The organism is Nitrospinota bacterium (assembly GCA_016208975.1).
Lineage (GTDB): Bacteria > Nitrospinota_A > UBA7883 > UBA7883 > JACRLM01 > JACQXA01.
Map to the genome: position 1 here is coordinate 115,343 of JACQXA010000002.1, position 57,671 is coordinate 173,013.

At 57.3% G+C, this 57,671-nt stretch carries 53 protein-coding genes (2 of these 53 running past the window's edge); 29 read left to right on the top strand and 24 right to left on the bottom strand.

What is annotated here, in order from left to right; translation table 11 throughout:
• The 4 genes from HY751_02215 to HY751_02230 form a co-directional block, all read right to left on the bottom strand.
• Positions 1-1,196, bottom strand: the 5' portion of a protein-coding gene (locus HY751_02215) for an SGNH/GDSL hydrolase family protein (protein ID MBI4665205.1). 43 nt of this gene lie to the left of the window's left edge; 1,196 of the gene's 1,239 nt are visible here — the first part of the coding sequence; the start codon lies at positions 1,194-1,196; its stop codon lies off the left edge, out of view.
• A gap of 79 nt (positions 1,197-1,275) precedes the next feature.
• Positions 1,276-2,259: an NAD-dependent epimerase/dehydratase family protein gene (locus HY751_02220; GenBank protein ID MBI4665206.1), complete on the bottom strand. Its 984-nt coding sequence runs from the start codon at positions 2,257-2,259 to the stop codon at positions 1,276-1,278.
• A 4-nt stretch (positions 2,260-2,263) separates the two neighbouring features.
• Complete coding sequence (locus HY751_02225; GenBank protein MBI4665207.1) at positions 2,264-2,824, bottom strand: sugar transferase; 561 nt, start codon at positions 2,822-2,824, stop codon at positions 2,264-2,266.
• Positions 2,825-2,826: 2 nt separating this feature from the next.
• Positions 2,827-3,972 carry a glycosyltransferase family 4 protein gene (locus HY751_02230; GenBank protein ID MBI4665208.1) on the bottom strand — a complete coding sequence of 382 codons (1,146 nt, stop codon included), beginning with the start codon at positions 3,970-3,972 and terminating at the stop codon, positions 2,827-2,829.
• 327 nt (positions 3,973-4,299) lie between these two features.
• Here HY751_02230 and HY751_02235 point away from each other — a divergent pair, with 327 nt between their 5' ends.
• The 3 genes from HY751_02235 (at position 4,300) to HY751_02245 (ending at position 7,908) form a co-directional block, all read left to right on the top strand.
• On the top strand, positions 4,300-5,442 hold the full coding sequence (locus tag HY751_02235) for a glycosyltransferase family 39 protein (protein ID MBI4665209.1): 1,143 nt from the start codon (positions 4,300-4,302) through the stop codon (positions 5,440-5,442).
• Between the two features lie 69 nt (positions 5,443-5,511).
• On the top strand, positions 5,512-6,900 hold the full coding sequence (locus tag HY751_02240; protein ID MBI4665210.1) for a glycosyltransferase: 1,389 nt from the start codon (positions 5,512-5,514) through the stop codon (positions 6,898-6,900).
• Positions 6,901-6,978: 78 nt separating this feature from the next.
• Positions 6,979-7,908, top strand: coding sequence for a GDP-L-fucose synthase (locus tag HY751_02245; GenBank protein ID MBI4665211.1), 930 nt, complete (start codon positions 6,979-6,981; stop codon positions 7,906-7,908).
• Positions 7,909-7,912: 4 nt separating this feature from the next.
• On the opposite strand, the gene HY751_02250 is transcribed toward HY751_02245, so the two are convergent.
• The 3 genes from HY751_02250 to HY751_02260 are packed head-to-tail and all read right to left on the bottom strand — an operon-like array spanning position 7,913 to position 10,326.
• Positions 7,913-8,308 carry a hypothetical protein gene (locus HY751_02250; protein MBI4665212.1) on the bottom strand — a complete coding sequence of 132 codons (396 nt, stop codon included), beginning with the start codon at positions 8,306-8,308 and terminating at the stop codon, positions 7,913-7,915.
• Positions 8,308-10,128, bottom strand: coding sequence for a carbamoyltransferase (locus HY751_02255; protein MBI4665213.1), 1,821 nt, complete (start codon positions 10,126-10,128; stop codon positions 8,308-8,310). Before HY751_02255 ends, HY751_02250 begins: the two co-directional genes overlap by 1 nt.
• A 39-nt stretch (positions 10,129-10,167) precedes the next feature.
• A complete protein-coding gene (locus HY751_02260) occupies positions 10,168-10,326 on the bottom strand; it encodes a hypothetical protein (protein ID MBI4665214.1) in 159 nt (52 codons plus the stop codon).
• Positions 10,327-10,687: 361 nt separating this feature from the next.
• Here HY751_02260 and HY751_02265 point away from each other — a divergent pair, with 361 nt between their 5' ends.
• Entirely contained in the window at positions 10,688-11,221 is a 534-nt protein-coding gene (locus HY751_02265) for a DUF3299 domain-containing protein (protein MBI4665215.1), read from the top strand.
• Between the two features lie 21 nt (positions 11,222-11,242).
• Here HY751_02265 and HY751_02270 read toward each other — a convergent pair whose 3' ends face one another.
• A complete protein-coding gene (locus HY751_02270) occupies positions 11,243-13,165 on the bottom strand; it encodes a polysaccharide biosynthesis protein (GenBank protein MBI4665216.1) in 1,923 nt (640 codons plus the stop codon).
• A gap of 210 nt (positions 13,166-13,375) precedes the next feature.
• Between HY751_02270 and galE the strand changes: the two genes are divergently transcribed.
• Positions 13,376-14,368, top strand: coding sequence for a UDP-glucose 4-epimerase GalE (galE, locus tag HY751_02275; protein MBI4665217.1), 993 nt, complete (start codon positions 13,376-13,378; stop codon positions 14,366-14,368).
• A 30-nt stretch (positions 14,369-14,398) separates the two neighbouring features.
• Here the strand turns inward: galE and HY751_02280 are convergent, their stop codons facing one another.
• The 6 genes from HY751_02280 to rfbB all read right to left on the bottom strand — a co-directional run bounded on the left by HY751_02280 (position 14,399) and on the right by rfbB (position 19,314).
• Positions 14,399-15,493 carry a HigA family addiction module antidote protein gene (locus tag HY751_02280; protein ID MBI4665218.1) on the bottom strand — a complete coding sequence of 365 codons (1,095 nt, stop codon included), beginning with the start codon at positions 15,491-15,493 and terminating at the stop codon, positions 14,399-14,401.
• Positions 15,486-15,797, bottom strand: coding sequence for a type II toxin-antitoxin system RelE/ParE family toxin (locus HY751_02285; protein ID MBI4665219.1), 312 nt, complete (start codon positions 15,795-15,797; stop codon positions 15,486-15,488). Before HY751_02285 ends, HY751_02280 begins: the two co-directional genes overlap by 8 nt.
• A 113-nt stretch (positions 15,798-15,910) precedes the next feature.
• Positions 15,911-16,792: a dTDP-4-dehydrorhamnose reductase gene (gene rfbD, locus HY751_02290; protein MBI4665220.1), complete on the bottom strand. Its 882-nt coding sequence runs from the start codon at positions 16,790-16,792 to the stop codon at positions 15,911-15,913.
• Positions 16,793-16,819: 27 nt separating this feature from the next.
• Positions 16,820-17,368 (bottom strand): dTDP-4-dehydrorhamnose 3,5-epimerase, encoded by a 549-nt coding sequence (gene rfbC, locus HY751_02295; protein ID MBI4665221.1) that lies wholly within the window; start codon positions 17,366-17,368, stop codon positions 16,820-16,822.
• Positions 17,355-18,248: a glucose-1-phosphate thymidylyltransferase RfbA gene (gene rfbA / locus HY751_02300; GenBank protein ID MBI4665222.1), complete on the bottom strand. Its 894-nt coding sequence runs from the start codon at positions 18,246-18,248 to the stop codon at positions 17,355-17,357. The genes rfbC and rfbA overlap by 14 nt, the downstream gene beginning before the upstream one ends.
• 1 nt (position 18,249) lies before the next feature.
• On the bottom strand, positions 18,250-19,314 hold the full coding sequence (gene rfbB, locus HY751_02305; GenBank protein MBI4665223.1) for a dTDP-glucose 4,6-dehydratase: 1,065 nt from the start codon (positions 19,312-19,314) through the stop codon (positions 18,250-18,252).
• Between the two features lie 778 nt (positions 19,315-20,092).
• Between rfbB and HY751_02310 the strand changes: the two genes are divergently transcribed.
• From HY751_02310 to HY751_02350, 9 genes are all read left to right on the top strand, one after another.
• Positions 20,093-20,257, top strand: a complete 165-nt coding sequence (locus tag HY751_02310; protein MBI4665224.1) for a hypothetical protein — start codon at positions 20,093-20,095, stop codon at positions 20,255-20,257.
• Between the two features lie 119 nt (positions 20,258-20,376).
• Positions 20,377-21,753, top strand: coding sequence for a replication initiation protein (locus tag HY751_02315; GenBank protein MBI4665225.1), 1,377 nt, complete (start codon positions 20,377-20,379; stop codon positions 21,751-21,753).
• Positions 21,754-21,812: 59 nt separating this feature from the next.
• The gene (locus tag HY751_02320; GenBank protein ID MBI4665226.1) at positions 21,813-22,916 is read left to right on the top strand and encodes an SGNH/GDSL hydrolase family protein; all 1,104 of its coding nucleotides are present in this window, start codon (positions 21,813-21,815) and stop codon (positions 22,914-22,916) included.
• Positions 22,909-23,289: a hypothetical protein gene (locus tag HY751_02325; protein MBI4665227.1), complete on the top strand. Its 381-nt coding sequence runs from the start codon at positions 22,909-22,911 to the stop codon at positions 23,287-23,289. The genes HY751_02320 and HY751_02325 overlap by 8 nt, the downstream gene beginning before the upstream one ends.
• 86 nt (positions 23,290-23,375) lie before the next feature.
• Positions 23,376-24,392, top strand: coding sequence for an NAD-dependent epimerase (locus HY751_02330; protein MBI4665228.1), 1,017 nt, complete (start codon positions 23,376-23,378; stop codon positions 24,390-24,392).
• Positions 24,393-24,419: 27 nt separating this feature from the next.
• On the top strand, positions 24,420-25,535 hold the full coding sequence (locus HY751_02335) for a DegT/DnrJ/EryC1/StrS family aminotransferase (GenBank protein MBI4665229.1): 1,116 nt from the start codon (positions 24,420-24,422) through the stop codon (positions 25,533-25,535).
• On the top strand, positions 25,535-26,125 hold the full coding sequence (locus HY751_02340) for an SIS domain-containing protein (protein ID MBI4665230.1): 591 nt from the start codon (positions 25,535-25,537) through the stop codon (positions 26,123-26,125). The genes HY751_02335 and HY751_02340 overlap by 1 nt, the downstream gene beginning before the upstream one ends.
• A 646-nt stretch (positions 26,126-26,771) precedes the next feature.
• The gene (locus tag HY751_02345; protein MBI4665231.1) at positions 26,772-27,449 is read left to right on the top strand and encodes an AAA family ATPase; all 678 of its coding nucleotides are present in this window, start codon (positions 26,772-26,774) and stop codon (positions 27,447-27,449) included.
• A 19-nt stretch (positions 27,450-27,468) separates the two neighbouring features.
• On the top strand, positions 27,469-27,849 hold the full coding sequence (locus tag HY751_02350) for a hypothetical protein (GenBank protein MBI4665232.1): 381 nt from the start codon (positions 27,469-27,471) through the stop codon (positions 27,847-27,849).
• 34 nt (positions 27,850-27,883) lie between these two features.
• Here the strand turns inward: HY751_02350 and HY751_02355 are convergent, their stop codons facing one another.
• From HY751_02355 to HY751_02380, 6 genes are all read right to left on the bottom strand, one after another.
• On the bottom strand, positions 27,884-29,893 hold the full coding sequence (locus tag HY751_02355) for an O-antigen ligase family protein (GenBank protein MBI4665233.1): 2,010 nt from the start codon (positions 29,891-29,893) through the stop codon (positions 27,884-27,886).
• Positions 29,894-29,910: 17 nt separating this feature from the next.
• Entirely contained in the window at positions 29,911-31,665 is a 1,755-nt protein-coding gene (locus HY751_02360; protein ID MBI4665234.1) for an SGNH/GDSL hydrolase family protein, read from the bottom strand.
• 259 nt (positions 31,666-31,924) lie between these two features.
• Complete coding sequence (locus tag HY751_02365) at positions 31,925-33,349, bottom strand: hypothetical protein (protein ID MBI4665235.1); 1,425 nt, start codon at positions 33,347-33,349, stop codon at positions 31,925-31,927.
• Positions 33,350-33,412: 63 nt separating this feature from the next.
• On the bottom strand, positions 33,413-34,561 hold the full coding sequence (locus HY751_02370) for a hypothetical protein (protein MBI4665236.1): 1,149 nt from the start codon (positions 34,559-34,561) through the stop codon (positions 33,413-33,415).
• Positions 34,558-36,105 (bottom strand): hypothetical protein, encoded by a 1,548-nt coding sequence (locus tag HY751_02375; protein MBI4665237.1) that lies wholly within the window; start codon positions 36,103-36,105, stop codon positions 34,558-34,560. The genes HY751_02370 and HY751_02375 overlap by 4 nt, the downstream gene beginning before the upstream one ends.
• A gap of 9 nt (positions 36,106-36,114) precedes the next feature.
• Entirely contained in the window at positions 36,115-37,167 is a 1,053-nt protein-coding gene (locus HY751_02380) for a flippase-like domain-containing protein (protein MBI4665238.1), read from the bottom strand.
• 192 nt (positions 37,168-37,359) lie between these two features.
• Between HY751_02380 and HY751_02385 the strand changes: the two genes are divergently transcribed.
• Together HY751_02385 and HY751_02390 are read left to right on the top strand one after the other, a co-directional pair.
• Positions 37,360-38,424 (top strand): glycosyltransferase family 2 protein, encoded by a 1,065-nt coding sequence (locus HY751_02385; protein MBI4665239.1) that lies wholly within the window; start codon positions 37,360-37,362, stop codon positions 38,422-38,424.
• 4 nt (positions 38,425-38,428) lie between these two features.
• Positions 38,429-39,391 carry an SDR family NAD(P)-dependent oxidoreductase gene (locus HY751_02390; protein MBI4665240.1) on the top strand — a complete coding sequence of 321 codons (963 nt, stop codon included), beginning with the start codon at positions 38,429-38,431 and terminating at the stop codon, positions 39,389-39,391.
• A gap of 17 nt (positions 39,392-39,408) precedes the next feature.
• On the opposite strand, the gene HY751_02395 is transcribed toward HY751_02390, so the two are convergent.
• The 4 genes from HY751_02395 to HY751_02410 all read right to left on the bottom strand — a co-directional run bounded on the left by HY751_02395 (position 39,409) and on the right by HY751_02410 (position 45,647).
• Positions 39,409-41,739, bottom strand: coding sequence for an ankyrin repeat domain-containing protein (locus tag HY751_02395; protein MBI4665241.1), 2,331 nt, complete (start codon positions 41,737-41,739; stop codon positions 39,409-39,411).
• 90 nt (positions 41,740-41,829) lie between these two features.
• Complete coding sequence (locus HY751_02400; GenBank protein ID MBI4665242.1) at positions 41,830-43,611, bottom strand: radical SAM protein; 1,782 nt, start codon at positions 43,609-43,611, stop codon at positions 41,830-41,832.
• A gap of 30 nt (positions 43,612-43,641) precedes the next feature.
• Positions 43,642-44,676, bottom strand: a complete 1,035-nt coding sequence (locus tag HY751_02405) for a hypothetical protein (protein MBI4665243.1) — start codon at positions 44,674-44,676, stop codon at positions 43,642-43,644.
• A complete protein-coding gene (locus HY751_02410; protein MBI4665244.1) occupies positions 44,673-45,647 on the bottom strand; it encodes a hypothetical protein in 975 nt (324 codons plus the stop codon). Before HY751_02410 ends, HY751_02405 begins: the two co-directional genes overlap by 4 nt.
• Positions 45,648-46,186: 539 nt before the next feature.
• Here HY751_02410 and HY751_02415 point away from each other — a divergent pair.
• The 13 genes in view from HY751_02415 to HY751_02475 are tightly spaced (at most 18 nt apart) and all read left to right on the top strand, a layout consistent with a single transcriptional unit that may run on beyond the window.
• Positions 46,187-47,713 carry an adenylyltransferase/cytidyltransferase family protein gene (locus HY751_02415; protein MBI4665245.1) on the top strand — a complete coding sequence of 509 codons (1,527 nt, stop codon included), beginning with the start codon at positions 46,187-46,189 and terminating at the stop codon, positions 47,711-47,713.
• 18 nt (positions 47,714-47,731) lie between these two features.
• Complete coding sequence (locus HY751_02420) at positions 47,732-48,361, top strand: SIS domain-containing protein (protein ID MBI4665246.1); 630 nt, start codon at positions 47,732-47,734, stop codon at positions 48,359-48,361.
• A gap of 17 nt (positions 48,362-48,378) precedes the next feature.
• Positions 48,379-49,338, top strand: coding sequence for a deoxyhypusine synthase family protein (locus tag HY751_02425; GenBank protein MBI4665247.1), 960 nt, complete (start codon positions 48,379-48,381; stop codon positions 49,336-49,338).
• A gap of 15 nt (positions 49,339-49,353) precedes the next feature.
• The gene (locus HY751_02430; protein MBI4665248.1) at positions 49,354-50,430 is read left to right on the top strand and encodes a radical SAM protein; all 1,077 of its coding nucleotides are present in this window, start codon (positions 49,354-49,356) and stop codon (positions 50,428-50,430) included.
• A gap of 15 nt (positions 50,431-50,445) precedes the next feature.
• Positions 50,446-51,144 carry a hypothetical protein gene (locus HY751_02435; protein MBI4665249.1) on the top strand — a complete coding sequence of 233 codons (699 nt, stop codon included), beginning with the start codon at positions 50,446-50,448 and terminating at the stop codon, positions 51,142-51,144.
• Positions 51,141-52,178 carry a phosphotransferase gene (locus tag HY751_02440; GenBank protein MBI4665250.1) on the top strand — a complete coding sequence of 346 codons (1,038 nt, stop codon included), beginning with the start codon at positions 51,141-51,143 and terminating at the stop codon, positions 52,176-52,178. The genes HY751_02435 and HY751_02440 overlap by 4 nt, the downstream gene beginning before the upstream one ends.
• The gene (locus HY751_02445; GenBank protein ID MBI4665251.1) at positions 52,178-52,999 is read left to right on the top strand and encodes a transketolase; all 822 of its coding nucleotides are present in this window, start codon (positions 52,178-52,180) and stop codon (positions 52,997-52,999) included. The genes HY751_02440 and HY751_02445 overlap by 1 nt, the downstream gene beginning before the upstream one ends.
• A gap of 1 nt (position 53,000) precedes the next feature.
• Positions 53,001-53,924 (top strand): transketolase, encoded by a 924-nt coding sequence (locus HY751_02450; GenBank protein ID MBI4665252.1) that lies wholly within the window; start codon positions 53,001-53,003, stop codon positions 53,922-53,924.
• Positions 53,924-54,586 (top strand): class I SAM-dependent methyltransferase, encoded by a 663-nt coding sequence (locus tag HY751_02455; protein ID MBI4665253.1) that lies wholly within the window; start codon positions 53,924-53,926, stop codon positions 54,584-54,586. The genes HY751_02450 and HY751_02455 overlap by 1 nt, the downstream gene beginning before the upstream one ends.
• A 7-nt stretch (positions 54,587-54,593) precedes the next feature.
• Positions 54,594-55,664: a radical SAM protein gene (locus HY751_02460; protein MBI4665254.1), complete on the top strand. Its 1,071-nt coding sequence runs from the start codon at positions 54,594-54,596 to the stop codon at positions 55,662-55,664.
• Positions 55,665-55,675: 11 nt separating this feature from the next.
• Positions 55,676-56,362, top strand: coding sequence for a class I SAM-dependent methyltransferase (locus HY751_02465; GenBank protein MBI4665255.1), 687 nt, complete (start codon positions 55,676-55,678; stop codon positions 56,360-56,362).
• Entirely contained in the window at positions 56,359-57,543 is a 1,185-nt protein-coding gene (locus HY751_02470; protein MBI4665256.1) for a class I SAM-dependent methyltransferase, read from the top strand. The genes HY751_02465 and HY751_02470 overlap by 4 nt, the downstream gene beginning before the upstream one ends.
• A gap of 8 nt (positions 57,544-57,551) precedes the next feature.
• On the top strand, positions 57,552-57,671 hold the beginning of the coding sequence (locus HY751_02475; protein ID MBI4665257.1) for a radical SAM protein. The gene runs 1,329 nt beyond the window's last position; only the first 120 of its 1,449 coding nucleotides appear in the window; its start codon is at positions 57,552-57,554; its stop codon lies beyond the right edge, outside the window.

Sequence of the window (57,671 nt, forward strand, 5' to 3'; positions counted from 1 at the left end):
AAGGTTTCCGCGAGCCAGTTTGAAACCGCATGGGCCGCCACCGCGTGCCCGGCGCCGTTCCAATGCACGCCACCTTCATATAGTACGGCGTATTTGCCGTTCACCTGGCTGAAGGGATGGTACAGCCGCATGTAAGGTATCTTCTCGTTTCGCAGGAACGGCTCCAGGTCGTCCTCCACCGACAGGTAATAAGGCTGGTTCGGCCCGGCGGCCTGGGGCTCCAAAGCCTCCCGTTTGGGGATTATCACCACGCCGAACTTGCCGCCGTCTTTCTCCACTTCGGCCTTAAGTTTTTTGATTATCAGATGCGTCAGCAGGAAAGCCTCTTTCCATTTGTCCGACGGCGTTTTCGTCCACAACGGCCCATAAGCCTTGTCGAAAGCGTCGCTCTTCCCCTCGTCCTCCTTATGCGCCAAACCGAACAGCGGCGCAAGCCGGTATTCCCACAAAAGGTTAAGCTTCACCTCGTGGAGCAATAGCGACCTTAAGCACATGAACCGGAACGGTTCGTATCCGTTTATCCTCATCGGGTCGTTATACGGGTCCACGAAAGATTTGGCCAGCGGCCCTTTATACGGATGATTTTTCAGAATAATATCCGTCTTCCCCTCGTTAAGCGTGAAATAGGGTTTTTCGGTGGGGGCTCTCATCATTTCGGCGAACAGGCCCGCGGCGTTGTCCCGGATGTCGTTCCCAACGTAGATGTGCAGGACGGTTATGTCCGGTTTCAGCGCCTTTCCCTTGCTCTGGTAGAAAAGAAGCTCCTGGTCGGTCCCGTACCCGTTGGTTCCGGCGTTCACAATCTCCGCCTCGTACCCGGCCCGGCGCAGGCGGAACTCGGTTACGCTCTTGTACATCTCCTCGAAGTTGTAGGCGTTGTCGTACAGGAAAGAGTCCCCAAGAAACAGGACCCGCGTGTCCGGCCCTTTCTGCGCCGCGTATTCCCTGTCCCGCGCGCCCATGGAGTTTATGGATGTGTGGATAAGCCCGTTCCATGTCTCCACGTATCCCGCCGCGTAAGGTTCCATACTCCAGCCGGTGTTCCCGTCCGCCACATGGAAGGAGCGCCAGTTGTACAGATGATGAGCCATTTTCCGCTCGTTCATCCGCAGGAACATTTCGATGGCCCCCAGGTATAGCAGGGCGAATATAAGGATAGTGGCAACGGTGAACAGCAGGTTTTTTATGAAAGACATTTAAACCACGCCTAATGTTTGGGATTAACGGGATAACAACCCATAAACGGGTAAATCATATCCCGCCGCCGTCCGCAATTCAACGGGAGCCCTCCACCATGGCCCGCATGCCCTCCTCCACGGAATAGGGCGGCGTCCAGCCTAGCGCGACCCTGATTTTAGAACTATCCACACGAAGGGAGCCGAACAGCTTTTCCACCGCGCCGCTGGTGATGGGCATTTTTCGCCCCATCAGCGCGCCAGCCATGTCCCCTGCCTGTCCCAAAGTTTTCATCAAACCTAATGGCACGGCTGGAATCCTCAATCTCTTATCCATAGCCTCGCCGATAAGCCTGTACAGGCGCGAAGTGGAAATATCCTCCCCGTCGCTCACAAGAAAAATCCCGCTGGCGGCAGATGGATTTTTTGAACATGCAATAATAGCGTCCACCAGGTTGTCCACGAATATCAGGCTCCGCAAGTTCGTGGCGGCGCCAAGTGGCAACGGAATCCCCTTTCGCGCGGCTTTCACCAGCGCGGCCATGTTCCCCTTCACGCCGGGCCCGTAAACCAGCGGGAACCGGAGGATGACAAGCTCCACGCCACCGCGCGCGCATATCCCTTTTAAAACGTTCTCCGCCTCAAGCTTGGTTTTGCCGTAATCGTCCTCCGGCGCGCAGACCGATGTTTCGGTGTACGGGATTTCTAAGGTTCGTTCACCCATGGCTTTTACGGAACTGGCGAAAACTATCCTTTTCACCCCCGCCTCCACGGCCCGCTCACCCAGAACACGGGAAGCTTCCACATTCACCCGGTAATATTCCGTGGCCGGATTTTGGGCCTTGTCATGCATTACGTGGGCCCGGCCCGCCAGATGGATAACCGTATCCACCCCGGCAAGAGCGCCCGGCAAATCCGCGCTCGCCTCCAACTCCCCGGTTATAACCGTTTTAACGCCCTCTGGAAGCCCTTTGCCGCCCTTGGCCGACCGCAAGGCGCAAACCGCCTCGTGCCCTTCCAGAAGAAGCCGTGGAACCAGCCGCCTGCCAACAAAACCGGAAGCCCCCGTCACCAGAACTTTCATGGGTTCAGTGTTTCACCCCATGGCCGGTAATGGCCTTGATAAACGTCAGGAACAGTATGTATATGTCCAGCGGGAACGACTGGCGCTCCTTGTAATAAAGGTCCATCTCCACCTTGTCGGGGATGGAAAGCTCGTCCCGCCCGTTCACCTGCGCCCATCCGGTAAGGCCGGGCCTCAAATCGTTTATGCCATATTTTTCCCGCAGGGCCACCAGGTCGTCCTGGTTGAAAAGCGCCGGGCGGGGGCCAACGAAGCTCATGTCCCCCTTTATGATGTTCCAAAGCTGGGGGATTTCGTCCAGGCTTGTTTTGCGCAGAAACCCTCCGATGGGGGTAAGGTGGTTATGCGGATCGGCCAGAAGATGGGTGGCCACCTGCGGCGTGTCTATCTTCATGCTACGCACTTTGGCCATGGGAAAATGCTTCCTGTGGCGCCCCACCCGCTCGGAAAAATAAAGCACGGGGCCTGGCGATGTTATTTTAACGGCCAGCGCCACAAAAACCATTATCACCGCCAACAGTGGGGCCAACGCCAGCGCCAACGCCAGGTCGAATACTCTCTTCAGCGTCACAGTCCCGCCCCGGCCAGTTTGCGTTCGTAAAGGGCCAGTGTTTTTTGCGTCACGATCTTTTCAGAGAACTTTTCTATAACGGCCGCCCGCCCGGCGTCGCCCATTTTGCGCCGCAAGGCCGGATCGGTTGACAGTTTTTCTATGGCTCCGGCCAGGGCGTTTACATCCCGCAACGGGACCAGCAGGCCGTTCTCGCCATGCCGGGTTATCTCGCGGCACCCGGCTATGTTGTAAGCCACGATGGGCCGGGCCGCCGAAGCCGCCTCGATGAGTGATTTTGGCACCCCTTCGCCGTAAAAGGAGGGCAGGGCCACTATGGACGCTTTCTTCAAGGTATCCGGCATGTCGTCCCGCTGGCCCCAATATTCCACCACGCCTTCATCGTTCCACTCAGCCAGCTGGCTCGGAGCTATGGATGATGGATTATGTTCATCCGGAGACCCAGCCAGGGCCATGCGGACGGCGGCCCCGCGGGACTTTAATATCCGCGCCGCCTCCACGAAATCATAAACCCCTTTAGTGGCAAGCATTCTGGAAGACAATAGAACCACCGGCGCGCCGGAAGGCTCCTTGCCCGGGGGGGTGAAAACGTCCGTATCCACTCCGGAGCCCATTATCAGTTCCGCTTGGCTTGGCGTAACGATTTTCCCGCTAACGAACGTGTTCATGTCGTCCGGGTTCTGGAAAATCGCGCAGGATTTTTTGCGTCCCATGGCCAGCCGCAGTACGGTTTTTATGGCGGTCCGGGTGACCGACGCTTTGAACCCCTGGGCCACAAAAATATGCCCAAGCCCCGCCAGCGCGTTCACCGTGACCGGCACACCGGCCAAAGACGCGGCGATGGAGCCATAGACCACCGGTTTTAACGCCACGTGATGGGCCACATGGGGCTTCACCCGTTTATAGATAGCCACTATTTCCGCAATCGCCATTGCCTCGGAGAATGGGTTCAGCGACCGGCGGGACAGGCTCAGCGGTGCAAGCGAAAACCCTTCTGCGGCAATCTTATCGCCGTGGCGGTTCACCGCCGTAGCCACGGTAACCTCGTATCCCGCGTCCCGCGCGGCCCTGGCCAAAGCCAGCCTGTGGGAGTGGAAGTACCAGTCCTCGGTGATAAAAAACAGGATTTTTCGCTTCGTCATCCGGTTATTATGAGTTTGATAATGGCCGTAATGGGAGATTTTGTCATTTCGGCGGGTATAAGGCAATATGCCCCGAAATTGGGTAGTGTCCCAGTTTGAAAGTACAGGGGAGATTCTTCACTTACGCTCAGAATGACAATATAACAGCCGTTGATAACATTGTCATCCTGAGCGAAGCGCAAGCGAAGTGAAGGATCTGTCTGTTATTTGAGATTCAAACTGGGACACCACCCGAAATTGACACCTGCATGGCTCACGGCTACCATACTTGCTCGAGGATGGCGCGAGGCGCCTGTTTTCGCAACATTTAACCGCTAAGGCGTTTTGATGCCCAGTTTGCCCCGTTCCAACCATAACCGCGTTATCCTTTTGCTGGCGGCGGTAATATTTATCGCCCACAACGCCTGGTTCCTCCGCTCCCCCATCATCATGAGCGGCGACACGCCCAGGTATATAGACTCGGCGGATTACCTTCTGGCCCACGGCGCAATAGTTGGGCGCGACCAGAATTATTCCGGGTTCGTGGCTTACCTGGCGTTTATGAAAATACTGGCGCCTGAAGGGGAATCGTTCAAAATAGCCGCCATCGCGGTCCAGACCTTTATTTCCCTCATCGCCTTTCTATGCGTTTATGGAACCGGGGCGCGGGTGTTCTCCGAGACTGCCGGGGCGCTGTCGGCTCTGTTCTTCTCGCTGAACCATTACGCCATATACTGGATCCAGTATGCGCTTACCGACTCGCTGTTCATTTCGTTCGTCATCATATCCGTATGGGCGCTGGTCCGTTTCGGCGAAAACGGGCGATGGATATGGCTGGCGGCCCCAGCCTGCCTGTTCACCGCCGCGCTCCGGCCCAACGGGGTGTTCATATTCCCGGTGTTTCTTGTTTATCTGCTGTCATATTTGTCCCGGAAGGTTCAAATAGCCATCTACTCGGCCTGTATTGCGGCGGCCATCGCGGCCTCCCCCTTCCTGATGACGGAGTTCCAGAAAGCCACGGACCATATACAGGTGATGGACAACCTCACCGGCGGTTATCTTGTGTGGGGGCTGGACAAAATTGAAATGCCCCCGTTCCAATGGGAAAAAAAGAACGTGATAGAAGATTCGTTCACCTATTTCACCGCCTATCCCAAGGACACTCTCAAGCTTTTCGCCACCCGGCTCTACACCGCCTACATCTTTACCCGGAGCGGCTACACTCCCGCCCACAACGCTTTCCTGCTCACGGTCCTGCCGGTGTTCTACATTCTCGCCGCCGCCGGGGCCGTCAGGAGTTATATTACGGTCTTCACCCGCGACAGGTTGCTTGTAATGGGCGTCATCGCCGTTCAAAGCGCCATACTGGCCCTCACTTTCAGCGATTACGACCCCCGGTTCACGTGCTACATTATTACCCTTGTGGCGCTGTTCTCGGCCTACGGCGCCGAATGGATTGGAATAATCACCGTTGGGAAACGCGGCGTTTAATGGAGCGTTGTTGATATGCCGGCATCAGTTTATCTAGACCCCGCCCGGGACGAATATACCCGCAAGCGGATGGAGCATTGGGACTCGCTGGCGCCGGATCTGGACCAATACAAACGCCACAGCGCCGCGTACCATAAAAGGCTGGCCGGGGTTTACCGGTTCATCATCCCCCAGGGAAGCCGGGTGCTGGAGATGGGATGCGGCCGGGGCGACCTTCTGGCGGCGTTAAAGCCCGGCAAAGGCGTGGGGGTGGATTTTTCAGCGGAAACAATCCTGGCGGCCCGCCAGAGGCATCCACAGCTGGAATTCATCAACGCCGACGCGCACGATTTGGATATGGCCGGGGAGTTCGATTTCATCATCCTGTCCGACCTGCTTAACGACCTGTGGGACGCGCAACAGGCCCTGGAGCGCGTCCGGAAGCTTTGTTCGCCCCGCACGAGGGTTGTGATGAACCTCTACAGCAAGCTGTGGGAGGCGCCGCTGTCATTCACCAAACGGCTGGGGCTCTCCACGCCGAACCTTACGCAGAACTGGCTTACCGTGGAGGATGTGGCGAACCTTTTGTCGCTCACGGATTTGGAGATGATCCGCAGTTTCGGCGAGGTGATGCTACCCCTTGATATTCCCGCCGTGACAACCATGTGCAACCGCTACCTTGTAAAACTGTGGCCATTAAGACATCTGGCGCTCACCAATTTCATCGTGGCGCGTCCGGTGGGTTTTGGGCCATCTCAAAAACCAGTGGTGTCCGTATTGGTTCCCGCGCGTAACGAGGCGGGGAACGTTCCGGACATTTTCAGGCGCGTGCCGCAAATGGGCGCGGGAACCGAGCTTATCTTCGTTGAGGGCCATTCCAAAGACGACACCTATTCAGCCATCGAACGGGAGATTAATAACCACCCCGGAATGCGCGTGAAGCTGTTAAAACAGACCGGCAAGGGCAAAGGCAACGCCGTGCGGGAGGGTTTTACAGCGGCCACAGGCGACGTGCTGATGATCCTGGACGCGGACCTTACCGTGCCGCCGGAAGACCTGCCCCGGTTCCTGGAGGTGATAACCTCCGGCAAGGGGGAGTTCGTCAATGGTGTACGTTTAGTCTATCCCATGGAAGACCAGGCCATGCGGTTCCTGAACCTGCTGGGCAACAAGTTCTTCAGCCTGGCCTTCTCGTGGCTTTTGGGCCAGCCGGTAAAAGACACGCTGTGCGGCACGAAGGTTCTGCGAAAAAGCGATTACGAGAACATCGCCGCCAACCGGAGCTATTTCGGCGATTTCGACCCCTTTGGCGATTTTGACCTGATATTCGGCGCCGCCAAGGCCAACATGAAGATTGTGGACCTGCCCGTGCGATACCGCGCCCGCCTTTACGGCGAGACCAACATAAACCGCTGGAGCCACGGCGCCCTGCTTCTGCGCATGGTTGCCTTCGCAATGAGCCGTATAAAGTTCATATAGGTTCCAGAAAACCGCCGGTTGCTATAAAATGCCCCTGTCGCGCCCTGTTGGGGCGCCTTTCGGGGATCGTTAAATACCGTGGAAAAAACATCGAAAATATTTGTGGCCGGACACAAGGGGCTGGCGGGGTCGGCCATTTGCCGCGCTCTTGAAAAAAACGGTTACTCCAACCTTCTTCAGCGGGACAGGGGCCAGCTCGACCTTGAGGACCAGCGTTCCGTGCGGGAGTTTTTCAAGTCTGAAAAGCCGGAATATGTTTTTCTGGCGGCGGCGCGGGTGGGGGGCATCATGGCCAACAACACGTACCGGGCCGAGTTCATCTACAACAACCTGATCATCCAGACCAACGTGATAGACGCCGCCTGGCGCGCCGGAACGCAACGGCTGATGTTTTTGGGTAGCTCCTGCATCTACCCGCGCCATTGCCCCCAGCCTATGAAGGAGGAACACCTGCTCACCGGCCCGCTGGAGCCCACCAACGAGCCCTACGCCGTGGCCAAGATAGCCGGAATAAAAATGTGCGAGGCTTATAACGCCCAGTACGGCGCAAGCTTTGTGTCCGTCATGCCCACGAACCTGTACGGGCCGAACGATAATTTCGACATACACAACGCCCACGTCCTGCCCGCCCTTCTGCGCCGGGTGCACGAGGCGAAAAAAGCCAAAGCGCCGGAAATAGTCGTATGGGGCACCGGAACCCCCACCCGGGAGTTCCTGCACGCCGACGACATGGCCTCAGCCTGCCTTTTCGTAATGCAAAAAGGGATTACGGAAATGGTGAACATCGGCACTGGCGTGGATGTTACCATCGCCGAGCTGGCTCGGCTGATATGCAGTGTTGTGGGGTATGAGGGGGAGGTGAAGTTTGACCCTTCAAAACCCGACGGCACGCCCCGCAAAAGGCTGGATGTCTCCCGGTTGGGCGAATACGGCTGGAACGCGGGAATAAGCCTGGAGGAAGGGCTGGAAAGCGCCTACCGCTGGTTTTTGGCCAGCAAATACGTCTGACAGGTCAGTACTGCTTCTCGTAACTGGCAAGGTCGGTATTCGGCTCCCGCTTCTTCCAGTAGGTGGCGGCGCTCTTGTCTATTCGCCTGTCCATGGGGTCCTTGCCCAGGGCGCGCATGATAAGCCCCGTGGGGGTGATGATCAAATAAAACACGATGGCCAGCAACAGCCGCGTGTTAAACCACGCCAGAGCCGCGGCGAACTTTATCCAAAGCCGGTAGAAGGGCAGAAGCGCCATGGGGGCGAAAGCCGCGAAGAAGGCGAAGAACGCCGACGCGCCTAGGAAATAAGGATAGGCCGCCCGCCCGCGCCACCACAAAATCCCGCCGATGACGCCGAAGATGACGGTGAAACCTGTCCAGGTTGTTCGTACTTCTTTTACGCTCTCGCCTATGGCCATTAGTCCAGCTCGAACTCCTTTTGCCAGTCGGTGTCCCCCTCAAGGGCGGGCTGTTGGGTCTTGTCCAGCACATAGTTGCCCAGCACCAGGTAATCCATGTTGGTGCGCATGAAACACTTGTAGGCCTCGGCGGGCCTGCAAACGATGGGTTCGCCCCGCACGTTGAAGGAGGTGTTGATTATCACCGGGCAACCGGTGATCCGCTCGAATTTCTTTATCAGCTCGTAATATGCGCCGTTGCGCTCCCTGTCCACGGTCTGGAGCCGGGCAGAATAGTCCACGTGGGTTATGGCCGGTATGTCCGACCGGGGGACGTTGAGCTTCTCTATGCCGAAAAGCTGTTCCTGCTCGGCGGTCATGGCCTTGCGGTGATCGTTCCGCACCGGGGCCACCATGAGCATGTAAGGGCTCTCGGCGTCATAATCGAAATAATCCGCCACCCGCTCCCGCAATACCGACGGGGCGAAGGGGCGGAACGATTCGCGGAATTTTATCTTCAGGTTCATCACCGACTGCATCTCCGGGGAGCGCGCGTCGCCGATGATGCTCCGGGCCCCCAGGGCGCGCGGGCCGAACTCCATGGGCCCGTAGAACCAGCCTATGACCTTTTCCGAGGCGACAAGTTTGGCCACGGCCGTGGTCAATTCGTCCTCGCTGGAATATTTTGTGAACGGGGCGCCGCTTTCCTCCAAGTATTTTCCGATTTCCTCGTCGGAATAATGGGGGCCAAGGTAAGAGCCCCTCTGAACGTCCCGTTTGCCGTCGGCCTTCCTGGGTTGGCCTTCCACCTTGTGCCAGGCGAACAGCGCCGCTCCCAAGGCCCCTCCGGCGTCTCCGGCGGCGGGCTGTACCCATATCTCGTCAAAAACCTTCTCGGCCAGCAGTTTCCCGTTGGCCACGCAGTTCAAAGCCACACCCCCGGCCAGGCAAAGCCTGGAAAGGCCGGTCACCTTCCGGGCATGGCGGCCCATGCGCAACATGGCCTCCTCGGTCACCACTTGCACCGACCGGGCCAGGTCCATCTCTTTCTGGGAAAGCCGGGTCTCCGGTTTTCTGGGCGGGCCGCCGAACAGGGCGTGGAATTTTTCCGATGTCATGGTAAGCCCGGCGCCGTAGTTGAAATAGCCCATGTCCAGCTTGAAGGAGCCGTCTTCCTTGAGGTCTATTAAATGCTTGTAGATGAGATCCACATATTTCGGCTCTCCATAAGGGGCCAGGCCCATCACCTTGTACTCGCCGGAATTCACCTTGAACCCGGTGTAGTAGGTGAACGCCGAATATAAAAGCCCCAGCGAATGGGGGAAATGCATTTCGTAGAGCAACTCCAGGCCGTTACCCCTGCCCACGCCCAGCGAGGTGGTGGCCCACTCCCCCACCCCGTCCACGGTCAAAATGGCCGCCTCTTCAAAGGGCGACGGGTAGAAGGCCGAGCCCGCGTGGGACTCGTGATGCTCCGGGAATATTATCTTCCCCTCGTATCCCAGCTTTTCGCGGAGGTGGTCCCGCATCCACAGCTTTTCCTTCAGCCACAGGGGGATGGCCTTGAAGAACGTGGTGATCCCCTGCGGAGCGTAAGCCAGGTAGGTCTCAAGGATGCGCTCGAACTTTATCCAGGGTTTGTCATAGAAAGCCACGGCCCCGAGGTCGGCCACGGTGATGCCCGCCTTCTCCAGACAGAACCGCACCGCGTGCTCCGGATAGTCGGCGTCGTGCTTTTTCCGCGTGAAACGTTCCTCCTGGGCGGCGGCCACTATCTGGCCGTCTTTCAACAGCGCCGCGGCGGAGTCGTGATAGAACGCGGATATCCCCAGTATGTAAATGGCTTATTCTCCCAATTAAAAGGAACCGCCCGGTGGCTTCTAGAACAACGTGTATATGAAAGGCGCCAAAGCGGAACCTTCCGTGAACACGATGAGCGCCCCGAGGGCCAGCAGAATAAGAATTATGGGCCCCAGCCAGAATTTTTTCCTGACTTTAAGGAAATCCCAGAACTCTCCCAACACTGAAGACTTGGACATGTAATCACCGCTATTTGATATAGTTCGCTCCCGCGCCCGCCACTGCGGACACAAGTTGAGGTGGGATTTTACCCCATCAACCACCCTCAATTCAAATTTTTCTGCCCATGGGTAGTGTCCCAGTTTGAATCTCAAATAATTGACAGATCCTTCATTCCGCTTGCGCTTCGCTCAGGATGACAATGTTATCAACGGCTTTTATCTTGTCATTCTGAGCGTAAGTGAAGAATCTCCCCTGCGCTTTCAAACTGGGACACCACCTGCCCATGCCGGGGGCAAACAGCCAGCGCCGGGAATGGTAAAATGGTTTAATGGTTTTAAAATACACACATAATGCGGCCTCAGCCCAGGCGTTAAAAAAATGAGCCTGGCTGGCTGGTTAAAGCGCCTTTTCCTGAAAGATGGGGGCCCTCCATTAAGCGGGCGGAGCCTGCTTGCCATTGGGGGTATAGTGGCGTTGCTCCTGTCCATATCCCCCGAAATCGTAAAACAGCATCAGGCGGTGACAGGAGTCCGTCACCTGGAGGAAACCCCCGGTTCCGTTCCCTGGACGACACTTGAGAAGGTGGATATTAACTACATCACGGACAAGAACAGGTTATTCAGCGTGGAGGCCCAGCCGGAGGTATTAACCCTTAATGGGAAGAGCGCCCGCGTCACGGGTTTCATAACTCCGCTGGAGCCGGGAACGCAACTGCGCAAATTCATCCTGGCGCGAACGCCGCCCACCTGTTTCTTTTGTGTCCCGGGAACCCCGGCCAACATGGTTTACGTGGAGACGGCCAATCCCGTGGCCTATAAACAGGAGCCGGTGACCGTGGAAGGGATTTTCAGTTTCGACAGCGACATGACAGACGGGATTTTATACCGGCTCCGGGCAACATCGGCGGAATAACCAATAGCCATTCAGGGCGGATTATCTCCTGACGGCCTTTAGCTCCACCATGTTGCCCGCAAGGCTCTGGGCCGGGCTTTTGAGGCGTTTCAATATCTGGTGGTACACCCCTTCGCCGTCCTCCAGGCAGTTGTCCACCGCCCAACGGGCCAGCTCCTCGACGCCGTCCAACGCCTCGTCCCCGCCAACCACGGTCCTTATTTTCGGGTGGGCGGTGGCGCCCAGCGTCTCCCCATCCCCGTTTAGGAACTCCTGGAGCTTCTCGCCGGGGCGCAGGCCGGTGTACTTGATTTCTATGTCCCGCCCGGGCTCGAATCCGGCCAGCCTTATCATTTTCTTCGCCAGGTCGGCTATCTTCACCGGTTCGCCCATGTCCAGCAGGAAAAGCCCCCCCTGGCCGCCCATGGCGCCAGTCTGCAATATCAACAGCACCGCCTCGGGGATAGTCATAAAATAACGCTCCACGTCCGGGTGGGTTACGGTAACCGGCCCCATGTCCTCTATCTGCTTCAGGAACAGCGGCACCACCGACCCGTTGCTTCCAAGGACGTTTCCGAACCGCACGGCCATGTAAATGGTCTTGGCGTTCCTCGACCGGCTTTTTATGTAAAGCTCGCACATCCTTTTGGTGGCGCCCATGGCGTTGGAAGGGTCCACCGCCTTGTCCGTGGAGATGAGCACGAACCGCTCCACCCCGTATTTCTCCGCCAGGGCCGAAAGCGCCACGATGCCGCCCACGTTGTTCCGCACGGCCTCGCCCTTGTTCATTTCCATAAGGGGCACATGCTTGTGCGCGGCGGCGTGGAACACGAACTGGGGCCGCTCCTCGGCGAAAACCATGTCCATCCTGGCGCTGTCCGCCACGTCGGCGCAATGGTAGCTTATGGGCATCGAGCCGGTGAAACCGTTCATGTTCACGCCGAGGTGGTACAGGTAATTCTCGCAAACGTCCACCAGCGCCAGTTTGGACGGGCCGAACTCTGCTATCTGCCGGGCCAGCTGGGCGCCTATGGAGCCCCCGGCCCCGGTTATAAGCACCCGTTTGCCTTTCAAAAGCCCCTCCACCCGTGAAAAATCTATGCTCACAGGCTCCCGGTTGAGCAGGTCCTCGATCTGTATGTTGCGCAGATGCGACACGTCAATCTTGCCATGCTCCCCGTCCAGATAGGCGGGGATAACGCGCATGGTCACGTTATGCGCCCTGCAGGCGGTGTTCATCTCCTCCAGCTTCTCGCCGGACAGCTGGGAGGCCACCAATAGCTCCCGCACGCCGAGCCGGGTCACAATGTCCTCGAAATTATCCATGGAGCCGAGTACCGTGTAACCGTGGATGGACGAGCCGGAGAATTGCTGGTTGTCGTCTATTATCCCCACAAGGTCGTACCGGCCGGCCCATTCGCCGCCGGTCATACCGCGCAATAATAGCTCGCCCCGTTCGTTGGCGCCGTATATGACAGCGGGCATCCCCCCTTCACGTTTACCGGCGCGGGACGGGCGCAAGGCGTTAAGCAGTGTTTTCATCCCCAGCCCGCGGCTGTAGTAAAGCCGGATGGACACCCGGAACAGGCCCACCAGCGCCAGGGTGTTTATGGAATCTATTATGAAAACCGAGCGGGATACCATGCCGGCCGCCGAGGAGTAGTACCAGAAGAACAGCCCCACCATGATAGTGGCGAAGCTTACCGCCACCGCCTTGACAAGGTTTATAAGGTCCACAAGGCTTGTGTACCTCCACATGCCCGACTCCAGCCCGTAAAAGGCGAAAACCACCAGTTTGAGCGCAATGACGGCCGGAGCGGTCCTCCAGAAGAAATCGTTAACCTCCCCGGCGCCGGTCTCGAACCGGAGCCAGTAGGCCAGCCAGTACGCGACGAATATCAACGCCGCGTCGGTGGCCAGCACTATGTAAGTGTGCGGGTTCCTTATGGCTATTCGGGCCTTCATTATTTCCTTTATCGGCCGCCGGGGGCCCCTTCTTTATGGGCCCGCCGCCGCCTGCGTTAAATAGTGGTTGTCACACGCTTGAGGTTGAAATTGTAACATCTTTGCCGTTCCCCCGTAAAATGCCCCCCGCCGGGCGGCCCGGCGAATATATAATGCTCTGGCGTGGCGCGGGCCACGGAGCGTTTCAAATCAAACTGGTAACCGGGAAAAATGACCGTTAAGGGAACCGTTCTTGTCACCGGCGGGGCCGGATATATAGGGAGCCATTGCGCCCTTTATCTGCGGGAAAACGGATGGGAGACTGTAATCCTCGACAACCTTTCCACCGGACACAAGGAATCGGCGCTGGGGCAAAGGCTTGTGGTGGGCGACGTGGGGGACGGAGCCCTGCTGGACAGCGTATTCAAGACGCGCTCCATATCGGCGGTGATGCATTTTGCGGCCAGCGCTTACGTGGGTGAGTCTGTCACGGACCCGGCCAAGTATTACCGCAACAACGTGGTCAACGGCCTGGCCCTGCTGGACGCCATGAGGCGCAACGGCGTTTCAAACCTTGTGTTTTCCTCCACCTGCGCCGTGTATGGAAATCCGGAGCGGACGCCTTTGACGGAAACCCACCCCAAGGCCCCCATAAGCCCATACGGTTTCTCCAAGCTGGCGTTTGAACGGATGGCGGAGGATTTTTCCAGCGCATACGGCCTTAAACCGGTGTTCCTGCGCTATTTCAACGCCGCCGGGGCCGACCCGGAAGGAAGGCTTGGTGAAAACCACGACCCGGAAACCCATCTTATCCCGCTGGCCATCCAGGCCGCCCTGGGCCGGCGCGGGCCGGTAACCGTGTTCGGCGCGGACTATCCAACCCCCGACGGAACCTGCGTCAGGGATTATGTGCATGTTATGGACCTGGCAGACGCGCATCTAAAAGCCATGGAGCATTTGTTAAACGGCGGCGCGCCCTCCGCGTTCAACCTTGGCTCGGGAACCGGCTATTCCGTGCGGGAGGTGGTAGCCATGGTGGAGAAAGTTGGCGGGAAATCCGTGCCGGTCATTGAGGGGCCCAGACGGGCGGGAGACCCTCCGGCGCTGGTGGCCTCATCGGCCAGGGCGCTGGAAACGCTAGGCTGGAAACCGCGATACGCGGAGCTTGAAGCCATAGTTAAAACAGCGTACGAGTGGCATAAGAAACAGGTTGGAAGTTTTTAAAGCGGTGAAACCTTCGTCTGCGGTGGTAGTTTACCCATTGCAGGCCCATTCAAATGTTTTCTTCAGATAATTCAAGTTTGATCTATAGGGGATTAATCCATCATGTTGTAACCTTCCCACCACTATCCCTGGAGCTATACCCATTCCGGATGAAAACTCCATTATTCCTTTTCTGGTAAAAAGCCCTTTTCTTTTGAATGGTTCATAATACGCTTTGGGGATTAACAAATTAGAAGCGAAAAGATTGGCCTCTTTTTCTTCTTTTTCCAAAGATCCCCCGATATTTTTCTCAACAAATATTTCCTTTCTTCCATGTAGCAATATATGCCCAGCCTCATGAAAGAAAGAAAACCAGAATTGATCATCCGTTTTATAACGCAAAGTAAGCTGGATAACCGGTTTCCCGGCAAACCAATGCGTCGCGCCGTGAACCCTGGTGTTCTTTAATTCCTGAACCAGAGCCAGCACCACGCCATTGTTAGCGCAATATTCCTTTAAAGCGGGCTCGAACTTCCAGGCCTTTTCTTTAGTTAAACCCCTTATTTCACGAAGAACCCCCTTAAAAGAACCCCCATCGAAGTCTGGAACGTTTGTTGTTTGCGCCTCCAACTGGCCTTTACGAAGCCATGCCGCAAGCGCCCATCTATCACTTTTAAACGCTTGTGAGTGGCGAAAAGCTATTTCCGGCCTGTTCCATATTTCAACGCATTCCTTGGGCGAGGCCACACCAAAAAAATCCATGATTTCCTGGAGCTTCTCAACAGGATTACGATAATCCGCAATCCATCCGCGTTGCGCTAATTCGCGGTATGGGACATCATTCAAAAAACCGGTTTCCTTTCCCAGCGCGGAACGCTCGTTGTTTTTGGCGATGGCGTCCTGGTAATTCCGCTCCAGATTTGTCCAAAACCCGCAAGGTATCCCAAGAACCCGCTCAAGCTGAATGGAGGTTTCCGGCGTTATGGCCGTAGTCCCCATTATTATGCCGTTAATCGTCTTTTTTGGCCGCCCCATGCGCTGGGCCAGTTCCGCCTGTGACATACCAATGGCCTCAAGGGTCTCACCCAGCGTCTCGCCTGGCGGTACGGCGTAATCAGGCTCATAATTCGGGGATGTCTCAACCATGGTAATCCACTATATCCAAAATGCTGATTTTCGTTATTTTCCTATAATCCGGTGAAACGTCAGGCAATGTGGGCGCTGGATTATGCGCGGACTCAAAAACCAGACGAAATGGATGATTAAGGTCAACGGCAAATTTACCTTCCATTTCACCCTTCAAAGAATGCAATCTTGCCGCCGGTAACAACCTCATTTCAGCCAGATTTTCCGCCGCCTGTAATTGAACAAGCCGCAATTTCAGTTTTTTAGCGCGCGTATCTCCAAGTGATCTGATTGACTCCCGCTCGGAAGAACATATCTTCCTCATCTTCCGGCTATTAAAGTGTATATCCACCGCGGTTACATATCAAGATAAATCATATACGGATACCGTTAACGTTTTTTTTAATTACATTCCGGGCCAGGCGGGGCCTATTCCAGCTATCGCGCCTCCTCCATGCACAGCCCCAGCGACTGTTCCCATTGGGGCATGCAAAGCCCGAAGGTTTTTTCCACCTTCTCCACCGACAGCGCCGAATGGGCGGGCCGCCGGGCGGGTAAGGGGTATTCAGCGGTCTTGATGGGAATAACGTCCACAGGCGCATCCAGTTTCATCCGTTTGATAATGGCCCGGGCCTGTTGAAAGCGGGTTACGTTCCCCTTGCACGCCACGTTGTAAACGCCCTCAAAACCCTCGAACGAAACCCCCTTGGGGCCGGATAGTTTTGAAATTATCTGCGCCGTGGCCTCGGCCACAACCCGCGCCCACGTGGGGGAGCCGGTCTGGTCCGCCACCATCCTGATTTCGCCACCCTGCCTTGCACGGTTCATTACCGACGCAAGAAAATTTGGGCGCGCCATGGCCGAATACACCCACGCCGTCCTTAATATCAGGTATGGCGCCCCGGAGGCCATCACCCCCATGTCCCCTTCCAGCTTGGTGTGCCCATACACATTAAGCGGAGCGGTGGCGGCCTCTTCGGTGTACGGGATTTCTAAGGTTTCGCCGTCGAACACGTAATCGGTGGAGTAATGGATTATCGCCGAGCCGGCCTTCCTCGCCTCCTGCGCCATGAGGGTCGGGGCGATGGCGTTTATCATCCGCGCCTTTTCAGGCTCGGCCTCCGCGCGGTCCACGGCGGTGTAGGCGGCGGCGTTCACTATGATGTCGGGTTTCATCGAGCCGATAGCGGCGGCGATGGCGCCGGGATCCACCAGGTCCAGGTCATACCTGTCTGGCGCGGCCACTTCACCCAGCGTTGACAGTGTCCGCTGAAGCTCCCAGCCTGTCTGGCCGTTCTTGCCCGTAAGAAGGATCTTCATGAACCGCCCTTCCCGCAATGCCTGGTGTTATTCAGGCAGATGGCTTTTGTCCAACTGCGCCAGCCTGGGCGCCTTGGCGTCTTTCTCCGACACCACGGGGTTTTGCGACGGCCATTGAACGCCTATGTCTCCATCGTTCCAGAAAATGGAATGCTCGGCCCGGGAGCTGTAATAGTCGTCGCATTTGTAGGCCACCAGCGCCCGCTTGCTTAACACATAATATCCGTGGGCGAAACCGGGGGGTATATAAACCTGCCGCCGGTTTTCCGCCGATAAAATCACGGACGCCCATTTGCCGAAGGTGGGCGAGCCTTTCCGTATGTCCACCGCCACGTCGAACACTTCGCCGTAAAGGGCGTAAACCAGCTTTGCCTGGGGGTTGGGGAATTGATAGTGGAGCCCGCGCAGGACGCCCCGTTTGGAGAAGGCCACGTTGTCCTGCACGAAATGGCCGATGGCCCCGGCGGCGGTGTATCTTTGCTCCTGCCAGGTTTCCATGAAGAATCCCCGGCTGTCGCCAAAAACGTCCGGCTCGAAAATTTTTATCCCGTCCAGCCCCGCCTCAAGAATCTTCACCGGGCCACCTTTGCTGTAACAACCCCAGAAGATACCTGCCGTACCCGTTGTTGTTCATGGATTCGCCTATGGCCGTAAGATCATCGGCGCTGATGAGGCCCCGGTTGAAGGCTATCTCCTCGGGACAGCATATTTTAAGCCCCTGCCGTTTCTCTATGGTGTCCACGAAATTGGCCGCGTCCAGTAAAGCGTCGTGGGTGCCCGTGTCAAACCACGCCTGGCCCCGGCCCATCTTCTCCACAGTAAGCTCGCCGCGCTCAAGGTAAACGCGGTTTAAATCCGTTATCTCCAGCTCCCCCCGGGCCGACGGTTTCAACCCCTCGGCGGTTTCCACCACGCCGTTGTCGTAAAAATACAGCCCCGTCACCACGAAGTTCGATTTGGGCTTGGCCGGTTTTTCCTCTATGCCCACGGCGCGGCCTTTGGCGTCGAACTCTATGACCCCATACCGCTGGGGCTCGTTCACCCAATAGCCGAACACCGTGGAGCCCCGCTCCCGCGATGCGGCCCGTTTCATCATGTCCGCCAGCCCGTCACCGTAGAAAATGTTGTCACCCAATATCAGGCAACACCCTTCCCCCGCCAGGAAATCTTTTCCTATAAGGAACGCCTGGGCTATTCCCTCCGGTTTTTCCTGGGTGGCGTAGCTTATGCGGATACCCCATTGGGAGCCGTCTTTCAGCTGGCGCTCGAACTGCGGCCGGTCCCCCGGCGTGGTGATTATGAGGATGTCGTTTATGCCGCCCAGCATCAGCACGCTGAGCGGATAGTAAATAAGCGGCTTGTCGTAAACCGGCATGAGCTGTTTGCTCACGCTTATGGTGAGGGGGAAAAGCCTTGTGCCCGTGCCCCCTGCCAGGATAATGCCTTTTGTGATCATTTTATTTTCCGCTTACGCCCAGCCGCTCGCCTTTATATGTTTCCCTGGTCACCGCGGCCACCCATTCCTCGTTATCGAGATACCATTGTACGGTTTTCCGCAGACCGGCGGGAAAGGTTTCCGACGGGCGCCAGCCCAGCTCTTTTTCTATCTTTCCGGCGTTTATGGCGTAACGGCGGTCATGACCGGGCCTGTCCTGAACGAAGGTTATCAGCTTTTCGTGAGGCCTGTGGGGCGATTGCGGGAAAAGCTCGTCCATGATGGCGCATATCATCTTCACAACGTCCATGTTCTTCATCTCCGCCCCGCCGCCGATGTTGTATGTCTCCCCTGCCCGGCCCTTTTCCATCACAAGCCTTATGGCTTCGCAATGGTCTTTCACGTACAGCCAGTCCCGCACGTTCTGCCCGTCCCCATATACCGGCATGGGCTCGCCCCTGCGGGCCTTGCTTATCAGGAGCGGGATGAGCTTTTCGGGAAACTGGTACGGGCCATAGTTATTTGAGCAATTGGTGATGTTCACCGGCAGGCCGTAAGTGTGATGATACGCCCGCGCCAAATGGTCCGAAGCGGCCTTGGAGGCGGCGTAAGGGGAATTGGGGGCATAAGGGGTTTTCTCGGTGAACCGCTCATCGCCGGGCCCCAGGGAGCCGTAAACCTCGTCCGTGGACACATGGACAAACTTGAACCCGTCCCTTTTAGCTCCCGATAGCGTGGAATAATAACCCCTCACCGCCTCTAATAGCTCGAACATGCCGTTTACGTTGGTTGATATGAAGTCTCCGGGGGAATCTATGGATCTGTCCACATGGGACTCGGCGGCGAAATTTACAATGTGATCCGGAGCGTGTTCCGTCAGTAGCGTTTTCACCAGCGCCCGGTCCCGGATGTCGCCATGGATGAAAATGTGGTTGGGATTTTTTTCCAGCGGCTTGAGGGTTTCCAGATGCCCGGCGTAGGTTAGCGCGTCCAGATTCACAACGCGGTACTGGCCGCCCGGAGTGAGGGCTATTGAAAAGTTGCCGCCAATAAACCCGGCTCCTCCAGTCACAAGAACCGTTTTCATTATTCCGCTCTGCTGGGCTCCATGGTTATGTTTTTTCCGGCTCGATACAATATGGTTTAGTGAACCGCCAAAATCAAGCCTTATGCCAGCCATTTTGCCAGCAAATTGGACATGCCCTATAAAATCCTAATGTAACTTTTCAAGTTCCGTTATCAAAATCCTGATTTATCGCGGGCTATTTTCTTTGTTAGGGGTATAAGTAGAAACTATGTGCACCTTTCCATGGTTACAGCCTGGAATGGCGTTTGGAGCATAGTCCGGTTATTTCCCTGCAATTCCGCTCTTTTCCTTCCCAATGAAACATTGGGTCATCACCGGTTCCGGTTTGAAGTGTTTTATCTTTCTTTTATCTTACTTTTAAATCTTTTAATGCTTTTAGATGTTTAGACAGCCGTAACGCAAGCTTATTTAATGCGTTGAAAGGGCTTGGGGCGCCAGATGTTCTACGAAAGGCGCCCATATATTCTACGTAAGGTTACCGTTCCTTCTACGTGAGGCGCCCTTATGTTCTACGAAAGGTGTACGTTTTCAATATGTAAGGGCGCCATGGCTTCTACGTAGGGAGAACATATCTTCTATGAAACGCCGGAGGTGTACATAAATTCTAAGATCCCGGGACGCTGTAATGGAAAGATAACCCTGCATTGCCCAATTATAGCTCTAATAGCTATTAAATCAGGCGTTATAGTGAAAGACCGGCCAGGTTTAATAATCCTCTTTAACGCCCGTTTCAACGATAGGCGCCCGTTTTTTCTATGGAAAGGCGCCCATTCTTTCTATGTCAAGCCGGGTTGGAGCAAAAGAAAATCCTGAAAAGCATGAAAAACATGGGGAATTTGCTAAACATGGCATACATGGCATACCTGAAAAACCTGAAACGGTAGAAAAAATGGGCGCCTTTGAAAACCCTTGGGGAAAAGGAAATGTTGGTGTACATTTTTAATTGACTTCGTACACCATAAAAATTAAAGTTATATCCGGTTGGTTGGTGGAAGGAACTTTTTAAAGCGGCGCCTGGCCGTTTATATTGCGGTTCCGGTTATCTTGAAGGGGGTTAATGCCGTGGCTTCCGGCGCGAAGAAGATAGAAGACACAAAACCCATAAAGGCCCACAGTTCGGCCATTCAGGTCACACACAAGCTCACGCTGGTGCAACACAAGGCGTGGCTGGTGCTGTTGCGCAACGCCTATCACGAGCTGGCCAACAACAATATCAAAAAGCACAAGATGCGCATGCAGGAGCTGGCGCTTTACCTGGGCTACACCAACAACCGTAACGACAAATACCTCAAAAACGTCCTGGAAGAGCTTGTGGACACGAAAGTGGCCTGGAACGTCTTCGACAAGGACGGTGAAGACGAATGGGGCGTGGCGGCCATGCTGGCCGGTTGCAAGGTGAAAAAAGGGGTGGTGGAGTACGACTACTCCTCGTTCCTGCGAGAGAAGCTTTACAACCCCAAGATGTTCGCCCTGCTCAACCTGAAGATCCTCAACAAGTTCCGCAGTAAATATGCGCTGGCCATATACAACCTTTGTAAAGACTATGTGGGCGCCGGCCAGGCGCCGCTGGTGGGGCTGGACAAGTTCCGCGAGTTTGTGGGGCTGGACACGGGCGAGTACACCGATTTTAAGAGCATGAACCGCCGGGTGATAAAAGAGCCGTTAAAAGAGATCAACGCCCTGTCGGACATCAACGTGAAGGTGGACTACATCAAGGAAAAGCGCAAGGTTGTGGGGCTCAAATTCATGATAAGGGCCAACCCGCAACTTTCGCTTGATATAGACTCGGTCACCGAAAAGGTCATGGGCCAGCCCTCGGAGTTCGATGAGGATATGGACGCGCCGCCAGACAAGGCCAACAGGGCCGGGGCGGTGGTGGACAGGCTTGTATCCTTCGGCGTCACGGAAAAGCAGGCCAGGAAGCTCTCGGAGAGCCACGAATACGGTTACATCATGGAGAACCTGGACGTGGTGGAGAAACAGTGCCGCTCGGGCCGGGTGCAGAACGTGCCCGCATACACCGTGACCGCCATAAGGGAAGACTACCGCCCCCGCAAAACCTTCATCCAGGCGGAAATGGCGGCCAAAGAGGCGGAGAAGAAAAAGGCCCGCACAAAAAAGGCCAGGGAGGAAATTTTAAAACGCCTGCTGGACGAGTTCGACGCCAAAAGCCTCGAAAAAGCGATACACGTCCTGAAACCGAAGGAGAAGGAAAAACTCCAGGGGGATTTCCTTCAACACGTAAGGGGGGAATCTTTCCTTTCCCAATACTACGCCCGCAACGGGTTCGAGAACATGGTGGTTAAAGGGGCCTATTTCGCCTTCGCCAAGGAAAGGCTGGGCATTCCCAGGCCCGGCGCGCAATCGCTTGTGAAAATGCTGGAGTCTGCCGGATACAGGGCCACGGAGTTCAAGGAAGAGCTTTCGCTTTATGAATAAAGGGGTTTTCGGCTTGATTCCGGGCGTCCCTCTTTAAACCTCTCCGCCAGCGGGTCCATATGCCAAAAAAAGTCCTTTTCCTCATCCTGATGTTTCTGATACCAGTGGCGGTCTTGTCCGCCTTTCTGGAGTTTGCCGCGCCGCTCATCATCAAGACCCCCCACCTGGTTTACAAAGAATGGCCCGGCAGGCCCGTTACCTTCCATCCGGGCATGAAACACCGCGCCGTTACGGATTATTACGACAACTGGTTCACCGCCAACCCGCTGGGGTTTAACGACACGGAACACGCCCCCGCCAAACCCGCCGGTGTGGTCAGGATACTTATCCTTGGGGATTCCTTCGTGGAGGCGCTCCAGGTTAAGCCGGAGGAAAACGCCGCCCGGGTCATGGAAAGGCTGGCAGAAGAGCGGGGAATGGCCCTGGAGGCTGTTTCCATGGGGATGTCCGGCTATGGGCAGGGCCAACAGCTTAAGACCTATGAGACCATCGGAAAAACCTTCAACCCCGATATGGTCGTTATCTATTTTTGCGCCAACGACCTTAACGACAACATGGAGCGTCCGGAATACAGCCTGTCGCCCGATGGCAAGCTTATGGCCGTGGAAAAAGAGATTCCCGCTGAAAGCTGGAAAACCGCGCTGGTCCGGGGCCTTCTGAACCGTTTAGAATCGTACTTCATCGTAAAAGAGGTTTTCGGCAGGGGCTACCGCCTGTTTTTCGCCACCGCAGAAGAGGTTCGCGCCGCCCGGACGGCCCAGGCCGGGGTGGCTGGCGGGGGCGGGATCGACGAGGGGGCGCTGGCCCATTACGCGGAGCCGGAAAAGCTGAAATCGTTCGAGACGCTGGTGAAAAGCCTGCATGAGACGGTGACGGTGAGGGACGGCAAACCGCTGGTTGCGGCGTTGGTGTCCGCCGGGGTGGTTTCCCCATCGCTGGAGTTTGAAAAGTTTTTGGACGAAATGGAGAAGGTTTACCATGAGGCCGGAGTTGATACGCTGAATCTCCAGCGGCTTTTTGTGGAGCGGTACCGGCGGGAAAAAACCCCGCCCCATTTCGAGCGGGATGTCCATTGGAACGCCGTGGGGCATCTATGGGCCGCCGGGGCCATTCTGGAGCGGGTGGAAAAACAATTGGGCGCAAAGGGGGTTAAAAATGGTTGAAACCGGGGGAAGGCTGATATTCGTGTATAACGCCGGGTCATCGCTGTTCGACAAGATAACCGATTTCACCCACAAGATCATCTCTCCGGCCACATACAGCTGTAACTTGTGCATGATCACTTTCGATTCGCTGGGCATGAAAAAAGAGTGGGCCGATTTTATTAAAACCCTCTCCCCTCCCCCGGTTTTCCTGCATAAAGACGAGTTCGCGGAAAAATACCCCGCCCTGGCCCAGGGGCCTTTCCCGGCGGTGTTTCTGGAGAAGGAGGGACAGTTGGGCCTTTGGATCACCCCCGCCGAGATCGCCTCCGCCGGTGAGGTGGACGGGCTGAAAAAGCTGGTTTTGGAAAAAACCGGAATGCCCGGGAAATGAAAGAAAAATGTTATGCCCCGGACGCCGGGGGATATAAACTATAAGCCTTTTGATAAATCCGATTCGAGACAGCCAGACATTAAACTATGAGCGGTGAAAAGATACTGGTTACCGGCGCGGCTGGTTTTATAGGGTTCCATCTCTCCCTGCGGCTTATGCGGGAGGGTAAATCCGTAACCGGGCTGGACAACCTTAACGATTATTACGACGTTAACCTTAAAAACGCCCGGCTGGCCATCCTTCAAAAGGAGCCCGGCTTTTCGTTCGTAAAGCTCTCCCTGGAAGACCGGGAGGGCATGGCGAAGCTATTCGCGGAAAACCGGTTCCACACGGTGGTGAACCTGGCGGCGCAAGCCGGGGTGCGCTATTCGCTGGAAAACCCGCTGGCGTATATAGACTCCAACGTGGTGGGTTTCGCCAACATCCTTGAGGGGTGCAGGCATGGCGGGGTAAACCATCTTGTTTACGCCTCCTCCAGCTCCGTTTACGGTGCAAACAAGACCATCCCCTTCTCCGAGCGGCATAATGTGGACCATCCCATGTCCCTGTACGCCGCCACCAAGAAGGCCAACGAGCTTATGGCCCACACCTACAGCTCCCTTTATAACCTGCCCACCACTGGCCTGCGGTTCTTCACGGTTTACGGCCCCTGGGGCCGGCCGGACATGGCGCTGTTCAAGTTCACCAAGGCCATACTGGAAGGCAAGCCCATAGACGTTTACAACCATGGCGACATGCGGCGTGATTTTACATATATTGACGACATTGTGGACGGCGTGGCCCGCGTGATAAGCCTGGCCGCTGAAAAAGACCCCGGCTGGGACGGGGCCGCTCCCGTGCCGGACAGAAGCTACGCCCCGTTCCGGGTTTACAATATCGGCAACAACCATTCCGAGGACCTCCTGCGGATGATCAGCATCCTGGAGGAGCATTTGGGAAAGAAAGCGGAGAAAAACTTCATGCCCATGCAACCGGGGGACGTGAAGGAAACCTCCGCCAATATAGATTCGCTAAAGGCGGATTTCGGGTTTAAACCCGCCACGCTCATCGAGCAGGGAATCCCCCGGTTCGTAGAGTGGTACAGGCAATATTACAAGGCATAAGGCTGTAAGTGACGAAAGGCCATGAAAATACCCTTCATTGATTTAAAATCGCAATACGCACTGATAAAAGACGAGGTGGCGGCGGGGATCGAAAAGGTCCTGGAGAGCGGCCAATACATAATGGGGCCGGAAATCGGCGCCCTGGAAAAGGAGCTTTCGGCTTTCACCGGGGTCAAACACGCCATAACTTGCTCCTCCGGCACCGATGCGCTGGTGATGGCCCTGATGGCCAAGGGAATTGGCGCCGGTGACGCGGTGTTCACAACGCCGTTCACATTTGTCGCCACCGCCGAGGCGGCGGCCCTGCTGGGGGCCACACCGGTGTTTGTGGACATCGAGGAGGAAACTTTCAACATAAGCCCCGAACTGCTTAAAAAAGCCGTGGAGCGCACCAGGATCGAGGGAAGGTTAAGGCCCGCCTGCGTTATCCCTGTGGACCTTTTCGGCCTTCCCGCCGATTACGATGCGATAATGGAAATCGCCGGGGAATCGGGCCTTTTCGTGCTGGAAGACGCCGCGCAGTCGTTCGGGGGTGAATACAAGGGGAAAAAAGCCGGGGCCATGGGGCATTGCGCCGCCACAAGTTTCTTTCCCGCAAAACCGCTGGGCTGTTATGGCGACGGCGGCGCTATTTTCACGGACGATGATGAATTGGCCGACCGGTTGAGATCAATCCGTGTCCACGGCCAGGGCAAAGACAAATACGAAAACGTAAGGGTTGGCCTGAACGGCCGGCTGGACACGTTGCAGGCGGCCATCCTTTCCCCGAAACTGCGCCTGCTTGCAGGTGAGATAGAAAAACGCCAGCAGGTGGCGCAGAAGTACGCCAAAGGGCTTTTGGGATATGCGAAAACCCCGGAAATCCCCGAAGGCTACGTGAGCGCGTGGGCGCAATACACCATAGTCACAGAACGGCGTGAAAAGCTGAAAGAGGCTTTGGGCGCGGCCGGTGTGCCCACGGCGGTGTATTATCCAATCCCTCTTCATCTGCAAAAGGCGTTTGAGGGGCTTGGGCACAAGAAAGGGGATTACCCCGCCTCCGAATGGGCCGCGGACAGGGTGATAAGCCTGCCCATGGGCCCGTATCTTGCCCTTGAGCAACAGGATTACATAATCACAGCAGTGCGGGAGGCGCTGGCCTGATGACCAGTCACGGCGACAGGCTGAAAAGCGCGCTTACGGCCTCCATCGAGGCCAAAAAGAGCCTGTTGGCGGATGAAAGCCGGATAGCGGCTTTCGACAAGGCGGCGGAAGCAGTTGTGGCCGCGTATAAACAGGGCAACCGGCTGTATATCGCCGGTAACGGAGGCTCCGCGGCGGACGCGCAACACCTGGCGGCGGAGTTTGTGTGCCGTCTATCGGCGGACCGCCCTGCCCTGCCCGCCGAAGCGCTCAGCACCGATACGTCCACCCTTACCGCCATCGGCAACGATTACGGGTTCGACCAGATATTTTCAAGGCAGATTGAGGCGAAAGCGAAACCGGGGGATGTTTTCCTGGCGATCTCAACATCCGGCAATTCCCCAAACATACTTCTGGCGCTGAAAAAATGCCGTGAAAAAGGGATAGGGTCCATACTGTTCACCGGCAGGAACGGCGGCGCGGCTAAAGGCCTGGCGGACCATTGCGTCATAGCCTATGGTGACTCATCCAACATCATCCAGGAACAGCATATCGTAATGGCTCACACCCTTTGCTCATGCGTGGAGGACGCCCTTTTCAGGGATGCCTAGGCGGCAAATCAAAGCTCCCCTCCCCGCCGTTCGCTTAATCCATCAATAGCAAGTGGGCCCCCTCCCCGGTGGTGGTATCTCAGCATGGATCTCAACGGCCTGTTGCCCAAACCGTTTCCCGCAATGTCACCCCGGCCAAGCGAAGCGCGAGCCGGGGCCGCGACCTTATATGTATTTGAAAAGAGGCCCTGATCCCGGGTCTCCGCTTGCGCTACGCCCGGGACGACATCGCTGGAACCTCCACTGTACTTTCAAACGGAGAAAACACCCCCTCCCCGCATCCAGATACAGCCAGGCCATGGCATGTCCCATCCCCAGCCGGTTTATCGGCCCGCCCTTATATCGGCGATGCGGGAAAAGCCGTTAAATAGAATAAGCCAGCAAAACAGCATGACGGCGGCACGGCATAATGTACAAAAAGCCAGCAAGATGTATAAACAGCAAAAGGGATATGTGGAGATAATTAATTTGACAGCAAGACGGCAATTGCAATATATTGTTAAGCCATTATGTGGTATTTAGCGATAATGCCATTATGCGGTTCTAATGGAAACATAATGGCATGATGGTAAGAGGGATATAAAGATAAGCTGGCATAACAGCATGCCAGCTATATGGTTTTATATAAACAGGAGGCAAGCAGGATATGGCTGAAATACTGGCCGTGGTGAACCAGAAGGGCGGGGTGGGCAAAACCCTGCTGGCCACCAACATTTCCCTCATGCTCCATCTAAAGGGGCAAAGGACGCTCTTGATAGACGGCGACAGCCAGCCTTCCGCCTCCCGGTGGATGAGCAGGCGGGAGGCGGCGGGGCTTGCGGCCATACCGCTGATAACCCTGTCACCGGAGGAGAGCCTTATAAAGGTCATCGAGAAAAACCAGGGAAAGTACGACTGGATAGTGGTGGACGTGGGGGGCAGGCTCCAGGCCAGGGCCATCCACGCCTGTTCCATAGCCACGCTGGTGGTGGCCCCGGTCATCCCGGCGTCGGAGGATATGGACAGCACCCAGGAGTTCATAGAGCTGGCCCTGCGCCCCATCACCAGGATAAAGAGCGTCAACGCCGTGCTGGCGCCAAACTGCGTCCGGCCGAACACTATTTTGCACCGGGAGGCGCTGGGGCATCTGTCCAACCTGGGGCCCGCGGTGGCCGAATCGCCGCTGGGGATGCGGGCGGTGTATCAGGAATCCGCATCCACCGGGATGGGTGTGGTGGAGCTGGACGAGAGGGGCGCGGGCGGGCAGGAGATCGCCGCGCTGTTCAAAGAGCTTACGGGCATCAAGTGGGGCAAGGCTAAACGGCAAACGGCGCAAAGCGCATAAGCGTCAGGAGGGGAGAGATATGTCCAAAAGAAATTTCAAGTTCGGCGTGGTTGTTCCCTTGTCTGAAGAGGAGCGGGTCAAACGCCTGCGGGCCACCACGGGCTCCACGGCGGAGGATATCGCCAAGGCGGTGGTGGGGGATGCGGACAGGCCGCAAGAGCCGGAGCGGGCCAGGATTAAACCAGGGCCAAAGCCCAAAGGCGCCTTGCCCGGCGTGGAGCTACACTTCAAAAAGGTCACCATTTACATGGATCCGGAGACCCATCATGAGTTGCGCTACAAATCCTACAGGGCGGGGATGGACATATCGGCGCTGATCCGGGCCTGCCTCCAGGAGAAGGGGATAACGGTGCCCGGAGAACGGTTTACGCTGGACTGGGAGAGCCTGAAAAACCCCTAAAAAAGCATTGGGCGCGGGGGAAAGAACGCCCGTCTTAAGGTTTCGCCCGCAGGATAACGCCAAGAGTGCGGTTGTCCGGGCTGAATCCTTGCGCCTTTGGATTGATGACGTAGCCCGCGCTGATCTTTACCAGAGCCTTTGAGGCGCCGGGCGAGGCGGGGATTTCCATCTGCTTTACGCCGGGGGATGTAATCTGGATTTCCCCCGTGGCGCCGTTAATCTCCGCCAACACGGTTTGCGGGTTTTTATCCAGCCCGGGAAGAGGGCAATCGAACCACAGCGTCACCTTGCCGTCCACCACGTCCGTCATTAAAACTCCACGGCGGCCCATCCAGCGGCCAGCCGTTCCATCGGGCTGTTGTTCCCAATCGTAAAACCCGGCGGCGAACTTGGGGCCAATGGGGCGCTCCATTACCATCCACACCTGCCAGCCGAACGCCATGGCCAGCGCGCCCGCCAGAATGGTTTTGGATTTAACGCCGAAGCGGCACTCCCTAAAACTGTCCACCGAAAGGCCAGCCAGGATGCCCAGGGTGATCCAGAAGAAGCTGTCTATGGCCCGGCACAGGGGCACATGGTGCGTCAGCCCGAGAAAAAGCCACATTAGGGCCGTAAACAGCAACGCGGACACGCATATGCGCTCATCCGGGGCGGACAAGAGGCGGAACCTGCGGAATCCCGCCAACAACACCGTTGCGATGAAGGCGAAAAACAATATGAAGCCGAATATCCCCTGGTTGGCCAGCGTCTCGAAATATATGGAGTGGGCGGACTCCCGCGCGGCGAAGCCGATGTCCTCCCAGCTGTACCAGTCGGAGGCGTAGTAATCCATGAAAAGCCCGGTGAACCTTCCAAGGCCCGCGCCCAGCAACGGCGCGGAAACGAACATTAGGACAGCCGTGTGCCACAGGAAGAACCGCGGCTCCATGATCCCCGCGTGGCGCATGAAGTAGAGCGGATCGTTTATATAAAGATAGGAGTACTTGATCAACTTCCAGTTGAACTTTCCTAACAGCTCTTTTTCAAACCGTTCCGAAGCCAGGCCCGAGGCCAGAATTACCCCAACCAGCGCGGCGATTATCAATAGCCCCACTGCGCCGGTGAAAAAGGCGCTCCTGTAACGCACGCCCAAAGCGTTCCGGAGAAGGATGAATATCACAACGATGACCGCCATGAAGAAGGCCATGGCCGCGGTGCGAAGCCCGCCCTGGATCACGCAAAAGGAGATTAATATGACCGTCAGCGCCGACGCGCCCACCGCCACAGGCCTTTGCCTGTTCATCCATACAAGCCCCACGGCGATGGGCAAGGCCAGTAGCAGGTACTGGTTGAAAAAATGAAGGGCGTAGGAAAACCCGGTGATGGAGCGCTCGTACCTGCCCACCAGCGAAAGGCTCAGGTATCGCCACTGGGCCGGATCCCTGGGTATCACATCGTAGGCCATAAGTATGGCGATAACGCAAATGACCCCCGCCAGCGCGGCGTATGCGGTGAACAGCCTGCGCAAATACGGGAACCCGGTTTTAGACGCGTAATGCGCCATAAGGGCGAAAATCCCCAGCGAAGTGGCGAGGTTCGTTAACACCCGCAGGTAGTATATTATCGGCATTGGATGGGCGGCCAGCCAGATAAGGAATTGCTCTTTTATTCCCGTGGCCCACAGCTCGTAATAAAACTCTTTTCCGTCAATGGGGACGCTGGCGGCGGAGGTTAGGAGCAGAAAAGCCGCAAAATACTTTAAAGGGAGCTGGAGCCGCTCCCGTTTTAAAGCCCAATGGACGGCGGCGGAGAGAAGGACGCCCCATATGAATACCTCCAAAAGCCAGAACCACGGCCAGCCGCTTTCGCCCAGGAAAAACGGGGTGGAAAGAAAGATGAAAGCCAGGCCATTTAGAGGATTGGCGGCGGTGGCGACAGCGAAAAAGGCCGCTACAATACCAGCCGTTACGCCTTCGGGCAGTTTGAAAATCAGCGCCCCGCCCGCCACGCAGGCGAAGAAAACGGGAATAAGGTATGGATTCAGCAGAAAGCGCGCCTCTCTCATCTCTTGCCCGGCCGCGTTCATCTGACGCCCACGGGCAACAGGTTATCCGCTCTCAGCCAGCCCAAAAGCGCGTTGGCGAATAGCTCGTTCCCCTTTTCGTTAAAATGGGTGTCCCGGCAATAATAGATGGGTTTCCCGTCCCATTCAGCCTTCATGGGCTCCATGGCGTTAAACAGCTTTATGCCCCGTTTCCCTGCTTCCGCCATAAGCGACTTCTGCGGCTCGCCGAAATCGTATTGCGCCCCCATCTGGCTCCGGATACCGATCACCTCCGGCGTTTCAAACTGCATGGAATCGGGCATTATGGCGATGGCCAGCTTGAAATTGTTTTCCTTCGACAGCTTTTCAAACGCCTCCAGCCATTCAAAAGCTTTCGTGAAACTCCGGGCCATCACCGGGTCGAACTTATCCCTGGGCATATGGATGTGGCCGCCCACATCGGTGATGCAATCGGCCCTCACTTTGTTCATCTCCTGCCGCACGGAATCGCTCTTTTTCCCCACAGCCTGGAAGATGGCGTCATAGTCCCTGTTTACTACAAACCTCGCGAGATGGAAACGGTTAATAAACTCCCGTTTGGTTTTTTCCCAGGAGATCTCTTCCCTGGTAAATTTGGCGGCGTCCTCCACATGTATTAAAACCCCATCTATGGCGGTGTTGGCGGGATGCTGGAGGCTGTCGGTGATGTCGTTGCCAACGAAGAAACCTACGATGACAAGATCCGGCTCGAATTCCAGGCCGTAGCGCTTAAGGTACAGGTATTCCTCATCGGGGCCGTACCCGGCCACGCCCGCGTTGATTACTTCTATTTTATTGGACCCACCAGCCAGGGCGCGCTCCAATATTTTCGGATAGGAGTTTTCGAGACTGGTGAGGGAGAAGGTGAAGGAGTCGCCAATACAAAGGACGCGGAAAACGCCGCCGGGTTTTTTCTTGGTGTACCTATCGTAATCGCGCATGCCGAACCGGTTCGTATCGAATCCCAATGTGGTTTTAACATTGGGGCGAAGCACAAAACCTATCTCCGGCTCCGGGTCGTAAACCGTCTGGATGTTGGGCACAAACTCCCGCTGGGGGAAAAAGTTCCGCATCACGAGTTCAAGGATCCCAAGGGAGACAATCAATGAAAAGGCCGCCAGCGCGGCGTTTGCCGAATGGGTTTTCAAAAGGCCGTAGGCCAGCGCATGGCGGATGTAAAGGATGGCCAGCGTCATAAAACCAAGCGCCGCCGCGGGTAGGGCCAATGGCGATGGGGTGGGGCAGGCCTCAATCCTGTTTATAACCGCCCAGGAGCCCTGGACGCTCCGGAATGTGATAACGCCGCGCCCATCTTTCATTCGCGCCGCCGGGGCGTCCAGCGTAAACGTGGAGGGAACGCCTTTGGAATCCCAGAAGTCCGCCGTTAAACCCGACCCGGGCGCGGGCGTTATCCGCGCCACCTCCATCCCGCCGGTTTCCACCTGTATTTCCGGCGGGGCGGTATTATGGCTGTCCATGAAGCTTATGGTTATCCGGGTATCACCGGTGTACGGAGTTTCTATGGAAAACTCCTTGGATTCCGACCCAGCCCAGCCATCCATGGGGCCGGGCAGTTGATAGGGCACAAGAGGCGACTGGAGCGTGGCCCGGTGCGCCTTTCGCCCCGCCCAGAACTCCCCTTCCTTCATCGAGGTGTCATGGACGTACACCACCTTCCGGGCCGATGAAAGGGCCAGGTCCGCAAGGCCCGCCAGCGCGATAGCCGCAATGAACAGAATTATCGCTTTTTTCATGCCCGCAAAACAGGTTGCACCAGGTGGAATGGAAGCCCGCTAAAGCATTGGCTTCCCGCATACGCAAACACGGAAAGATACCATATCGGGCATGGGATTGGAACGCGCGGGAGGTGTCCCGGGATTCCCGGATAAAAATTGAAAGATCCTGAAAAATGTCATCCTGAGCCCGCCGAAGGGTGACAACAACTCTTCGTGCCATGGTTCGGCTGGTCCACCATGACACGGTTTCCCCTTCCCGCCGCTTTGGCGTGGAGGTTTACGGTTTCCTCCCAGTCATCAGCCGCCATCCTTCCAGTCCCCCTATGATGACGGGGTAAAGGTAAATGTGCCTCATGCGGAACAGCGTGCCCAGGTTTGGCACAAACAGCCCCAGCGGCAGGATGAAAAGCACAACGGAGATTACCAGCCAAACCTTCACATGCGCCCCTGCGCCAGCCCGGGCCAGGTAGATCATGAACCCGATGTACATGGCGTACCAGAACGCCGTCTCCAGCCCTCCTACAAGGCGGATAAGCCTGCCGCCCCCTTGTCCGTCGGAAAGCCATGTGTTGGGGAAGGGCGAGAACAGCCCTATCTGCGCGCCCCGGGGGATATAGCGGGCAATGTCATAAACATCGCGGAACAGTATCGTACTGTCCACGGTGTTGGTATCGGGCGTTATGTAATAGGTAAGGAAACTGTCCCGGTACTGGCTGGCGCGGAATATTTGCTGTTCGATGGCGCGGGGGATCCATCCGGTGTAACGCCATTGGGTCAGGAACCGGTCCATGAAAGGCTCCAGCCCTTCTTTGTGGGCGCGGGCCAGGTTTTCGAGAACCGCGCGCCGTTCGTCCACCGAAGGCCAGGGCGCCGTTTCCAGCCAGCGGGCTATTTTTGATTGGAGCTGTGGGGTATAGGCCGCCTCAGTGACATTAGCGCGTACGACGCTGTAAACCCTGTCCGGCTCCTGGGCGTATGCGGGAATCGCCACCTGGCCGAACAGGGCCATTAACGTTAGCGCGACAGCGGCGGCGGCATGGATTAATGCGGGCCGGGCCCGCCAGGCTATCAACCCCAGGGAAATTATGGCGACAAGGGCTATTATCAGTTTGGCCTCCACCCGGATGCTCCCGCAGATAACCGCTCCCAGCGCCGGGGCCGTGACAAACAGGAACCGCCGTTCATTGGTAAGCAGGGCCACCCATCCTGCGCCCATGAGCAATACGCCAAGGTTGTAGAAAGGGTCTTTTAAAAGCTGGGTGGATAGCAACAGGGTGGAAGGCATCAACCCGAACAACAGCGCCGCCGCCCCGGCGAATCCCGCCCCTCCGGCGGTCAGGCGCATCACCAGAAAATAAACCAGCGCCACCTGCGCCGCCCAGGCTAAGGCGTTCAGCGGCTCGAACATCAACGGGTCCGGCGTGGTGGCGTAATAGATCATCGAGAGCGTTTTAACGTGAAACGGCTCGTCCTTGCGGAGCCACCTGCCGGTATCGCCGCTCTTTAGCATCCCGGCAAGCTCGGCGGCGGTGGCGTGATAGTTATAAGAGTCTTTCCCGAACTCCCACAACCCGGCGCCGTTGTGATGCCCGGCCATGAAGCCGGTGCGCGCCACGGCGGACATGGCCCCGGCGGCCATAAAATGGAACAGTACGAGGGCCGCGAATATTTTAAGTCCCCGCGCAAACCCGGTATTAGGCAAAAGGCGCTCCCCTTGTTTTTGGCGATGTCGGTCGGGTGTAGTTTACCCTAAAACCGGCCCTGGCTATCTTGCGGGCTGACGCAAAAAAGGCCCTATTTTCCTGAAAACCGCCCCGGCGATGATTTTGTTGCCATAAGCCGAAGCGTGGCCTGAATACGGGGTAATGTTAAAACTCGCCGGGTCGAACCGTTCCTCGGCGATGTCCACCACCACAAGCCCGCTTTGGCCGTAAGCCGTTTTCAGCGATCCGGCGAACTCCGCGTAAGACATCTTCCCGTTCCGCTGATACCGTTTCAGGTCGGCTATCTCCGGGATGAAAAGCAGGACCGGCGTGAACCCGTTCTCTTTGCCCAGCGCCACGAACCGATCCACCACTGCCCTCATGGTCTTAACAGGGCGTTCTTCTTTCCAAAGGTCCTCCCACCGTTTAACGTCGAACAGAAGGTACTTCGAGGTCTGGATAAGGCTGACCGAGTATGGGAAGCCGATCGTGGGCCTGCGGCGGTTGTAATCGCGCCAGAAATCGTATTTCTCCACGGCATCCAAGGCGCTGGCGCGGCCTTCGGGGGTTGAGAGGTTTTCAAGGTAATCCCCTTTCCAGCTGAAAACGCCGTTCTCCTCCACCAATACCGGCTTGAACCCGTATGCGGAGCCTTCGGCCCAGTAAAAACGCGGGTTGACGTTCACTATCCGGGCGATATTCTCGCTGAGCGCGCTCAGGATAACGATTTTCGCATGGCGGCCCGCGTTTAAATCAAGCTCCAGTTTCAGCAACGCCTGGTCCGGCCCATAGCCACGGGCTCCAAAATTGGCGACGCCTGTCGCGGAGAGCTCCCCAAGATAATGAGGCCAGGTTTCATCATCGGCCACATCCTGGCAATAGGTGAACGAGTCGCCATAGACGGAGACACCTGTTTTACCGGGGCTCGAAGGCTCATTTCGGCTTGCCAGCGCGAAAGGCTCCGGCAGGTTCGAGTTTACCGGTATTTCGTCCCACCCCATCACCCGATGGAACGTGGGGCCGGGCAGTTTGGCCGCCGGGGCGTTTAAAACCTCTTCGGCGAACAGCCGCTCGTCCACCTTTATGTGGTAATGAAGCCTTTCCTCGCCGTAAAACCGGAAGAAGGCCCAGCTGGCCGATTCCACCGCCAGGGCCATCAATACGCAAAGCGTCACCCAAAACGCGGTCCGCCGTGGCTCTTTCCCGCTCATGGCCGCTCCTCGTCTTGCAGGGCTGGAGTCAAAAGATCCGTTCCCGTGTGGATACTTTTCAGCATCAGGTAGAAAAGTTTTGTTTCGTTATGGGGCTGTATTTTGGCGGGCGGAGCCACGGCGGCGTCCAGCGCAATCAAATTCCTCTCCATCCTCGGGAACGGGCTTTCGAAAGTGATTTTAACGTAGTTGAACTGTAGGTAGCCCAACATGCCGCATAGCAAAACCACGGCCATGGCGGCATAAACTTCGCGCCGCAACACCGTCATCAGAATGTATTTGATGAAAATGAATGCTACCAGCATATAGATTAACGGCCGCAATAAAAATAGCGCGCGCCCGTGGAACTGCGCCCACAAAGTTACCGAGCTGTATGTCTCGCCCATGGTTTTATAACCCGCGTAGGCTATGGGCAACGTGACGGCCCATATAAGAAGCATGACGGCCATTTGCGCCACCCGTTCGTCCCCCGGCAGTATGGCCCTAATCTTGCCCGCAATGCCTCGCCAGTATCCGGAGCCGAGAAGCCACGCCATAATGGTCACCACAGCGAAAGCCGCCGCTGTGGCTATCAGCAAAGCCATCCAGGCCTTTCCGCCGGACAAACGCGTCACAGCGCCGTTGAAAAACAGGAACAGCGTAAGTAACAATCCCAACGCGGTAAAAAGGGGTTTGCGGCGGAACATTTCGGGTTGGGTCGCGGCGTCGGCGATCATGGCGAAAAATGCAAGTATGGCGGCGTAATCCATGTGGATGTGGGGCAGGAAGATCAAGAATCCGTATGACGCCGCGTATCTTCCGCTAAAACGCAGGGCAAGCCATGCCATGGCCAGCATGGCCGCCTGGCCCGAGGGAACAAGGGAGAATGGTATGAACGCGTTCTGCGGATAAACCATGATGTGCCGCAGGCGCAAAATAAAATCCCACGCGTCCGGCGCTTTCATCAGGAACCGGGCGTCGAATATGGGGGTGATCTGGAATGCGGCGGAGGCGGCGTATTCGGGCCTTAGCTCGGTTAGGGCCGAAACGCCCAACAATCCCCAGGCAAGAAGGAACGCGGAGAACACCAGCAAATCCTTTGGCCATGCGGCCACGGCTATGGTAACCGCCATGAGGGCCAAAAACATTCCGGCAAGCCCTGCCAGCATTGAAAACGCCACCGCCTGGGGATATTGGCGGCTCGAATCGAAAATCCCCAACCGCATGGCGGTTTTCGCGATGGGGCGGAACATGCGCTCCCAAAGAATGTAGCTGGAGCCGCGTTCCAACCGGTCGTTAATCCGCGCTTTCACTTCTTCCCCGGCTGTCCCGGTTTTCCTGGCCACGGCGGTTATGAATTCGCCATATTTACCGCCGCTGTCGGGTTTTACGGAATAAAGGTATAGCAGAAGATGGTCGTCGTCGGCCCCTTTTAAATAGCTTTGGCCGTGGGCGAACCCCAGCAGGCCCACGCAAACTGCGATAAGTATCCCCGCGGCCAGCGCAAGTTTTGACAGGGTCGCTGAAACAGGAGATGAAGCGGATTTATTCGATTTGTCTGCCATGGCGGCGTCCTATTTATTTCCCTCTTCCCGCTCCAGGTTTTTCAGGTTGGCGATGGACACGCCGCTGTCGCCCCGTAAGCTGGACAGATACACGAGCCCTCCAATAACCAGACACAGGGCGATGTTCACCGCGTGGAACAGAACCGCCAGCTCCACCCCCTTGTTGGAGCCGAACATGGCGAACACCGCGCCAAACCCCACCTCGCCCACGCCAAGCCCGCTGGGCGCCACCGGGATGGAGTTTATCAGCGCGCATACCGGCAGGGCGAACAGATACTGCCAGAAGGGCAGTTCCGTAATTTTCAGCGCCGCGGCCATCAGCCATATGGAGGCGTATGCCACCAGCTGGGCGATGATGGAGAAAACCAGCGACCGCAACATAAGCCCGGGTTCTCTGCCGAAGTTCTTGGTGGCTCCGTGGATTTTCATAATGGCCGCCGAAAAAGGGAGCAGGCCGATAAGACGCGCCAGCGCTGGCGATTCGCCCACCCGCTTGCTCATAAACAATAACGCCATTACCGAAGACATGGCGAAGGCGATTATGGAAAACAAAACCAGGCCTTTAATGGATGGCGTCCACCATCCGGGCGTATCCGGCGAAATCCAGACGAACGCCGCCGCGCCCGCGCCCGCCAGGGCGGCCATTAAAAACATGGTGTACAGACCTGCTATCCTGTCGAAGAAAACCGTGGTGACCAGGGCGGTTTTCTGGCTCTGGCCCCGGGCCAGGTAATAGGCTTTAACGATGTCGCCCCCCACAACGCCGGGCAGGGCGATGCTGAAGAACATGCCGATGAGGGTAAGCCGTAGCGCCGGGCCGAACCCCACGGAAAATTTCATGGCCGAAAGAAGCGCCCGCCACCGTTCCACACCGATGGCGATGGCTGTTAATGTGAGCGCCAGGCTGGCGGCCACGTGGCCCGGCGTTTCGGTGAGCGCCATGCCAAGGGCCGCAAAATCCAGCCGCCCGGAGCCGTACAGCCACGCGAATATCCCCGCCACAAGCATGAGCTTTACGGCCATAATGGCCCTTTGTTTATCCGCTCCGGCGGCGCCAGCCATATCCTGTCAGAGACTCCTGGTTTTAGTGATGGGCGCGGTGTTTTATCCGCGACGCGATATTGTAACGCACGACAGCGCGGAAAAGGGGGCCAGGTTGCTTTTTAGGGTGGTTAAACTGTGGCCTGGGCCCCCAAGGTGCGGTATCATTTTTTAAAGCGCCGGTGGCGCCATGTTTAATTCCTGGAAAGCCGCATGGAAGACCTTTTTCACATATCGAACCTAAGGCTGTTGGGGGCGCTCACGGGCGCGGTGGCCATTTATTGCGCCATCAGGAAGTTGCGCTCCTATTCCGACAGCCGGGCCAGCGTGTCCGCCTTGGGCGGGTTCGGTATAGTAATCCTGCTTGTTAGCCTTTTCCCCTCCCTTGTAAACATCCCCGCCGGGGTGATCGGCGAACGGGGCCAGCCTTCGGGCAGGATAATCACCTTATTGGTCATATCGGTCTTATTTTTATTCGTGGCGCTCATTGATGAGCGGGGCAAACGGGAAAAACTGGCCGCCCAGTTCGACAGGCTTGTAAGAAAGCTCGCCATGGACCGGTTCATGTCCATGGAGGACCTTGCGCCCATGGAGCGCGCCGTTATCATCGTCATGCCCGCGTATAACGAGGTGGAGAACATCGCCCAGGTCCTGCCGCGAATCCCCGGGATGGTCCTTGGCCTGCCTTTGATAACCCTTGTGGTGGACGATGGAAGCGCGGACGGCACCGGCGATTCGGCCCGGGCCCTGGGGGCGCGGGTCATAAGCAACGTGACAAACCGGGGCGGGGGCGCGTCCATCCGCCTGGGGCTGGACGCCGCGAAGGCCATGGCCAACGATGGCGCCGTGGTGATAATGGACGCGGACGGCCAGCACCAGCCGGAAGAGCTGGAGACCCTTGTCGCCCCGGCGCTTGCGGGGGTGGCGGACATGGTGGTGGGCTCCCGCATACTGGGCGCCCGGGAGAGCGACTCGGCCATCCGCCTGGCCGGGGTGCATTTTTTCAGCGCGCTTTTAAGCCTGCTCACGGGGTTTAAGATCACAGACTGCTCCAGCGGCTACCGCGCCCTGCGGATGGACGCCCTGCGAAAGATGGACTTGCGGCAGGACCAGTTCTGGGCCGCCGAACAGCTATTAGAAGCCGGTAAGAGGGGTTTGAAACACACCGAACGCCCCATCACCATAACGCGCAGGATAAGCGGCGTGAGCAAAAAGGGGACCAACCTGGTTTACGGGTTCAACTTCATGCGCTCCATCGTCAAGACCTGGATACGGTGACGCGGTGAAGCTGGGCCGTATATTGGTTACCGGCGGGGCCGGATTCATCGGCGCAAGCCTGGTTAAACGCCTGGTGGCGGAAGGGGCGCGGGTAACGGTGTTCGACAATTTTTCGACCGGCTCCCGGAAGGCGGTGGATGGTTGCGGCGCTACCGTCATTGAAGGGGATGTGCGGGACCCTCAAGCCGTGGAACGGGCCGTGGCCGGGCATGACGCGGTGGCCCATCTTGCCGGGCACGCCGATGTGGCCGAGTCCATAAAAGACCCAATGCTGGATTTCGGGGTGAATGTGGCCGGAAGCCTGAACACCCTCATGGCGTCGGTTAAGAACGGCGTTAAAAGGTTCATATTCGCTTCCTCCTCGGCGGCGGTGGGGGAGGCGCCCCAGCCGGTGGATGAGAACTCGCCGCTAAAACCCCTGTCGGCTTATGGCGCCTCGAAAATGGCGGTGGAGGGCTATTTGTCCGCCTGTCACGCCTCTTATGGGATTCAAACCGCCGCCCTGCGCTTCTCCAACGTTTATGGGCCGGGCTCGATGATGAAGTCCGACGTGGTGTCGGTGTTCTTCAGGAACGCGCTGGAGGGCAGGCCGCTTGCCATCTATGGCGATGGCGGGCAGACCCGGGATTTTATATACATAGACGACCTGTGCCGGGCCATTATCCTTACGCTGGAGAATGGGCGCCACAACGCCGGAGGTCCGAATATATGGGGTTCAGCCTACCAGCTGGGTTCCGGGACGGAGACTTCGATAAACAGCCTGGGCGATATGGTAAAGCGAGTCGTGGAGCGTCACGCCGGGATAACCGCCCCAATAGAATATTTGCCACCCCGGCCCGGGGAGATAATCAGGAATTACGCCGACATCTCAAACTTCTCGCGGGTTTTCGGATTCAAGCCGGAAACCGCCCTACCGGAAGGGCTGGAGCGCGTCTGGGAGTTCTTCCGCAAGGAACTTGGGAAGTAACGGCGGTATCAGGCCGGCTATGGGGTTTCTTCCCCGTTTTCTTCTACACCAGCTTCCGTCTCCACGCATCCGCAAACGGCCATGGCGGCGGCGTGATATGTTCCCGGCGGAATGGAGCCACCGGGCGCAGTCCAGAAGGCTCCGGGCTTTTCAGCAAGGATTTCGCGCGTCTGGGCCCCACCCTGGTTCCCGCCGCAAAGAACCGTGGCGGTAAATCCTGATGCGTTTTTCCGTGATGGGCCTTGCGTTGTTTTGTATCCACAACCCCGCGCCCTCGAAAATTCCTTGCGCCAAACCGGGTTTGCAAGAGCCGCGGCCAAATATTTGTTGCGGGCCTGGGCCGTGGAGAAACGGTATTTATCGCCGGTAACGTACTTACCTTCCCTGATGGAGGTGAGCAAGGCGAGGGAATCCTTAAAACCCGCGGCCAGCGCAGGGGCTCCGCCCACCGCTGGCTTGCCTTTTTCTGAGAGACTTTTGAAAAGAGGCTCATCCCTGGCCACGGCGGCGCCAGCGCCCTCAAGATTCTCCGCCATCTCTTTAGCCGCGCCGGAATGTCCCAAAGCCAGCGCCAGCTTTAACGGAGCAAATCCGCCGTTATCCGCTTCCGTTCCCCTGGCGCCCGCCGGCAATAACGCTTTTACCACGTTCAGATGGTTTCCAAGCGCGGCTAGATGGAGGGCCGTGGCCCCGGAGACGGAGTCTTTAGTATCGGCATTCGCGCCGAATAGCAGAAGCAGGTTGGCCCCTTCCGCGTTGCCGGTGGCGGCGGCCAACATCAATGGGGTCCTTCCGCATGAATCCGCCCGGTCCGGCTCCGCGCCGTTTCTAAGCAACGCCAGCGCCGCGCCATTGGCGGAGTTTTGTATTGCCGCCGATAGGGGAGTGGCCGCGGAGCAATTAATACTGTTTGGGTTTTTGTAACCATCACGGATAAGGCCCGCCAAATCATCCGCCCTGGGGCCGTAATATTCATAGGGGAATTTAAGCGCGCCAGCTTTGTTGGGATTGGCCCCTTTTTCCAGCATGGCCTGGATGGAGTTTTCCATCCCTTCCAGCGATGCATGGAATAAAAGCCTGTCCAGAGCCTCGCCTTCCGCCACCGCAAGTTTTGTTATATATTCCCGCTCCCGGATGAGTTGATAGGCTTTCCTGTGCCCCAGCTTTAAGGCCGCCTCGAAGGGTTTCACCCCGTCTGGCCCGGCCCGGGTCACATCCGCCCCGGCCGCAAGCAACAGCGACACCGTTTGCCCGTCCCCATTTTTAGCGGCGGCAAGTATCGGGGTCTCCCCCGCGCCGGATACGGCGTCCACGTTGGCCCCGGCTTTTATGAGCGCGTCAGCCGTTCCGGCGGCCCCGGCCATGGCGGCCTTGCCCAGGGCGGTCTGCCCATACTGGTCCACGGCGTTAACGTCCGCGCCGGACTGGATGAGTATTTGAGCCGTCTCTACGTCATTAACCTCGCCAGCGGCCATCAGGGGCGTTCTCCCGGCGTTGTCGCCAGCGTTCACGTCGGCCCCATGGATTATGAAGTTTAGCGCGGCAGGGCCGTTCCCGGCCTTTATGGCTTCGATGAGCGGCGTTTGCCCCAGGGTGTCCATGGCGTTCACGTCCGCCCCGGCGGCGATAAGGACTGAGGCGGTGGACCAGTCCGCCTGCCGGGTGGAAAGGGTAAGCGCGGTCTGCCCCAGGTCGTCGGTGGCGTTCACGTCGGCCCTGGCGGCGACAAGGAGCTTTATGCACTCAACCGCCCCGGTGGATGCGGCGCCTATCAGCACGGTCCTGCGGTTCGCGTCCCTCGCTTTTACCGAAGCTCCCGCGCTGATTAACGATGCCACCATTTGGGTGGAGCCACTCATGGCGGCGCGGATGAGGGGGGTCTTGCCCATCCTGTCGGCGATTTCCACGTCCGCCCCGCCGGCGATGAGCGCATCCACCAGCGCCGGATGTTTTGTCTCGACTGCGATAAACAGCGCCGTGCGCGAAAGGTTGTCTTTCAAATCCACCTTCGCCCCGGCTTCCAGTAGCGTCCTGGCGGCTTCCGGCCGGTTTTTGCCAGCCGAGAGCATCAGCGCGGTTTTCCCGGCGTAGTTAACGGCGTTCACATCCGCTCCGGCTGTTATGAGCCTTTTCAGCGCCTCCACGCGCCCCGCCTCGCTTGCGGCCATAACCGGGGTGAACCCCAGCTCGTCGGCTGTTCCGGGTTTCACGCCTTCGGCCAGCAGGGTATCTATATGCGACAGGTCTCCCTTGGCGGCGGAGGTCATCAGAAGGGATGGATCGTGGCTGGCGCAGGCCGAGCTTAACAAAAGGCAGGCGCATGCCAGCAAAGCGGACAACCGGTTCATATTGATTCTGGAATTCACAAGAAGCCTTATATAAAAACCATGAACCAACATATTAAAGGCGACCGGTCCGCGTTTCCAGCCTAAAGCCGTCTATCGCGCCTGACTCCGGCGCGCCGGGATTATCTCCCCGGCGGAGTTGATGAAATATACATCGCGTATGGAAAGCCGTTCCGCCACCTCCAGCACATTGCCATACCCCCGGCAATGATATGAGTTTGATGGGATAAAAGCGGTGTCCGGCGCGAACCGGGCGATGTTATCTAAAAGAGATCCATCCAGCCCGTCCACGCTTAAAAAGCCTTCGCGCCCGTAAGGGAGGATTTTCAGCCACGGCCGGTTATTTTCGAAACCGGCCCTGTGGCCCTCGTGACATAGAAACCCTACCTCCGCTTCAGTCCAGCTTTGCCGGACGGCGTTCAGGCACATTTCGATGTGCCAGTCCCGGCTGGAGCGGAACAGCAGAGGACGCTTTGGCGCAATCCCAGCGGTTTTAACAGACTTGTCCCAGTTGTCGTAAAACACCCGGCCGTCCCGTGTTTTGCGGGCCTCGTCATAAGCATGTAGCGCGTCGAGACGGACAGACTCTATCTGTCCGCCCGTATAGCCCGGCAGGTCTATCACGCTGGACACGCCACCGTCGAAATCCTCCCAACCCCTGTCCACCAGCGCCCCCGCTTCCAGCGCCCAATCGTAGAAAGGCGTTCCCGGCTGGGGTGTGCAGATGGACACCTGGCAGTCCGATATCAGGTCGCTCTCAATGAGCTGTCGCATGAGCTTAACCGTCTTGCCGTCTTCCTCTGCGGTTGCGCCCGGCCCGCCCAGGGTGAAGGTGGCGTACACTCCCAGCCCTATTTCTTTTGCCGTATCCAAAAACGAGTTAAGCTTATCGGGCCGGTATTTCGCGCCCAGCTGAAGCCCTTGGGCCACGGTGTCGCTGGCGGTTTCCACTCCCACGCGAACCTGGTAATATCCCGCCCGTTTCATAAGCTCCAGCGCCTCCCGGTCGAAATTCTGGTATGCGCACATGGCGTCGTACCGTTTACCGTCCAGCCCGGCGGCGGTTATGGCCCGGGCCAGTTTCTTTGTGCGGGCGATGTTGGCGTTGTGGATCTCGTCGTCGAAAAACGCCCCTTCCAGCGAGGGGTATTTGGTGAAAAGCATGTCCAGCTCCGCCACCACGCTATCCGCGTTCCGCGCCCGGTAATCCGGCCCGCCGTAATAGGTGTGGCACGCCACGCAATACACGCACCTGTATGGGCAACCACGAGAGGCGTAAACCTGCGCCTCCCGGTATCTGCAAATGGGGTCGCCTTTCATGGCGTAAGCCAACCGGCTTATGTCTCCGTCTTCCGGCAACGGCAGTTCATCCACGTCTATCAGGTTGCCCCGGTCAAACTCGATGACGCCGCTGGCAGGGGTTTTAGCGCCGTTCCTGAAAAACTCCAGAGCGGGTTTCAGGTATTCCCCTTTTATCACCAGGTCGCAAACGCCTTCCACCGACCGGGGGTAGGTGGTGGGGTGCTGGCCGGTCATGGCCACTTTGGCCCCGGTGGCGGCCTTAACGGCGCGGGCCACCCACATGTCCTCGTTTATGGTGCGGGTGGAGCTTTCCATCAACAGCCAGTCCGGCTTCTCACCGGCGATGAGTTTGGCGTAGTCCTCTTTGTCCATCCGGGTAAGGCACGCGTCCACAAGTTTTATTTCGTGGCCGGTATCCCTTTTCAAAAGTGAGCTTAGATAACCCAGGTCTCTCGGATAATAGGTGAAAGCGTCGCTATGCCCTTTGGCGGAGGTTGTCCACCGGCTGGGGTAGGGGATGATGTACCATCCCGCGCCGTCTATCCCCACGCAGTTGGCCAGGACTATTTTCATTTACGCTCCATTGTTCGGATCAATAACCCTTCACCCCGCGAACGGGATGAACAGCCGGTTCCATTTCTTCAGCCCCAGGGCCTGCTTTATTATCTTATCCGCGTTTTGCCCCACAGCTTCCCATTCGTTGGACATATCCGCGTGATGGATGCGGATAGGCTGGCGCAGAAAATGATGGTGTATCCTGTCGCCGCGCCGGGCGATGAACCGGGCGAAACTGGATAAGCTGAACCTGTTGGGCATGATGGGGCCCTGCTCCTTCCCACGCCCGCTCACCTCAAACGTGGCCATCTCGTCGGAATCGCCCACTATGTGGTAATCCGCCGGGTCGGGCACGGCGGCTGTCAGGAAATCGGTGTCTATCGCGCCGACAGGAAGCGCGCCTAAATTACGGGGCCATACCATCGCGGGGAATAGATGCAGGCAATGGGCCACGAACCCTTCCTGCCCCACCCGGAAATAAAGGTTCACCGGAGCCTCGCTGAAATTGGGCGAGTCCGCGAAATATGTGTCCATTAGCGGATGGGCATGCTCAAGGGCCAGCTTTACCAATTGCCTGGGCGCGGCGCTTATCACCCCCCCGGCGCCAAAGGCCGATCTTAAAGCGGGCGCGAAGGTTTCTTTCACCGTGCGGAAACCCGTGGTCATCACGGCCCGTTTGCCCATCCGCGCCAGCTCGTAAAGGCGGTTGAAGAACCCGTCGGACCAAACCATGTCCGGCGTAAGGAACACCAGCGCCGCGTTTTCAGAGGCCGCCTCGGCCACAGCCATGCGGTGGAGCCACGTCATGCCCATCAACGGATTGGATTTTGTCACGCCGCCAGTGGAGAATAGATGGTCAACCGCCACCACGTCCACCGGGGCCTGCGCCACAAGGCTTTTAAATGAGGCGTGGGACACGATTCTTTCCGCGTCGGCGGTGGTTGTATAAATCTTGTAAACCGCATCGGCCTTAAGCGTGACAGATGGCACGTTGCCGGGCGCAAGGTGGGTCGGCAGGCATAAATCAAGATACAGGCTTGTGTATTCCTCCCCCCACAACACTGTGACGAAATGGAATTTCATAGCCGGTCTCCGCGCGGTTGAAAGATCTGCGCCACGGCGTGGGCGGCGCGTCCCGCGCTCTCTTCCGAATCCGGCGAAAAGTTGTCGAGACTTGTAAACCTGGACTTGGCGATTTCACAGATTTTCACAGCCTCCGAAACAGCTTTATCGGTTACATTACCGTTCACGCATAAAACCGCCTCCGCCACCTGCGATTCGCCGGATACCCGTTTCATCATCCCTAGCGACTGTTCCACGCCATAGCCCGGCGCGGAGCAGTTTATAACCCGGTAGCCGGGCAGAAGCTCTTGCAACCGCCAGGGGAATGTTTTCTCATCGCTCAAATTGGGGGCGAACACGCCGGTTCCGCCGAATATCGCCATGACCGGCCTATTACCCCCGGTTTCCCCGCCGGGAGCGGTTACGCGCCGCCCGGCAATGTCTATCGTCATCTGGAAAAGCCCATCAACCGCGCCGCCTTCCCTAAAGATGTGACGTTTGACACTAGTTGGGCGGTTAATCCAGCCCAGCCCCTCGTCATGGGCCAGAATGGCCCACGGGTCTTTAAGGGCCGTGGAGGGGAACCTCCAGGGTCGCAACCCGCCCGGGTCTATGGAAAAGGATATAAACGTTTCGGCCCGGGGCAGAAGGCCCGCGCGGATCCATTTATCCAGCGCGTCAACAACGTTGAAATGGTAGAACTGGTCGCCAATAACAATGGCGATGCGGGCCGGGCGGATTTTCCTGAGCGCCCGCAACAGCGAAAGGTTGCGCCATGAAATATGGCCGGAGAATGCGGATAAAGCGGTTCCGCCAGCCGAAAATGTTTCCGCCCTGCTTTTTTCCACCAGCAGGTGGACAGCGCCCTCCCGGAGCCGCAAGGCGGAAAGCGCTTTTATAACGAACTCGTTCCGGGCGGTTCCAATCAGGACCAGGGTTCCGGCGGAGTGATTCGCCGACCCAGCTCCCCCGCCGCTGTTATTGCCAGTCAAACCCATCCTGATATTATCGGCGAAAGAGGGTTTATGATTAGCGCTTAATGGATAAATGCCGCTTGCGCAGGGCGCATTTTAAGCGCGTGTTCCGCGCCAACAGGGCGTATTATTTCCCGCAACGGCCATAAAGTAAAGTATTTAGCGTTATTTGGCCCCGTCAAAAAGCCGCCGGGCCAAGGCTTATTTCGGTGGTGTCCCAGTTTGGATCTCAAATAATGGACAGATCCTTCACTTCGCTTGCGCTTCGCCCAGGATGACAATGTTATCAACGGCTTTTATATTGCCGTTCTGGGCGTAAGTGAAGAATCCCCCCTGTACTTTCAAGCTGAGACACTACCCTTATTTCCCTAAAGTTAAAATGCCAATTACCGATATGTTAAATTGTAGGGCGGGGTTTTTGACTTATTTGTTAAAATCGCCGGTTAATACCGGGTTTGAGGGCTTGGAAATGACTAAAAGGCCAGCCATTCGCCAAACCCCGCTTTCGTTGTTGGAAGATACTCCATTGGCCATCGTTAGACGTTCGGATTGGCGAAATGAACCATAGAGACAAGATCAAGACGCTGGCGGAGCTGGCCGAAACGGCGCAATCCGCCCGGGCCGGGGGGAAAAAGGTCGTTTACTGCCACGGCGTTTTCGACCTGCTTCACATCGGCCACATAAAACATCTGGAGGCCGCCCGCCGGTTGGGGGACATCCTCATCGTAACCGTCACCCCCGACCGGTTCGTGAACAAGGGGCCGCACCGCCCCGCGTTCCCCGAAATGTTGCGCGCCGAGGCGCTGGCCGCCATGGGGTGCGTGGATTGGGTGGGTGTGAACAACTGGCCCACAGCCGTGGAGCCCATAAACATCATCAAACCCGACCTTTTCGTTAAGGGCATCGTGCGCGGCGAGGGCAAGCGGGACCATTCGGACGCCATTGACCAGGAGGAAAACGCAATCCGGGGCGTCGGCGGAAACATGGTGTTCACCGACGAGGAGACCTATAGCGCCTCCACGCTGATAAACCGGTTTATGGACATTTTCACCCCGGAAGCCAAACTTTTCCTGGAAGATTTCCGGAGCCGCCACACCCCCGAGGAAATAATCGGCCACATCCAGAAGATAAACCAGCTCAAGGTCCTCACCATCGGCGAGACTATCATAGACGAGTACCATTTCTGCGCCGCCCTGGGCAAAGCCAACAAAGAGCCCATCCTGGCCGTCCGCAACCTTTACAAGGAAACCTACGCCGGGGGCATATTGGCCATCGCCAACCACGTTTCCGGATTTTGCGGCCAGGTGGGGCTTATGAGCATGATCGGCGAGGTGGACTCCTTCGAGGATTTTGTCCACGGGAAGCTTTATCCCAATGTTACGCCCATGTTCCTGCGCCAGCGCGGAAAACCCACGCTGGTGAAACGCCGGTTCGTGGAAAGCTATTCGGGCTCCAAGCTGTTCGAAGTGTACATAATGGAGAACGGCAAGATAAACGGCGAGCTGGAGGAGGCTTTCTGCGCCAGCCTGGAGGAGGAGCTTCCAAAATACGACGTGGTGGTGGTGGCCGATTACGGCCATGGCCTGTTCACCGACCGGTCCATAAAAATCCTGGCCGAAAAGGCGAAATTCCTGGCGGTGAATACCCAGACCAACGCCGGGAACATGGGGTTTAACATGATCTCCAAATACCCCCGGGCGGATTTCATATCAATAGCCGAGCCGGAGATACGGCTGGACAGCCGCGACATGAGCGGCGATCTGAAAAAGCTTGTGGAGCGGGCCGCCAAAAATTCCAACTGCGGCCGGATGGTGGTTACCAAGGGGAAGAACGGCTGTCTGTGTTATGATGAAACCACGGGTTTTTGCGAAATTCCGGCGTTTTCGGTGAAAATGGTGGACCGTATCGGATCCGGCGACGCGGTGCTGGCCCTCACGGCGCCGTGCGTTACGCTGGGGCTCCCCATGGAGGTCGTGGGGTTCATCGGCAACGTGGCCGGCGCGGAAGCCTGCGCCATCATGGGGAACAAAACGCCGATAGAGCCTTCCAGTCTTTTCAGGCATATTACGTCGCTGATGAAATAATTGGAAAAACCTGCGCACATGAATAACTCAACATGGCTTGAAGAGCTGAAAAAGCTGAACCACCTGCTTTCGTCCTTCTCGTTCCGCGACGAGATGGGGGGCGACGTGAGTTTCGACGAGGGGTTCGCCCTCTGGCGCAGGTGGACGGTGGAGCTTAGGGAAAAACGAAGGCTCTGTTTCCTCATAGGCAACGGCGCCAGCGCCTCCATGGCCAGCCACATCTCGGCGGACCTGGCCAAGAACGCCCATGTGCATACCCAGGTTTTTTCGGACCTGTCGCTAATCACCGCCATGGCCAACGACATAAGCTACGACGCGGTGTATTCGGAGCCTCTGCGCAGGCGCGGCGCTTTGGGAGACATGCTTGTGGCCATCAGCAGTTCGGGCCGGTCGGAAAACATATTGAACGCAGTAAGCGTGGCCCGGGAACTGGGCATGACGGTGATCACGCTTTCGGCAATGTCCTCGGAAAACCCGTTGCGGATGGGCGGCTCCCTGAACGCGTACGTTCCCGCCGAAACCTACGGCCACGCGGAAACCTGCCACGCCGCCATATTGCATTTCTGGATGGACTCTGTAAGCCTCGACGGGCGCAAGCCTTTGGATGATTGCCTTTCAAGGAAACTATTCGCCCCCAACCAGTCCTGAAACGAAGAATAACGAACATGGTTTTCGATCGATCCAGGCTGAAGCTTGAGCCGCTCGATCAGCGCCAAAGCGATCTGGATTTAACAGCGATCCTCGATTTGACCGGGTCCGGCATGGCTTCGCCCGGGCTGGACAAGGCCGCGGACCGTATCCGGCAAGCCAAGGAGCGCGGCGCGGCGGTGATTTTTATAATGGGCGCCCACGTCATAAGAAGCGGCGTCCAGCGCTACATAATAGACCTGATGGCCAGGGGATATATATCCCTTGTGGCCACCAACGGGGCCGGGGCGATTCATGATTACGAGTTCGCGCTCACTGGCAAGACCACCGAGAGCGTGGCCCGGTACGTTTCCGAAGGGCGGTTCGGTCTGTGGCGGGAAACCGGGCGCGTGAACGACATCGCCGTGGAAGGGTGGCGTGCCGGGCTGGGGCTGGGCGAGGCGGTGGGCAAAGCCATCGAAGATGAAAAACTGCCCCACAGAGACATCAGCGTTTTCGCGGCGGGTTACAGGCTGGGCGTGCCGGTGACGGCCCATGTGGGCATCGGGTACGACATAGTCCACGAACACCCCAATTGCGACGGGGCCGCCTATGGCGCCACAAGTTACACCGATTTTCTCAAGTTCGCCGCCGTTGTGGAAAAGCTTGAGGGGGGTGTGGTGATGAATTTCGGCTCGGCGGTGATGGGCCCGGAGGTTTATTTAAAAGCCTTGGCTATGGCAAGGAACGTGGCCCATTCGGAAGGGCGGCGCATCCGCCGGTTCACGACGCTGGTGTGCGACCTTCACGATATCGGCGGGCGCGATTACGGCAAAGAGCCTCAAAAAGGCGACCCGGCTTATTATTACCGCCCATGGAAAACCATGCTGGCCCGCACCGTGGCCGACGGCGGGGAGAGCATATACGTCCAGGGCGCGCACGCGCAAACAATCCCGGCGCTGTGGGCCAGGCTGGCCCAAACAGGCGCCAAACCTTAAAGCAGGCGTAAATAAGTGGACAAGTTCAGGGTTGATAACCACAAGCTTCACTACCATGTGGGCCGGGTGAACAGCTGGCTGAATGGGGAGAACATCTACCCCGTCTATATGGAGATAAGCCCCACCGGAGCCTGCAACCACCGGTGTACCTTCTGCGGCGTGGATTATCTGGGCTACAAGCCCCGGAGCCTTGAAACATCCATTGTCAGGGAGCGGCTGGCGGAACTGGGCGCGCTGGGGTTGAAAAGCGTGATGTTCTGCGGCGAGGGTGAGCCGCTACTGCACAAGGACATCGCTGAAATGGTGGAGTCCGCCAAAGCCGCCGGGATAGACGTGTCCATGACCACCAACGGCGTCCTTTTCAAAAAGGGCCTGGCGGAGCGCATCCTGCCCCACATGGAGTGGATAAAATTCAGCGTCAACGCCGCCACCAACGGCACATACATGAAAGTGAACGGCGCGAAGAGCGGTGAGCTGGAGACGGTTATAAACAACATCACCGCCGCCAGAAAGATAAAAGACGATAACACCTACAAGGTGACACTGGGCATGCAGATGATATTACTTCCGGAAAACCGGGAGGAGGCCGTTGCGCTGGCCAGGATAGCCCGGGACACCGGCGCGGACTATCTGGTGGTGAAACCATATTCCCAGCACCCGCAGAGCGGATCCACCGTGTATAAAGACGTTAAATACGAGGATACTGAAAGGCTGGCCGAAGAGCTGGCCGCTCTAAACGGGAACGGGTTCTCGGTGATATTCCGGGGGAACGCCATGTCCAAAAACAGCGCCAACGCTGGAAAGGCCGGGCGGTATCAGAAATGCCAGGCGCTACCGTTCTGGTCTTATCTGGACTCCGGCGGTGGTGTATGGGGATGTCTGGATTTCGTGGGGGACGGGCGTTTCTATTACGGCTCCATTTATGAAAACAGCTTCCGCCAGATTTGGGAAGGGGAGAAAAGACGCAAGTCGCTGGAATGGGTCGCCAACGGGTTCGACCTGTGCCAGTGCCGGAACAACTGCCGGATGGACGAGGTGAACAGGTATCTGTGGGACCTGAAAAATCCGCCGCCCCATGTCAATTTCATATAGCCCCCGCATGAACATATGAACAGACAATTACTGATAGGCGTGGATTTCGACAACACCATCGCCGACTATGACGACCTCATCTTCTCCATAGCGTTGGAGCGGGGGTTTACCGCGCCCGGCGCGGACCGGGGCAAGAAAAGCGTTCGTGACGCCATACGGCTTCTGCCGGAGGGGGACATCCTCTGGCAATCGCTCCAGGCGGAAATTTACGGCCCACGGATGCGGGACGCGAAGCTGAAAGACGGGGCGCGGGAGTTTTTTGAAAGATGCCACGGCGCGGGCATTACAACCTGCGTGATAAGCCATAAAACCGAATACGCCGGGATGGACACCACCGGCACGAACCTGCGTTCGGCCGCCATGGGCTGGATGGCCGGGCAGGGTTTTTTCTCCCCCGGCGGGTTGGGGTTGAAACCGGGCCAGGTGTATTTCGAGAGTACCCGGTTTGAAAAGGTGGAACGGATAGGGGCGGCGGGTTGCACCCATTTCATTGACGATCTGGAGGAAGTGTTTCTGGAAGACTCATTCCCGGCGGATGTGGGCAAAATCCTTTTCTGTCAGGAAGGGCAGGGTCCATTTCCGCCCGGCGTTGTGGTGATGAAAACCTGGAAAGAGATAGAGGGTTTTTTCTTCGCCGCCTCGCCGGATAGCCGCTCAACATCCGCTTCTCCGGGGTCGCCTGACCCCGGTCCCTCCGCAAAGGCCGGACTATGACTGGCGAAACATCCACAACGGTCCCCGGCGTTCCGCCGGAGGTGGAGGGCCGGCAAGTGGTGGCCGCCACCTGGCTGGGCGGCGGCAGGAACAGCGCCGTGTATCTCATAACGCTGGAGGATGGAGACCGCAGAGCGCTCAAACGGTATTTCGGCAAAACCATGGATGGCAGGAGCCGGATGGAAGTGGAGTTTTCAGCGTTACGGTTCCTGTGGGACAACGGGTTCCGCAATGTTCCCAGGCCGGTGATGGCCGACAGCGAAGGGAACCAGGCCGTATATGGATATATCGAGGGTGAAGCGATTGGGCAGGATAAACTCACCGCGGGCAGGATAGACGAGCTTGTGGGTTTTGCCGCCCGGCTTAAACAAATCTCCGGGGCCGATGGCGGCCGGGAATTGTTTCCAGCGTCGGAAGCCTGTTTTTCCTTGCGGGCCGTGATGGAGAGCGTCCGCAGGCGGTATGACGCGCTGGAAAATATTCCGGTGGACAGCCAACCGCATGATGACCTGAAAAAGTTCCTTGGCGGGGTGTTCAAGCCATCTTTCGATGAGATGGAAAAATGGGTTACGGACAATGGCGGGCTGGCGATGGATGAGGAGTTGGGGGTGGCGTATCGAACCTTGAGCCAGTCGGATTTCGGCTTCCACAACACGGTGCTTGGGAAGGAAGGCCAGCTGGTATTCGTTGATTTCGAATATTTCGGCTGGGACGACCCGGCGAAGATGATATGCGATTTTCTTCTGAGCCCGGCCATGACGCTGACAGAAGCGCTTAAACGCCGGTTCCTGGATGGCGCGATGAACGTTTTCGGTAACGACGGGAATCTTCCAGTCCGCGTCCGGTATTATTATCCGTTGTTCGGCTTAAAATGGGCGATGATCATGTTGAACGATTTTCTGCCGGGCCGGGCCTTACGGCAGGCGGCAAACGGCGCGGACGCCGAAAATATCCGGCGCGCCCAACTGCGAAAGGCGGAGCGCATGACCGGTGAAATAACCAAAAATTACGCCAATTTTTATTGCGGGGCATGATGCCGGTGAATCAGGCTTTATCCATTTTAGACAAACGGTCGCTGGGCTTGCGGCGGATGATCGTCAAAACCCTGGGAGCCGCCGGGCGGGGGCATCTGGGGCCCGCATTCTCGCTTGTTGAGATTATCCGGGCGCTTTATGACCACGTCTTACGGTACGACGCTAACAATCCGTCATGGCCCCTGCGGGACCGCTTCATATTGAGCAAGGGGCACGGGTGCGTGGCGCTATATGTAATGCTGGCGGAGAAGGGCTTCTTCAACGAAGAAGAGCTCTGGAAGCTGTGCAAGTTCGAAGGCCTTTTAGGCGGCCATCCTGAACATTCCACCCCCGGCGTGGAGGTATCCACCGGCAGTCTGGGCCACGGCCTGCCCATCGGTACGGGAATGGCCCTGCACGCCCGGCGGAAAAAAGAAAACCACAGGGTTTTTGTGGTAATGGGTGACGGCGAGCTGGGCGAGGGCTCGGTATGGGAAGCGGCCATGAGCGCCTCCAAACACAAGCTGTCAAACCTCACGGCCATTGTGGACTACAACAAGTCCCAGGCTTACGGTTCCACCTTCGAGGTGCTGGACCTGGAGCCGCTGGCGGACAAATGGCGCAGTTTCGGGTTCGAAACCCGCGAGGCGGACGGGCACGATGTGGAATCCCTCGCGAAGTTATTTAACGCAAAATCCGAAAGCGGCAAACCCGTGGCCGTTATTTGTCACACCGTAAAGGGCAGGGGCGCCTCTTTCGTGGAGAACAACATGGAGTGGCACCACAAGAACAAGATCGGGCAGGACGAGGTCAGCCGCCTTATGGAGGCGCTGGAAGGGTAACATGCGCAAGACTTGCCTGGACATGGTTTATGAGATGGCCAAGGCCGACGAACGGGTGTTCTTCATAGGCTCCGACCTGGGCGTGGGCACCCTGGATAAGTTTAAAAAGGAGATTCCCGAAAGGTTCCTGATGGAGGGCATTTCGGAGGCCAACATAGTGGGCATGGCCGCCGGTATGGCTTTGGAGGGAAGCATCCCGTACATCAACACCATCGGCGTGTTCCTCACCCGCCGCTGTTTCGAGCAGATAACGCTGGACCTGTGCCTTCACCATCTCAACGTCCGCCTTATCGGGAGCGGCGGAGGGCTGGTTTACGCGCCGCTGGGGCCGTCGCATCTGGCCATCGAGGACATGGCCATATTGCGTTGTCTGCCGAACATGACCATCCTGGCCCCCGCCGACGCTTCGGAAATGAGCAGGCTCATGCCCCTTACACTGGAGCATCAAGGCCCCATTTATATACGGCTGGCCAAGGGTGGCGACGCCATAGTCACCCCGGCGGAAGCGGAATATAAAATCGGCAGGGCGGTTCCCATAAGGGATGGGAACGACGCCGTGATAATCACCACCGGCGTTGGGCTTCATGTGGCGCTGGAAGCGGCGGACTCGCTGGCGGCCCAGGGCGTGCGCGCCGGGGTGCTCCATATGCATACCGTAAAACCTGTGGACAAGGAGGCCATCCTCCAGCGGCTCCAACAAGCGCCGGTGGCGGTGACGGTGGAGGAGGGGGTAATAAACGGCGGGCTGGGTAGCGCCGTGGCGGAAATCGTGGCGGAAGCCAATTTCAACCCCTCGAAAAAATTCGCCCGCATTGGCATACCCGATGTTTTCGCGGACAGGTACGGCTCCCAGGCGGAGCTTATGCGCTATTACGGCATCACGGCGGAAAACGTGGCTGACACGGTAAAGAGGCTTGCGGGCTGATGGGCGGGCTTGTTTCCATATTCACCCCGTTACACAAGCGGACGGCGAGGGACTACATGGGCCGCATGGCCGATGAAAAAACGGCGTGCATGAAAATGGCGCGGGAGTACGGGAAGGACTATTGGGATGGGGACCGGCGGTTCGGGTACGGCGGTTACAAATATGACGGCCGGTGGGCCCCGGTGGCCCAGAGATTAAAGGAAGTTTACGCGCTGACCGATAAAGCAAGGATACTGGACGTGGGTTGCGGGAAGGGTTTTCTGCTGTACGAGCTGAAAAAACTCCTGCCCGAGGCCGAAGTGGCCGGTTTTGACGTATCGGAGTACGCCATAGCCAACGCCAAGGAAGAGGTTCGGCCCCATCTTTTCAAACACGGGGCGCAGGAGCCGTTCCCGTTTGAAGCCGGGCATTTCGACCTGGTGGTGTCGCTGAACGCCCTGCACAACCTGCCGGTGGACCAGCTGGCCGGGGCGCTGGGGGAGATGGAAAGGGTTGGCCGCCGGAAATACCTGGTGGTGGAAAGTTACAGGAACGAGGAGGAGCTGTTCAACCTTCAATGCTGGGCGCTCACCTGCGAGGCTTTTTTCAGGCCCGAAGGTTGGGAGTGGCTCTTTGACAGGTTTGGATACACGGGCGATTATGAATTCATCTATTTCGAGTAATAAAGCCATGGGCCGGTTATACACCAGCATGAAGATATTCCATTTCGGCGAAAAGCTGGAATCCCTGCCCAAAGAGTCGGGCAGGATAATGGCCCCGCTCCACGTGCGCATTAAACCCACCAACGTTTGCGCCCATAACTGCGGTTACTGCGCGTACCGGACGGACTACCTCCAGCTGGGCAAAGACATGGGCAGGCGGGATTTCATTCCCCAGCCCAAGATGATGGAGATCATCGGCGACCTGGCGGATATGGACGTGAAAGCCGTCACCTTCAGCGGCGGGGGAGACCCGTTCTATTACCCCCACCTGGCCGAGGCCGTTAAAAAACTGGCCGCCACGAAAATAAAATTCGCGGCGCTCACCAACGGCGCAAAACTCTCCGGCGAGCTGGCGGAGCTGTTCTCCGCCAACGCCAGCTGGATAAGGATATCAATAGACGGGTGGGACGAAAAAAGCTACGCCGAATACCGCGGCGTGTCCGAGGATGAGTTCCGCAAGGTCATGGGCAACATCGGCGCTTTCGCCAAACTCAACGGCAATTGCTACCTGGGCGCGGTGATAGTGGTGGACCAAAAAAACGCGGCCCACGTTTACGAGCTGGTGTCGCGGCTGAAAGACGCTGGCGTCCATAGCGTGAAAGTGTCGCCGTGCATCATGAGCAACGACGGCGCGAAGAATAACGAGTACCACCGCGATATCTTCGAACCGGTGAAGGAACAGGCCGCAAGGGCCATGGAAGAGCTGGCCGGGGAGGGGTTCGAGATTTACGATTCGTACCATCTGCTGGACGACAAGTTCACCAAGGATTATCAATGGTGCCCGTATCTCCAGATATTGCCCGTGATAGGGGCCGACCAGAACGTTTACTCCTGCCACGACAAGGCTTACAACCTGGATTGCGGCCTGCTTGGTTCCATCAAGGAGCAAAGTTTTAAGGAAATGTGGTTCTCGGACAAGAACAGGTTTTATCAGATAAATCCGTCCATCCATTGCGACCATCATTGCGTGGTGAACCGGATTAACAAGCAGATCCTCGAATTCATAGAAGCCGATCCCGACCATCTGGAATTCGTTTGAAAGGCCATTACATGCCGGGAAAACACACGAAAGAGCCGCAATACCAGGCCCTGCTGGACATCTTGCAGAAAGAGGGGTTGGCCCCCCTGGGCCTTATGACCAACCAGGTGTGGCACGACGATCCCCGGCGGCTGGTGTTCACCCTGTCGCGGTACAAGTTCGTCTCAAAGATGTTCAGCGGCAGGGAACGGGTGTTGGAAGTGGGATGCGCCGACGCGTTCGCTTCAAGAATAGTCCAGCAGGAAGTCAAAAACCTCACGGCGGTGGATTTCGACCCCATCTTCGTAAAAGACGCCAACGACAGGATGACCGGTAAATGGCGGTTCACCGTAAAGACCCACGACATCCTCGACGGCCCCGTGGAGGGGGAGTTCGACGCGGCCTACTCGCTGGATGTCATTGAGCATATACCGGCGGAGCGGGAAAACGATTTTGTCGCCAACATCACAAGGTCGCTGACCCCGGCGGGCGCCCTTATCATCGGCACGCCGTCAATCCAGTCCCAAGCCTACGCCTCGCCCCAGAGCATGGAGGGGCATGTGAACTGCATGGACCACAAGAGGCTTAAAAGCCTGATGGAAAAATATTTCCACAACGTTTTCATTTTTTCCATGAACGACGAAGTGATACACACCGGGTTTTACCCCATGGCGCATTACCTTTTCGCCCTGTGCGCAGGGAAAAAGGCCGCGTCATGAATTGCATACTGTGCGGGGGGGCCCGAATTGCCCTGGCGCCTCCGCCGCAGAGCCTCCACGGCGTTGCGTCGGACTGCAAACCCATGCCCCGGGTGGGGGATTTTATGGTTTGCGAGAGTTGCGGCCATGTGCAGAAATGGCTGAACAACGAGTGGCTGTCGAACATAAAGCGGATTTACGCCCAATACGACATGTATGCCGTCAGCGGCGGGGCGGAGCAGTCCGTTTTCAACGGCGGCGGCGATGTGGAGCCGCGAACGGCGCATCTTCTAAGACGTTTCCTGGGCGAGAGGCGCGTTCCGGAAGCGGGCCGCCTGCTGGACATCGGTTGCGGCAACGGCTCCATCCTGCGCACCTTTGGCGGCATGAACCCGAAATGGCGCCTGGCCGGGTTCGACCAGGGGGACAAGTTCAGGGACGAGGTTTTGCGGATCCCCGGCGTGGAAGCTTTCCATAAGGGCTCGCTGGACGATGTGGACGGGATGTTCGACCTGATAACCCTCCATCATGTGTTCGAGCATATTACGGAGCCCATCCAGTTTCTTAAGAAACTCCGCCGTCTGTTAAAGCCCGGCGGCGCCATTCTCTTGCAGACCATGAATTTTATTAGTAACCCTTTCGACCTTGTGATCGTGGACCATTGCTCCCACTTTACGTTACGCACGCTGGCCCTGGCCGTGAGAACGGCCGGTTATGAAGTGGAGACCGCCAGCGACATCTGGACGCCCAAAGAGCTCAGCGTGATAGCCACCGCCCAATCCGGGGAGGGAGAGACAGGGGCAAATCCCGATGCCGCCCAAACCGCCCGGGATGAATTGGCGCTTCGCCTCAAATGGCTGGGGATAGTGGAGAACCACGCCCGGCGCACGGCGGAACAGGGGGAGTTCGGCGTTTTCGGCGCGGCCATAGCGGGCACGTGGCTTGCCACGGCGCTGGGGCGCGATGTTGGTTATTTTATGGACGAAGACCCTCAGCGGATAGGGAAAAGCCACATGGGACGCCCGGTGATAAAACCCTCCAGCCAGCCGGTAGCGGCCCAAACGTATCTGGCCTTCGCGCCGGAATTCGCCCATAAGCTGGGTGGGCGTTTGTTGAAAACATATCCGGCCATTCGGCTGGTGTTCCCCCCGGCCATGCCTGGAATGGAAACGCCCATGCCGCTGGCGCTAAAACAAGAGTGACTAACCTCATGAATAATGCCAGAAAACGCAAAGTGACGCTGTTGATGCCGAACACCCGCTGGTTCGGCAGGCGCCCGTGGATAATGTTGCAGTACGCGCCGTTGATCCTTACCACCCTCCTTAAAGAC

Excerpts from the sequence above, each read along its gene's own strand:
- HY751_02465 (MBI4665255.1), top strand. The coding sequence starts at position 55,676 with ATGCCGGGAAAACACACGAAAGAGCCGCAATACCAGGCCCTGCTGGAC.
- HY751_02340 (MBI4665230.1), top strand. The coding sequence starts at position 25,535 with ATGACCAGTCACGGCGACAGGCTGAAAAGCGCGCTTACGGCCTCCATC.
- HY751_02230 (MBI4665208.1), bottom strand. The coding sequence starts at position 3,972 with ATGACGAAGCGAAAAATCCTGTTTTTTATCACCGAGGACTGGTACTTC.
- HY751_02440 (MBI4665250.1), top strand. The coding sequence starts at position 51,141 with ATGACTGGCGAAACATCCACAACGGTCCCCGGCGTTCCGCCGGAGGTG.
- HY751_02345 (MBI4665231.1), top strand. The coding sequence starts at position 26,772 with ATGGCTGAAATACTGGCCGTGGTGAACCAGAAGGGCGGGGTGGGCAAA.
- HY751_02415 (MBI4665245.1), top strand. The coding sequence starts at position 46,187 with ATGAACCATAGAGACAAGATCAAGACGCTGGCGGAGCTGGCCGAAACG.
- HY751_02400 (MBI4665242.1), bottom strand. The coding sequence starts at position 43,611 with ATGAAAATAGTCCTGGCCAACTGCGTGGGGATAGACGGCGCGGGATGG.
- HY751_02355 (MBI4665233.1), bottom strand. The coding sequence starts at position 29,893 with ATGAGAGAGGCGCGCTTTCTGCTGAATCCATACCTTATTCCCGTTTTC.
- galE (MBI4665217.1), top strand. The coding sequence starts at position 13,376 with ATGACCGTTAAGGGAACCGTTCTTGTCACCGGCGGGGCCGGATATATA.
- rfbA (MBI4665222.1), bottom strand. The coding sequence starts at position 18,248 with ATGATCACAAAAGGCATTATCCTGGCAGGGGGCACGGGCACAAGGCTT.
- HY751_02260 (MBI4665214.1), bottom strand. The coding sequence starts at position 10,326 with ATGTCCAAGTCTTCAGTGTTGGGAGAGTTCTGGGATTTCCTTAAAGTC.
- HY751_02425 (MBI4665247.1), top strand. The coding sequence starts at position 48,379 with ATGGTTTTCGATCGATCCAGGCTGAAGCTTGAGCCGCTCGATCAGCGC.
- HY751_02320 (MBI4665226.1), top strand. The coding sequence starts at position 21,813 with ATGCCAAAAAAAGTCCTTTTCCTCATCCTGATGTTTCTGATACCAGTG.
- HY751_02235 (MBI4665209.1), top strand. The coding sequence starts at position 4,300 with ATGCCCAGTTTGCCCCGTTCCAACCATAACCGCGTTATCCTTTTGCTG.
- HY751_02330 (MBI4665228.1), top strand. The coding sequence starts at position 23,376 with ATGAGCGGTGAAAAGATACTGGTTACCGGCGCGGCTGGTTTTATAGGG.
- HY751_02380 (MBI4665238.1), bottom strand. The coding sequence starts at position 37,167 with ATGGCTGGCGCCGCCGGAGCGGATAAACAAAGGGCCATTATGGCCGTA.
- HY751_02450 (MBI4665252.1), top strand. The coding sequence starts at position 53,001 with ATGCGCAAGACTTGCCTGGACATGGTTTATGAGATGGCCAAGGCCGAC.
- HY751_02470 (MBI4665256.1), top strand. The coding sequence starts at position 56,359 with ATGAATTGCATACTGTGCGGGGGGGCCCGAATTGCCCTGGCGCCTCCG.
- HY751_02395 (MBI4665241.1), bottom strand. The coding sequence starts at position 41,739 with ATGAACCGGTTGTCCGCTTTGCTGGCATGCGCCTGCCTTTTGTTAAGC.
- HY751_02325 (MBI4665227.1), top strand. The coding sequence starts at position 22,909 with ATGGTTGAAACCGGGGGAAGGCTGATATTCGTGTATAACGCCGGGTCA.
- HY751_02375 (MBI4665237.1), bottom strand. The coding sequence starts at position 36,105 with ATGGCAGACAAATCGAATAAATCCGCTTCATCTCCTGTTTCAGCGACC.
- HY751_02250 (MBI4665212.1), bottom strand. The coding sequence starts at position 8,308 with ATGGCCATAGGCGAGAGCGTAAAAGAAGTACGAACAACCTGGACAGGT.
- HY751_02270 (MBI4665216.1), bottom strand. The coding sequence starts at position 13,165 with ATGAAGGCCCGAATAGCCATAAGGAACCCGCACACTTACATAGTGCTG.
- HY751_02455 (MBI4665253.1), top strand. The coding sequence starts at position 53,924 with ATGGGCGGGCTTGTTTCCATATTCACCCCGTTACACAAGCGGACGGCG.
- HY751_02285 (MBI4665219.1), bottom strand. The coding sequence starts at position 15,797 with ATGAGGAAGATATGTTCTTCCGAGCGGGAGTCAATCAGATCACTTGGA.
- HY751_02310 (MBI4665224.1), top strand. The coding sequence starts at position 20,093 with ATGTCAAGCCGGGTTGGAGCAAAAGAAAATCCTGAAAAGCATGAAAAA.
- HY751_02445 (MBI4665251.1), top strand. The coding sequence starts at position 52,178 with ATGCCGGTGAATCAGGCTTTATCCATTTTAGACAAACGGTCGCTGGGC.
- rfbB (MBI4665223.1), bottom strand. The coding sequence starts at position 19,314 with ATGAAAACGGTTCTTGTGACTGGAGGAGCCGGGTTTATTGGCGGCAAC.
- HY751_02405 (MBI4665243.1), bottom strand. The coding sequence starts at position 44,676 with ATGAAATTCCATTTCGTCACAGTGTTGTGGGGGGAGGAATACACAAGC.
- HY751_02265 (MBI4665215.1), top strand. The coding sequence starts at position 10,688 with ATGAGCCTGGCTGGCTGGTTAAAGCGCCTTTTCCTGAAAGATGGGGGC.
- HY751_02350 (MBI4665232.1), top strand. The coding sequence starts at position 27,469 with ATGTCCAAAAGAAATTTCAAGTTCGGCGTGGTTGTTCCCTTGTCTGAA.
- HY751_02280 (MBI4665218.1), bottom strand. The coding sequence starts at position 15,493 with ATGGTTGAGACATCCCCGAATTATGAGCCTGATTACGCCGTACCGCCA.
- HY751_02420 (MBI4665246.1), top strand. The coding sequence starts at position 47,732 with ATGAATAACTCAACATGGCTTGAAGAGCTGAAAAAGCTGAACCACCTG.
- HY751_02385 (MBI4665239.1), top strand. The coding sequence starts at position 37,360 with ATGGAAGACCTTTTTCACATATCGAACCTAAGGCTGTTGGGGGCGCTC.
- HY751_02435 (MBI4665249.1), top strand. The coding sequence starts at position 50,446 with ATGAACAGACAATTACTGATAGGCGTGGATTTCGACAACACCATCGCC.
- HY751_02370 (MBI4665236.1), bottom strand. The coding sequence starts at position 34,561 with ATGAGCGGGAAAGAGCCACGGCGGACCGCGTTTTGGGTGACGCTTTGC.
- HY751_02220 (MBI4665206.1), bottom strand. The coding sequence starts at position 2,259 with ATGAAAGTTCTGGTGACGGGGGCTTCCGGTTTTGTTGGCAGGCGGCTG.
- HY751_02460 (MBI4665254.1), top strand. The coding sequence starts at position 54,594 with ATGGGCCGGTTATACACCAGCATGAAGATATTCCATTTCGGCGAAAAG.
- HY751_02360 (MBI4665234.1), bottom strand. The coding sequence starts at position 31,665 with ATGAAAAAAGCGATAATTCTGTTCATTGCGGCTATCGCGCTGGCGGGC.
- rfbD (MBI4665220.1), bottom strand. The coding sequence starts at position 16,792 with ATGAAGATCCTTCTTACGGGCAAGAACGGCCAGACAGGCTGGGAGCTT.
- HY751_02240 (MBI4665210.1), top strand. The coding sequence starts at position 5,512 with ATGGAGCATTGGGACTCGCTGGCGCCGGATCTGGACCAATACAAACGC.